Source organism: Vibrio sp. R11-SG3-ISO9 (genome assembly GCF_059834255.1).
The window spans coordinates 173,015-225,709 of sequence record NZ_JCBDGU010000039.1 but is presented as its reverse complement, the minus strand read 5'-3'; the positions used below and the strand labels follow the sequence as shown (position 1 = coordinate 225,709).

The 52,695-nt window shown below is 44.4% G+C and carries 41 protein-coding genes and 1 pseudogene (1 of these 42 running past the window's edge); 30 read left to right on the top strand and 12 right to left on the bottom strand.

Going from position 1 to position 52,695, the window contains the following annotated elements; genetic code table 11:
- Positions 1-196, bottom strand: a pseudogene (locus AC6R05_RS13345) (sensor histidine kinase); the annotation flags it as partial.
- 116 nt (positions 197-312) lie between these two features.
- Positions 313-1,746, bottom strand: coding sequence for a DUF3131 domain-containing protein (locus AC6R05_RS13340; protein ID WP_500647651.1), 1,434 nt, complete (start codon positions 1,744-1,746; stop codon positions 313-315).
- Positions 1,747-1,939: 193 nt separating this feature from the next.
- Here AC6R05_RS13340 and AC6R05_RS13335 point away from each other — a divergent pair, with 193 nt between their 5' ends.
- The 5 genes from AC6R05_RS13335 to AC6R05_RS13315 all read left to right on the top strand — a co-directional run bounded on the left by AC6R05_RS13335 (position 1,940) and on the right by AC6R05_RS13315 (position 6,820).
- Positions 1,940-2,575, top strand: a complete 636-nt coding sequence (locus AC6R05_RS13335; RefSeq protein ID WP_500647650.1) for a hypothetical protein — start codon at positions 1,940-1,942, stop codon at positions 2,573-2,575.
- Between the two features lie 190 nt (positions 2,576-2,765).
- A complete protein-coding gene (locus tag AC6R05_RS13330) occupies positions 2,766-4,472 on the top strand; it encodes a type I secretion system permease/ATPase (RefSeq protein ID WP_500647649.1) in 1,707 nt (568 codons plus the stop codon).
- 8 nt (positions 4,473-4,480) lie between these two features.
- On the top strand, positions 4,481-5,794 hold the full coding sequence (locus AC6R05_RS13325; RefSeq protein WP_152470510.1) for an HlyD family type I secretion periplasmic adaptor subunit: 1,314 nt from the start codon (positions 4,481-4,483) through the stop codon (positions 5,792-5,794).
- The gene (locus AC6R05_RS13320; protein WP_152470511.1) at positions 5,794-6,048 is read left to right on the top strand and encodes a hypothetical protein; all 255 of its coding nucleotides are present in this window, start codon (positions 5,794-5,796) and stop codon (positions 6,046-6,048) included. Before AC6R05_RS13325 ends, AC6R05_RS13320 begins: the two co-directional genes overlap by 1 nt.
- Before the next feature lie 10 nt (positions 6,049-6,058).
- Positions 6,059-6,820 carry a hypothetical protein gene (locus AC6R05_RS13315; RefSeq protein WP_500647648.1) on the top strand — a complete coding sequence of 254 codons (762 nt, stop codon included), beginning with the start codon at positions 6,059-6,061 and terminating at the stop codon, positions 6,818-6,820.
- 323 nt (positions 6,821-7,143) lie between these two features.
- Here AC6R05_RS13315 and AC6R05_RS13310 read toward each other — a convergent pair whose 3' ends face one another.
- Both AC6R05_RS13310 and AC6R05_RS13305 read right to left on the bottom strand, forming a co-directional pair.
- Positions 7,144-12,654: a beta strand repeat-containing protein gene (locus AC6R05_RS13310; protein ID WP_500647647.1), complete on the bottom strand. Its 5,511-nt coding sequence runs from the start codon at positions 12,652-12,654 to the stop codon at positions 7,144-7,146.
- Between the two features lie 217 nt (positions 12,655-12,871).
- Complete coding sequence (locus AC6R05_RS13305) at positions 12,872-13,870, bottom strand: hypothetical protein (protein WP_500647646.1); 999 nt, start codon at positions 13,868-13,870, stop codon at positions 12,872-12,874.
- A gap of 191 nt (positions 13,871-14,061) precedes the next feature.
- Between AC6R05_RS13305 and AC6R05_RS13300 the strand changes: the two genes are divergently transcribed.
- The 11 genes from AC6R05_RS13300 (at position 14,062) to AC6R05_RS13250 (ending at position 26,698) form a co-directional block, all read left to right on the top strand.
- On the top strand, positions 14,062-15,315 hold the full coding sequence (locus AC6R05_RS13300; protein ID WP_500647645.1) for a PP2C family protein-serine/threonine phosphatase: 1,254 nt from the start codon (positions 14,062-14,064) through the stop codon (positions 15,313-15,315).
- Complete coding sequence (locus tag AC6R05_RS13295) at positions 15,267-15,599, top strand: STAS domain-containing protein (RefSeq protein WP_500647644.1); 333 nt, start codon at positions 15,267-15,269, stop codon at positions 15,597-15,599. Before AC6R05_RS13300 ends, AC6R05_RS13295 begins: the two co-directional genes overlap by 49 nt.
- 11 nt (positions 15,600-15,610) lie before the next feature.
- A complete protein-coding gene (locus tag AC6R05_RS13290; protein ID WP_032552447.1) occupies positions 15,611-16,735 on the top strand; it encodes a nucleotidyltransferase family protein in 1,125 nt (374 codons plus the stop codon).
- Between the two features lie 15 nt (positions 16,736-16,750).
- Positions 16,751-17,233 (top strand): ATP-binding protein, encoded by a 483-nt coding sequence (locus AC6R05_RS13285; RefSeq protein WP_285464528.1) that lies wholly within the window; start codon positions 16,751-16,753, stop codon positions 17,231-17,233.
- A 53-nt stretch (positions 17,234-17,286) separates the two neighbouring features.
- On the top strand, positions 17,287-19,143 hold the full coding sequence (locus tag AC6R05_RS13280; RefSeq protein WP_150869504.1) for a glycosyltransferase family 2 protein: 1,857 nt from the start codon (positions 17,287-17,289) through the stop codon (positions 19,141-19,143).
- Positions 19,133-20,455: a DUF3131 domain-containing protein gene (locus AC6R05_RS13275; protein WP_500647643.1), complete on the top strand. Its 1,323-nt coding sequence runs from the start codon at positions 19,133-19,135 to the stop codon at positions 20,453-20,455. Before AC6R05_RS13280 ends, AC6R05_RS13275 begins: the two co-directional genes overlap by 11 nt.
- Before the next feature lie 33 nt (positions 20,456-20,488).
- The gene (locus AC6R05_RS13270; RefSeq protein ID WP_500647642.1) at positions 20,489-21,889 is read left to right on the top strand and encodes a DUF3131 domain-containing protein; all 1,401 of its coding nucleotides are present in this window, start codon (positions 20,489-20,491) and stop codon (positions 21,887-21,889) included.
- Positions 21,890-21,898: 9 nt separating this feature from the next.
- Positions 21,899-23,281 (top strand): DUF3131 domain-containing protein, encoded by a 1,383-nt coding sequence (locus AC6R05_RS13265; protein WP_500647641.1) that lies wholly within the window; start codon positions 21,899-21,901, stop codon positions 23,279-23,281.
- Positions 23,278-24,468 (top strand): hypothetical protein, encoded by a 1,191-nt coding sequence (locus tag AC6R05_RS13260; protein ID WP_500647640.1) that lies wholly within the window; start codon positions 23,278-23,280, stop codon positions 24,466-24,468. Before AC6R05_RS13265 ends, AC6R05_RS13260 begins: the two co-directional genes overlap by 4 nt.
- A gap of 69 nt (positions 24,469-24,537) precedes the next feature.
- On the top strand, positions 24,538-25,329 hold the full coding sequence (locus tag AC6R05_RS13255; RefSeq protein ID WP_500647639.1) for a family 16 glycosylhydrolase: 792 nt from the start codon (positions 24,538-24,540) through the stop codon (positions 25,327-25,329).
- A 79-nt stretch (positions 25,330-25,408) separates the two neighbouring features.
- On the top strand, positions 25,409-26,698 hold the full coding sequence (locus tag AC6R05_RS13250) for a glycosyltransferase family protein (RefSeq protein ID WP_500647638.1): 1,290 nt from the start codon (positions 25,409-25,411) through the stop codon (positions 26,696-26,698).
- Positions 26,699-26,888: 190 nt separating this feature from the next.
- Here AC6R05_RS13250 and AC6R05_RS13245 read toward each other — a convergent pair whose 3' ends face one another.
- The 4 genes from AC6R05_RS13245 to AC6R05_RS13230 all read right to left on the bottom strand — a co-directional run bounded on the left by AC6R05_RS13245 (position 26,889) and on the right by AC6R05_RS13230 (position 31,600).
- A complete protein-coding gene (locus AC6R05_RS13245) occupies positions 26,889-27,221 on the bottom strand; it encodes an Hpt domain-containing protein (protein WP_408693114.1) in 333 nt (110 codons plus the stop codon).
- Between the two features lie 11 nt (positions 27,222-27,232).
- Positions 27,233-28,804 (bottom strand): response regulator, encoded by a 1,572-nt coding sequence (locus AC6R05_RS13240; protein ID WP_500647637.1) that lies wholly within the window; start codon positions 28,802-28,804, stop codon positions 27,233-27,235.
- Between the two features lie 173 nt (positions 28,805-28,977).
- Positions 28,978-30,534: a DHA2 family efflux MFS transporter permease subunit gene (locus AC6R05_RS13235; protein ID WP_500647636.1), complete on the bottom strand. Its 1,557-nt coding sequence runs from the start codon at positions 30,532-30,534 to the stop codon at positions 28,978-28,980.
- A gap of 4 nt (positions 30,535-30,538) precedes the next feature.
- The gene (locus tag AC6R05_RS13230) at positions 30,539-31,600 is read right to left on the bottom strand and encodes an HlyD family secretion protein (protein ID WP_500647635.1); all 1,062 of its coding nucleotides are present in this window, start codon (positions 31,598-31,600) and stop codon (positions 30,539-30,541) included.
- Positions 31,601-31,721: 121 nt separating this feature from the next.
- Between AC6R05_RS13230 and AC6R05_RS13225 the strand changes: the two genes are divergently transcribed.
- Entirely contained in the window at positions 31,722-32,636 is a 915-nt protein-coding gene (locus AC6R05_RS13225) for a LysR family transcriptional regulator (RefSeq protein ID WP_500647634.1), read from the top strand.
- Positions 32,637-32,699: 63 nt separating this feature from the next.
- Here the strand turns inward: AC6R05_RS13225 and AC6R05_RS13220 are convergent, their stop codons facing one another.
- Positions 32,700-34,721 (bottom strand): hypothetical protein, encoded by a 2,022-nt coding sequence (locus AC6R05_RS13220; protein ID WP_500647633.1) that lies wholly within the window; start codon positions 34,719-34,721, stop codon positions 32,700-32,702.
- Between the two features lie 137 nt (positions 34,722-34,858).
- Here AC6R05_RS13220 and AC6R05_RS13215 point away from each other — a divergent pair, with 137 nt between their 5' ends.
- Genes AC6R05_RS13215 through AC6R05_RS13200 form a run of 4 tightly spaced genes read left to right on the top strand, consistent with a single transcriptional unit; the run spans position 34,859 to position 40,354 of the window.
- The gene (locus AC6R05_RS13215; protein ID WP_500647632.1) at positions 34,859-35,932 is read left to right on the top strand and encodes a cytochrome-c peroxidase; all 1,074 of its coding nucleotides are present in this window, start codon (positions 34,859-34,861) and stop codon (positions 35,930-35,932) included.
- A complete protein-coding gene (locus AC6R05_RS13210; RefSeq protein ID WP_500647631.1) occupies positions 35,919-37,067 on the top strand; it encodes a cytochrome-c peroxidase in 1,149 nt (382 codons plus the stop codon). The genes AC6R05_RS13215 and AC6R05_RS13210 overlap by 14 nt, the downstream gene beginning before the upstream one ends.
- Complete coding sequence (locus AC6R05_RS13205; RefSeq protein ID WP_500647630.1) at positions 37,064-37,648, top strand: arsenate reductase (azurin) small subunit; 585 nt, start codon at positions 37,064-37,066, stop codon at positions 37,646-37,648. Before AC6R05_RS13210 ends, AC6R05_RS13205 begins: the two co-directional genes overlap by 4 nt.
- Positions 37,649-40,354, top strand: coding sequence for a molybdopterin-dependent oxidoreductase (locus AC6R05_RS13200; protein WP_500647629.1), 2,706 nt, complete (start codon positions 37,649-37,651; stop codon positions 40,352-40,354).
- Between the two features lie 70 nt (positions 40,355-40,424).
- Here the strand turns inward: AC6R05_RS13200 and AC6R05_RS13195 are convergent, their stop codons facing one another.
- A complete protein-coding gene (locus AC6R05_RS13195; protein ID WP_500647628.1) occupies positions 40,425-40,880 on the bottom strand; it encodes a plastocyanin/azurin family copper-binding protein in 456 nt (151 codons plus the stop codon).
- A 655-nt stretch (positions 40,881-41,535) separates the two neighbouring features.
- Here AC6R05_RS13195 and AC6R05_RS13190 point away from each other — a divergent pair.
- Positions 41,536-43,017: a lytic polysaccharide monooxygenase gene (locus AC6R05_RS13190; protein ID WP_500647627.1), complete on the top strand. Its 1,482-nt coding sequence runs from the start codon at positions 41,536-41,538 to the stop codon at positions 43,015-43,017.
- Between the two features lie 339 nt (positions 43,018-43,356).
- Positions 43,357-44,088 carry an SDR family oxidoreductase gene (locus AC6R05_RS13185; RefSeq protein WP_150869514.1) on the top strand — a complete coding sequence of 244 codons (732 nt, stop codon included), beginning with the start codon at positions 43,357-43,359 and terminating at the stop codon, positions 44,086-44,088.
- 159 nt (positions 44,089-44,247) lie between these two features.
- On the opposite strand, the gene AC6R05_RS13180 is transcribed toward AC6R05_RS13185, so the two are convergent.
- Positions 44,248-44,829 (bottom strand): YceI family protein, encoded by a 582-nt coding sequence (locus AC6R05_RS13180; protein WP_285464558.1) that lies wholly within the window; start codon positions 44,827-44,829, stop codon positions 44,248-44,250.
- A 273-nt stretch (positions 44,830-45,102) separates the two neighbouring features.
- Between AC6R05_RS13180 and yfcC the strand changes: the two genes are divergently transcribed.
- The 7 genes from yfcC (at position 45,103) to AC6R05_RS13145 (ending at position 52,629) form a co-directional block, all read left to right on the top strand.
- On the top strand, positions 45,103-46,632 hold the full coding sequence (yfcC, locus tag AC6R05_RS13175) for a putative basic amino acid antiporter YfcC (protein WP_500647626.1): 1,530 nt from the start codon (positions 45,103-45,105) through the stop codon (positions 46,630-46,632).
- 121 nt (positions 46,633-46,753) lie between these two features.
- The gene (locus AC6R05_RS13170) at positions 46,754-47,740 is read left to right on the top strand and encodes a succinylglutamate desuccinylase/aspartoacylase family protein (protein ID WP_500647654.1); all 987 of its coding nucleotides are present in this window, start codon (positions 46,754-46,756) and stop codon (positions 47,738-47,740) included.
- 314 nt (positions 47,741-48,054) lie between these two features.
- Positions 48,055-49,215, top strand: a complete 1,161-nt coding sequence (locus tag AC6R05_RS13165; protein ID WP_500647625.1) for an alpha/beta hydrolase — start codon at positions 48,055-48,057, stop codon at positions 49,213-49,215.
- A 38-nt stretch (positions 49,216-49,253) separates the two neighbouring features.
- Positions 49,254-50,159 carry a helix-turn-helix domain-containing protein gene (locus AC6R05_RS13160; RefSeq protein WP_500647624.1) on the top strand — a complete coding sequence of 302 codons (906 nt, stop codon included), beginning with the start codon at positions 49,254-49,256 and terminating at the stop codon, positions 50,157-50,159.
- A 181-nt stretch (positions 50,160-50,340) separates the two neighbouring features.
- On the top strand, positions 50,341-50,901 hold the full coding sequence (locus AC6R05_RS13155) for a type II secretion system protein (protein ID WP_084181900.1): 561 nt from the start codon (positions 50,341-50,343) through the stop codon (positions 50,899-50,901).
- A gap of 232 nt (positions 50,902-51,133) precedes the next feature.
- Positions 51,134-51,895, top strand: coding sequence for a hypothetical protein (locus tag AC6R05_RS13150; RefSeq protein WP_500647623.1), 762 nt, complete (start codon positions 51,134-51,136; stop codon positions 51,893-51,895).
- Between the two features lie 107 nt (positions 51,896-52,002).
- Entirely contained in the window at positions 52,003-52,629 is a 627-nt protein-coding gene (locus AC6R05_RS13145; protein ID WP_500647622.1) for a LysE family translocator, read from the top strand.
- Between the two features lie 63 nt (positions 52,630-52,692).
- Here the strand turns inward: AC6R05_RS13145 and AC6R05_RS13140 are convergent, their stop codons facing one another.
- Positions 52,693-52,695, bottom strand: partial view of an MATE family efflux transporter gene (locus AC6R05_RS13140; RefSeq protein WP_500647621.1) — the 3' end only. 1,371 nt of this gene lie beyond the right edge of the window; only the last 3 of its 1,374 coding nucleotides appear in the window; the start codon falls outside the window, past its right edge; the stop codon is at positions 52,693-52,695.

Below are 52,695 nucleotides of genomic sequence, written 5' to 3'. Positions count from 1 at the left end.
GCGTACTCCTATAAAGTATTGATATATCTTGTAAATAGACCGCTAGTTTATTTGTTCTTTCAAAGTCATGTAACTGCTCAGTTAAGAACAGCGCTTGTCTACCTGCGAGAAACAACAGCAAGGAGATAGGAAGTAGTACTAAGCCGAAGAGTTTATGTTTGACTGACAAATTATTCCATATTGTTTTTGTAGACATATAGGTTCCATCCAACTACACGCATATACAAACAGTAGGATAAACTGCCCAAATTGGAAATTTTATTTGATGAATTTTGAATGAAGTGTGGAACAGGTAACTATTTGATGGAGGTATTAATTTAGGATTGGAGTACGACCTTTTGACTTGTACCAAAGCCCTACCAAAATGAGGGAGTTAGTGTTGATGTTTAAAGATGCGTTTATCCCGCCATTTGAGTACTTACCTGCTGGTATACTGCGAAACTTTAGACTGCTACCCAACACCTCTTGGTACAACAAATCGCTAAACTCATCATCAAATAAAACACTGAAACCAAATCCAACTTTGTTGCTAAGAACTTGCGGGTTTTCAATGGTTTTTCCTGAAGGACTGACGCTTGTCCAAGCCTTTCCGTAATAGTAGATATTGTTATAAGCAAACCAAGGGTTTTTGCTCATTGCGTCTTCGGCGTACGCGCTGATGATTCCGGTCTCTTCCCATTTTTGCTTGTGTAGCTCATAAAAGGGTACTAACTGACTCCAACTCGGGTCACTTTGATACTCAATACTCGCGAGAACATAAGGATCACTGGTTAGGAACGGGACGTTGCGTGAGTCAATCTGAATATCGATACCTTGAATCTCGATCGTTTCTAGGTAGTCTTCTAGGTCTGGAAAGGGCAACTCATAGCCATACATTTTGAAACCTTCAGCCGCGTACTGAAGATAGCCATTTCTTCCCTCTTGACGGTAGTACTCTCGATTTTTATAGAGTTTGGCCCCAAAGAGTGTGCCGTTGTGTACTGCTCGACTAAGATCCCATCGCGTGACGATTTCATTTACGCTTGGGGAGAGTTCTGGGTGTTGCTGTTCTAGAATCTTCAACCAAATGAGGAGCCGGCCTATATCTAATGCTGACCAGCCGTTGCCGTTACTTTTGCTATCACTCAAGCGGCCCGAGGGAAGCCCAGTTTTCGTGCTGTACTCTCGGTTTGGTAAACTGCCTTTGTAGAGTGGGAAAGAGCTTAAAGTAGCCAGAGTTTTCTCAAGCTCGTAATGCACTTGCTCAGTTTCTTTCATGCCTAATGCTTCTAAGGCGAGGGTTGCAGCAATGCCACTCGCTACATCCCACATCGTCGTATGACTATAGCCTTGGACCGAATTCCACAATCCTGTCTCTTTATGGAAGTTACGTTGGATGTAATGCTCCGCCTTTTTAGCGAGCAAACGTTCATTTCGACTTAATACTATTGGATCGTCGTTTTTGACAATGGTTGATTTAGGGTGACCGACATGCATTTCTTCTGGGATGGTGTCCGTTACATTGTTCTCTTTTGCATCTTCAACAATCGGCGGTGCAATCACTCTTCGATAGTACTGTGTTTTAGGCGCAGTAGCAGATTCAACACTTTCACCTTCTTCAACGGTACTTACACCTCGCTGCCCATAAAAGCTAACCTCTTCATCGCCATAGCTAGCGAAAGAGGTAAAAAAGGCCGTAAGACTCAAAAACACCGTCTTATATTGGGTATGTCTATGAAGAAATTGTGCCAATGCAATCTGACTCATAATGTTTGTCTAACATAATGATAATACAACTTATTGTTTAACAGAGTTTAAATTCCAAAAAATGTGAGAATAGAAGTTGGTGATAATTTGCACAATTAACTTGTTGTTGATCGGGATTAGCTGTTAAACTTGAGGCATAACAACGGACAGAACTGGCTAGATGGATTTTGATTTAGTTAGGAATAAGATTGTTATGTTCAAATTTTACGATTTCCTCCACGAAATAGGCGTTGTTGTTCCAGAACAACAAGCTTCTCACAATAATTTTTCTGCTGACTACCATTACTCAAGTTCTCGTTATCAAATTGAAGAACCCGCAAAAAAGAGAATTGCAGATTACTTGTCTTCCAATGTACTCAAGCGATTGAATTGTGGTGATGTATTGAATTCTAACGGTGTTATTGCTTTTTCCTTTGGTGATAGCGACGACGTCAACCAACTCCTTGCGAAAGAGGTGGAAAGATTCCACCAAGAAAATCCACTTGCTCCGTGTTACGTACAGCAAGAGGTCGCGGCTCATTTAAAAGCAACACCTCATGTGAGTATTGAAAACAGTGCTTATCAAACAACAACGGATGTTGCGAGAGCGGCATTGAACGATATTGGTCTCGCGAAGATCACGGTGATCGCGCAGTCTTGGCACGCACAGCGTTGTATCGAAACTTGTGAATCGCTTGGTTTTGAAGTGGTTGCATTGAGGGTGAGTGATGGATTTCCGGCCAAAGATCCACAGCCTTGGGTGAGGAACCCGATTAACTGGATCATTAAAGAGAGCCATCGAGAAGTCGCGACTGGTTATGAAATCAGTGAGCAGTTTAATCTGGTTTAGTAACGTGATATTGAATTTTAAACATGGGGTTAGCACTAACCTCATGAAATGTTGCAAGTTGTGCTCTAGTGCAAGTTATCGAGGAATTACAAAGAGATAATCACAAATTAATTTATCCTTCTCCTGAAATAAGTCAATTCTTGTCTATACTCACCTTATAATAATATGCAACTAAGTGAGTTGGCTTAATATGGATGATTTGAAACTGAGCCCTTTTCATAGTGTGAAAAGAGCGGCTTGGGCTGCCGTTGGCTTTAGTATGGGCATTAATCTTCTGGTGTTGGCAGTACCAGTCTACAGCTTGCAACTGTTCGATAGAGTGATGAGCAGTGCAAGTATCGAAACCTTGTTTGCTTTGCTCGGCATAACTCTGTTTTTGGTCACTTCTCAATCCGCACTTGAATATATCCGAACTTTGTTAATGCAACGGTCTGCGCTCAAGCTAGACACTCAATTGAGTGGCCAACTGTTGGATCTGAGTATCTCCACTTCTTCTCAAACAAACAGTATAGATAAGCAGCCATTGCATGATTTGAGCACGCTCCGTAACTTTTTAGCGTCGCCATCGACTTCTTCAATTCTTGATCTCCCTTTTACTCCGCTGTTCTTGTTACTGCTGTTTTTCCTTCATCCGTACATTGGCATTGTCGCTCTGACAGGCGCGGTGGTTTTTTCTCTACTCACTGTTGTGATGATGTTAGGTGGGCGCAAAGTGAGTGGGGTGGCGCAAGAAGAGACGGGGAAAGTCGCAATGGAACTCAACGACTTTTTACGTAATGCACCAACTCTCAAAGCTATGGGCATGAGTCAAAACATCGGTAAAGTATGGGAAGAGAAGAATCATAAAGTACTAAGCTTGCAATGGCTGGTTAACGCGCGAGTTGGCTTATTGTTGGCTGTGAGTCGTTATTTCAGAACCCTACTACAAGTTGTGGTTTTAACGCTCGGCGTTTATTTGGCGTTACAACAACAAATAGGGTTGGGTGCTGTTATTGCTAGCTCAATCTTAATAGGCCGCGTGTTGAGCCCGTTTGAAAGTGCAGTCAGCGGCTGGAAATCTTGGTACAGCGCTTATCAATCATGGAGTCGCCTGAAAAAATGCGCCTCTCTTACCAACCCATCGGTTAAAACTCTGCTACCTCAACCTCGAGGAGAGATTCAATTTAACAATGTCTCGCTAAAGTTCCCAGGTGCAAAATCACCGACGTTGCAGGGGATCAACTTTAAGCTGGGAGCGGGACATGCACTTGCGGTTATGGGCAACTCTGGCTCAGGTAAATCATCACTGGCGAGCCTGTTAATGGGTATTCACAAAGCAAGCGTTGGTGAAATCAAGATTGATGGTGCGACCGTTGAGAAGTGGGACCAAAATCAGTTTGGTCAGTATATAGGGTATCTTCCTCAGCACGTCGGATTGCTTGCCGGAACGGTGAAGCAGAATATTTCACGATTCTCTGACTGTAATGACGAAGAAGTCGTTTCTGCAGCAAAACTCGCATGTATACATGAGTTAATCATGGCACTGCCTGATGGGTATGACACCTATATTGGCGAAGGAGGAATTCTACTATCAGGTGGTCAGAAGCAACGCATCGGTCTTGCCCGTGCTATCTATTCGAATCCAAAAGTTCTGGTTCTAGATGAGCCTAATTCGAACCTTGATCCTGAGGGCGAAACGGCGCTCGCTATTGTTCTTCAACACTGCAAAGAGAACAGCATAACTGTGGTGATGATTTCTCATCGTCCGGGTTTCCTACGTCAAATGGATTGGGTAATCAGCCTCAAAGAAGGACGTGTTGAGAAAGCAGGAACGTGTGAGCAGTTCTTGGGGCTGAGAGATGGCGACACTATCAACACCAACAACATCGACCAAGTAAAAGAGCAGCGTAGAGGATAGGGGCATTTATGGAACGTGAATTCAGTACACGCAAATTGATTATTCTTGGCTCTGCAATCCTACTGGTTACCGTCGGAGGCTTTCTGTTTTGGTCCATGACCATGTCTTTGAGCTCTGCGTCTGTCGCGCATGGTAACTTGGTTGTTGAGAGTAAAAGAAAGCAAATTCAGCATTTACAAGGTGGTTGGGTGAAAGAGGTGTTGGTGAAAGATGGCCAGCAAGTTGAGGTCGGTCAAGTGTTGCTTGAGCTCTCTGATACTAAATCCGAATCCGATTATAAGCGTTACCTTTACCGTAATTTCTCGTTGGTGGCGCAAAAGGCACGTCTTGAAGCGCTTCTGAATGAGTCGGAAGAGCCGAAATGGCCAGAGGTTTTGGTGAATGAACAACAAGATTCGTTGATTGTTATGCCTATCGTAAATAGTGAGCGAGTACAGTTCGAACAAGGGTTATTGCGAAAGCAATTGATTGACTCTTTATACAACCAAAAATCGACCCTTTACAAAGAAAAGATTCAGGGTAACCAGTTTCAGAAAAAAGCAGTGGCTTCACAGCGTGATTTGATCAAACAAGAGATCGATATGACGAAAGGCTTAGTTGCTAAAGGGTACGTGTCTAAAACTCGTATGTTAGAGCTTCGTCGTCATCTAGCTCGAATTGAAGGCGAGCTAGCGGAGATTAACGTCACTATCGACGTGACCAAGCGAGAACTTGAAACCTTGGAGCAAAGCTACAAAAGTCAGCTATTAGATTTAAAACGCGATTATGCTCAGCAGCTAAAATCCGTTAACGATGAGGTACGGGACGTTAAACAAGTGATGAATACCTTGGAAGACGTGCGTTCACGTATCCAGATTCGTAGCGAGTTTAAAGGACGTGTTGTAGGGTTAAATATTTCCAGTGTTGGTGGTGTGGTACGTCCGGGGCAAGTGTTGATGGAGATTGTGCCAGACAGCGATGAATTGATTGTTGAGGCAATTGTGCCTCCTAGAGACATTGATATTGTCCGTTCAGGACAGGACGCAAGGATTCGGTTAACGGCATACAGCGCAAGGCAAGTACCGCCAGTACTGGGAGAGGTGATTCATGTATCTGCTGACAGAGTGGTTAAAGGTGGTGACGCGGATGAAAAAGACCAAGGTTATTTGGTGAAAATCCGGTTTGATCGTGATGACCTTCAATCATTGCAAGCTGAAAACCACATTGAGCTGTACCCGGGGATGCTTACGGAGGTGCTGATTTTGGTCGAAGAACGTACGCTTTGGGATTACCTGATAGGCCCATTAACCAGTGGGATGGCTAAAGCCATGAGGGAGGCGTAATGGATGAGTCGATGGTGTTTTGGTTAGGGTTCTATTTGTGCTTCTTTGCAATGAGCACGTACGTTGGTTTCAAAAAGAACAACCTAGTTGCCGGTGTGCTCTTAGGCTATGTCTTGGGTCCAATTGGTCTGATTTTGTTATTGATGAGCAGTGACCGAAAACAGGGAACCTGCCCACACTGTTCGCAACGGATTGACCGTCAATCTTATATCTGCCCGAAGTGCGAACAAAAGTGTTACAAACAAGTGATTTAAGGAGGCTACTGTGAGTAAAGGAACTATTGTGTTGATGACAGCTGTAGCTATAACGTCGACCGCAGCAGCAGGTTATTTTGGATATAAGAACGCCAACATTGAATCGCGAATCGATACCTTGATAGCCGAAAAAGTCTCGGAAAAAGAAGCGGATATAGAAGCATTGAATGAGGTTATTACAGAGCTGACGGATCAAATGGCTTCAATGACATACGTTAAGCAAATGGATGATGAGACGTATGAAAAACAGGTCGCGGCAGCAGATCTCAAGCTGGTGGAAATGTCACAAGAAATAGACGAGCTAACTGAGAAACTAGCAGCCTCAAATATCGCATTAGCTAAGGCGAATAAGTCGGCTCGTATATACCGCTCTCGATACCTCTCAGAAAAAGACTCCGTTAAGAGCGCCAAGCTTGCGATGAATGAGCAATTAGCCAAAGAAAAGTTCGCACTTGAGCAACAGAATCAAAAAGCCCTAGCGGCTCAACGAACGGAGTTAGAAGACGAGTACTCAACACAAGCCCAAAGAGCAGAGACTGAGAAACGTGTCGATGAAATTATGACTAACTTCTCTAATCTGCGTGTGGACTTAGACTTGGTTAATAAGTGTGATCCTGAGTACTTAGAACGTTATGGGGAAGCGAAAAGCATGCTTAACCATATGAGAACTTACATTCAACAAAACGATCTAAATTCGGAATACTACTTCTTTGTGATTTCTAATGACGCTCAAATAACCCGTAAAACCCGAGAGTTGTGTATAGAGGGGTAATTGAAATCAGTTCCGTTAGATATCTGGGAACAATATAGCTTTTTAAATGGACTCATATGAGTCCATTTTTTGTTTTCTAAGACGCTGAAAAAGCTTTGCGGCTGATGCACCTTTGTGCTGGCGACTGAGGCGAGCTTATAGCTAGGTATAACGACGAGGATTGGTTACTTGATAGTATCAGTTAATTGACAGGGAATTGGTTAAGCAACGTAAGATTAGCCAGCAGGTTAGGGAAGTAAATACATGGTTTTGGCTTAGTAGTCTTAGAATAGAAAGCGGCTCATAATGAGCCGCTTGTTGGTGAGTTAGGTTAATGAAGAGTGTTATACGTCTTCTGAATCTGGGAAGTTGATGTCACCGCTATTCAAGTCACTCCAGATAACCACTTCTTGTCCTGCTTCACTTTCAAAGCGATAGCCGTATAGCGAGCCAGTGTCGATGTTGCTTTCACGATAGATGTCTTGAAGACTGTCGCTCATCTCTAGGTGACTCTCAGTAAGCTGCCAGCCCCAACCGGAAACATCGATACTGCTTGCACCGGTACATACGAACTGACCAGCGGTATCACCTGCAGTGTTATTGGCTGCAATCTTATCGAGAGCAAGTGCGAGTTCTGTGTCACTTGAGCTGATCTTCACACCCTCAATCTCTTGGAATGTATTGTGCGTCATATCGATCATTTGGCTTTGATTGTCACCACCCACAACCAGGACATCGAAGTCTGAACCTCCGCTAAAGTGAACAACACCAGCTTCACCAGACTCGACTTCGCTAGAGTCAAATATCAGTTGGTCATTACCCGCACCGCCATAAAGTTGGTCGATACCTTCACCACCATCTAAGATGTCGTTACCGACTTGGCCGAATAGGGTGTCATTGCCTGAATCACCCGACAGTTTATCGTCGCCTTCGCCGCCATCTAGGGTATCTGCGTTATTATTACCACTTAAGGTATCGTTGCCTTCACCGCCTGACACATAATCGTCACCAGAGCCGCCAGACAATTTATCGTCACCGCTTGCACCATATAACATATCGTTGCCTCCATTACCTGATAGTGTGTCGTTGCCGTCTTCACCAAACAGTGTATCGGCAGAGCCGCCGCCACCTAGGTTATCGTCTCCAGAACCGCCCCAAAGTGTATCTTCGCCTGAATCACCTCTAAGGGTATCGTTGCCTTCACCACCCACGAGTGTGTCATCACCAGAGCCACCAGATAGGTAGTCGTTACCTGCTCCGCCATCCAGAGTATCTTGGTCATTCTGACCATACATGATGTCGTTGCCTTCGCCACCTTCGAGGGTATCGTCTCCATCTCCGGCATATAGTTTATCGCTATCAGCACCACCGAATAAGCTATCGTTGCCTGCACCAGAAGATAGGGTATCGGCACCTGTACCGCCGTAAAGGGTGTCTGAGCCACTACCAGTCGTGACCGAATCGTTCCCGTCATCACCAGAAACAGTGCTGTTGCCAGAGTTCACTCTGATAGTATCGTTACCTTCACCACCTGCGATGGTGTTGGTTTCACCACTCGCAGTGATATCATCGTTTCCTTCACCGCCTGTGATGTTGTTGGTGCCGCCACTGGCTGTGATCGTGTCATTTCCTTCGCCACCAGCAATCGTGTTAACGCTGCCAGTCACAGTGATCGTATCGTTGCCGTCATCACCGGAAATGTCATTTACTCCACCGCCGGTAGAGCTGATAACGTCAGCACCTGCACCGCCAGTAATCGTGTTACTCGCACCAGTTAGTTGGATATTGTCATCACCATCACCACCATCGACGATGTTGTTGTCTGACGCATCTTCAATATAGTCGTCGCCTTGACCACCCAACAGGGTATCCGCGCCCGAACCACCGAGTAAGGTATCATCGCCTTCGCCACCTGATAGAGTATTACTGCCGCCTTCTGCAATGAGTTTATCGTCGCCCAAACCACCAGATAGGGTATCGTTGCCCGCGCCTGAGTAGAGTTGGTCATCCCCAGCATCGCCTGACAAGTTATCATTGCCAGCACCACCGAAAATAAGGTCGTTGTCATCACCACCAGATACGGTATCGTGACCTTCGCCCGCATCAATTAAGTCTTCACCCTCGTTACCAGACAGGTTGTCATTGCCCGCTGCACCAGAGAGAATATCGTCACCCAAGCCGCCAGTTGCTGTATCAGCTCCTGAGCCACCATAAAGTGTGTCAGCACCTTCACCGAGTGTGATTTTGTTTGCACCATCCTCGCCATACACGGTGTCATCACCGGTGCCTGCATCCACAGTGTCGTCACCGCTACCGGCATAAAGAACATCGTCTCCGTCTGCACCAGTAATCGTATCGTTATCGGCGCCACCGTATAGCGTGTCCGCTTGTTCGCTTCCGATAAGCGTATCGTTACCTTCGCCACCGAAAATGTTGTGGCTACCTGTTTCTGCAGCAATCAGTGTATCGTTACCTTGCTCACCAAGTAGAGTGTCTTGGCCGTCATCGCGAATGACGTCGTCACCTTCGCCGCCGGCAAGAAGGTCATAACCATCACCACCAATAAGTTCATCGTTACCCGCGCCACCAAATAGTGCGTCGTCGCCGTCACCACCTTTCAGTACGTCGTCACCACTTCCAGCGTCAATGTGGTCATTTCCTGCACCAGCGTCGATAGTATCCGCACCATCACCTGCGTATATCTGGTCAGCACCTTCGCCAGTATTGATATTGTCTGAGTGGATACCACCATAGACAGTATCGTCTCCTAGGCCTGTTGCGATGGTATTTGATCCGGACTCACCATATACGGTGTCGTTACCTTCTCCAGTTGTAATGTTATCGGTACCTGAACCTGCATAAACGGTGTCATGGCCAGCGCCAGAGGTGATAGTATCGTCACCTGAACCACCAGATAGAAGGTCATCTTGGTCTGAACTAACAAGTACATCGTCACCGTCCTCACCGTAGATTTCGCTGCGACCGGTACCACCGTCGAGTTGGTCATTACCCGTACCGCCAACTAGAATGTCGTCGCCTTCTTCACCTTTGATGATATCGTCGCCGTCATCACCAATTAGAGTATCGCTACCTGTACCACCGTGGATAACATCATCGTTGCCGCCACCTAGCACTGTGTCATTACCGGCGCCTGCGTAGATCTCGTCGCTACCTTGGTTACCTTCAATGAAGTCGTCACCTTCGCCGGCCTGAATTGAGTCATCACCGCTACCACCGTAGAGGCTATCGTTCTCTGCAGAGCCAGTTAGGGTATCTTGACCATCTCCACCATACAGTTCACTGGCGTTCAGTCCAGCATTAATGACGTCATCACCACCTTCACCAAAGAGTTGGTTGTTACCTTCGACGCCTTCAATAATATCGTCACCACCACCAGCGAAAACTTTGTCATCACCGGTTCCGGCATCAATTACGTCAGCGCCTTGGCCAGTGAAGGCAGTATCGTTGCCAGCACCTAGTGTCACTTTGTCATCACCGCTGTCGGCATAAACAGTGTCGTCACCCGCGCCAGAGCTGATCGTATCGTCACCAGCACCACCAGACAGTAGGTCATCTTGATCTGCACTGGTAATAACATCATCACCATCTTCGCCGTAAATCTCACTGCGGCCTGTACCGCCATCAAGTTGGTCATTGCCTAAACCACCAACTAGAACATCGTCTCCTTTGCCACCAGTGATGATATCGTCGCCAGCCTCACCGATGAGAGTATCGTTACCTTCGCCACCGGAAATAACGTCATCACCTTCGCCACCAAAACCAACATCATGGCCCGCGCCTAGATTGAGCGTATCATCGCCATCGTTGCCCTCGACCACATCATCGCCAGCGTCTGCTGTAATAGTGTCGTTGTCCTGTCCACCGTAGATCTTGTCGGATTCAGTTGAACCAGTCAGTGTATCTTCACCGCTACCACCGTAGAGTTCACTGGCATTCAAACCTGCAGTAATGGTGTCATTACCTTCTTCGCCGAACAGTTGGTTGTTGCCAGATACACCTTGAATAACGTCGTCGTCAGCACCTGCATAAACTTGGTCATTACCTGCGCCTGCAACGATGGTGTCTTGTCCTGCACCAGTAAACGCCTTGTCATGGCCTTCACCAAGGTTGATATTATCGGTGCCACTGCCTGAGTAAACAGCATCGTGGTCAGCGCCTGAATCGACCGTATTGTCTCCGTCACCTGCATAAACGGTGTCGTGGCCCGCGCCAGTTTGAATCGAGTCTTGTCCAGCGCCTGCATACATTAGATCGTCGCCAGAGCCGGAATCTATGGTGTTATCGCCGTCGCCCGAAAAAATGGTGTCATGGCCTTCGCCAGTATCAATAGTATCGTCACCGAAATCTGTGTAGACAGTATCGTCGCCAGCGCCAGACGTAACTTGGTTGTGGCCCGTTTCACCAAATACCGTGTCTGCGCCTTCTCCAGTATCTATGATGTCATCACCAGAGCCTGCATAAACTTGGTCGTCACCAAGACCCGTTGTGATGGTATCGACACCCTCATTACCATGAATAATGTCGTCACCTTCGCCACCATCAATCACGTCATCGCCTTCGCCACCAAAGAGTTGGTCGTTACCAGCGCCACCGGTTAGTGTGTCATCGCCAATATCACCATATAGCGTGTCGTGTCCCTCACCACCACTCATGGTGTCATCACCGTATTCACCCACTAAGGTATCGTGACCTTCACCACCTGTGATGGTGTCGTCTCCGTCGCCGCCGAGTAGTAGGTCGTTACCCGCATCGCCCGATATTTGGTCAGCACCTGCGCCACCGAGTACGAAGTCGTCGCCTTCGCCACCAGAAATGACATCGTCACCTTCTTCACCATGAATTTCGTCGTTGCCTTGGTTGCCTTCAAGAACATCGTCGCCTTTACCACCGAAGAGTTTATCGTTACCCTCGCCGCCGTAAAGGGCATCTTGACCGTCATCACCGATTAGAGTGTCGTGTCCTTCGCCGCCATGAAGAGTATCGTCACCTAACTCACCCATGAGTAAGTCATCGCCTTCGCCGCCATGAATAGTGTCGTCGCCGTCAGAACCGAGTAGGGTGTCGTTGCCTGTGCCACCATCTAGGTAGTCGTCCCCGTTACCGCCGACCAAGACATCGTCACCTTCTTCGCCATATAAAGTGTCATCGTTAATGTCGCCATCTAGGAAATCATTACCTTCACCGCCGTAGATGGTGTCGCTACCTTGCTGGCCTTTAAGAATGTCATCGCCACTACCACCATCAATGGTGTCGTCGTAAATGTTGCGAACGGCTACGTTCATGTCGTCGATGGTAGAGATTGGCTCGCCGTTTTCGTTTAGGAAAGTAAAGGTAACTTCACCATTGTCACCAATAGAAGATTCAGGAATTTCTGTATCGACGGTGATATTACCGTTAGCATCTACCGTCGCGATTTGAGAAGCGATGATGGTGCCGTTTTCATCGGTAAGTTGAACTGTCACGGTACTGTTTGCCGCTAAACCACCTACTGTGGTTGAGGTGTTGACGGCTTGATTGACAGCAAAATTGTCTAATCTAACCGTATGAGAGGATTGTTGCTCGTTGGTTTCAGCATCAAACTCGTAAGCGGTGTAGGATTCACCCCATGAGTCGTCTCCACTCACTGGCGTATCATTGTTCTCTTCAAGACCGTATTCTACGTCGCCTAGTACGGTATCATTGCCACTACCTGTAGATATTTTGTCGCTACCTTCTCCTGCAGTGACAAAATCATCACCTGCAAGCGTGCTTATCTCATCGTTACCAGCACGGCTGTTTACCGCGTCATCTTGATCTGTACCAACAATAAGATCGTCGTGTTTTGTTCCTTCCATGAGCCTTCTCCTAGCCGTATAAGGTGATGTTTTCTGACGTTACGGTTCAAATAATCTGGCCTCGCAATTAGCACGTTTATTTGATTCTCATATTGCTAATTGCATTTATGGTGCCAGTTGCATATTTTGAGTTGTAACTTAAGATTAGACGGCTTGAAGATGTTTGCCACAAAGATTCTCAAAATGAATGAAATCAACAACTAATGGTTGAAAAAATTTAGAAAGCAAAACTGTATGCTAGGGTGATTGAACCATCTTTGAAACGACCCGTACCTTCACCTCTGTCAGAAGAGTTCCAGCGATTCCCAGAATAATTGTTATATTGCAAAGTGATGGTACCCGGTCGCCAGTCAAAATAACCGAAACCGTAGGTATAATCTGGGTTCCAGGGCTGTTGTTGCTGTTTGTCAAAATAGTAAAACGCGGTGCCATTGACATACCAGTTGCCCCAAATTGAGTATTTACAACCTAGACTCAAGGTTTGGTGGTTGTTTTTGTATTCGGTTGTCGCAAGGTTGAAATACTCAGGTGTGAAGTTATAGTCAATTTGACAACCGATGGCTCCGTCGTCAGTAAATCTGAATAGATCGACGAAAGGCGATTTGATGGGGAACTTCCAACCAAGCGACCAAGTTCCTTGCTTAAACTCTGTTCGATTTTGTCCAGGATCGGGATTAAATCTGTTCCCGCCATAGTTTGCATAGACCAAACTTAGTGTATAAGGACGCCAATCGCTGTAACCAAACACGTAGGTGAAGTCCGGATTCCATGCTTGTTGTTGATCGCTATCTAGATAGTGATAAACCGTACCAGACACAAACCAAGCGCCAGCAATTGTGTATTTTAGCGAAAGGGTTAGGGTTTTATTGAGGTTGGTTGGCCCTTGAGTACTGCCCGCTGGAATGTTGGCTGATTCGGTTTCAGCCAAAGGTTGGTGATAACCGACATTACCACTCAAACCATCAAGGAGTTCTCTGTCTTCCCAATCCTGAAAAGGAAAGGCAAATGAGCTTGATACTCCCTTCCAAATTTCATCTATTTCGTCATCGGTTGGTACTTTAGGTGCAGAGGGTTGATTACCAACACTTGATAACGTCGCACTCTCTTGAGGAGGGGGAGCATGAGGAGCGGTGTTTGCCAGAAAACTGTCTGCCCATGCACTATTCGACAATAGAACAATACCAATAAGTAATCTGCGCTTAATCATTACTGTCATTTCTAACAATCCACTCCCTGTGATTGTGTTAAATACCGCACAACGTTAACTTAAGCATAACAAAATTATAAGAAACAATTTGCAAAGCAATGAGTTGAGTCTAACCTAAAGTAATAAAGCACGTGAACCAAAGCCAAAATCATAATTGGCAGAAGTGTGATAAGAACGTCAGAAAAGGCTTAGGGTAAAGAATGAAGGATATTCTGCTTGTTGATGATAACCGAACCATATTGGTTTATATGAGTTCGGTTTTAAAAAAGCGTGGTTATCAAGTACATACTGCAACTGGTGGTGAAGCTGCTTTGCAGATGTTAGCGGATAACAACGATATTCAGCTTGTACTGAGCGATTGGATGATGCCAGGTATGAGTGGAGTAGAGCTGTGCAGCGAGCTTAAGTCCAAAAACTATAACCGTTACATTTTCTTTGTGCTTCTCTCTTCAAAGGGCGATGAAGCGTCCATCATTAACGGTATTGACGCTGGCGCCGATGACTTCATCGACAAAAAAACTTCAATAGATGAACTTGATGCGCGAATCCGCGCAGGCTTTCGTACTCTGGCGCTTCATAATGAAGTTGTCGACAAAAATACTAAATTGGATCAAGCCTACGAAACGATCAAGCGTGACCTTGATTCTGCCAGCGAATTGATCCGACAAATCCTGCCCAAAACCAAACACTTCAGCTGTGTTGAGCTTAGCTATATCTCGATTCCGAGCGCCCAAGTAGGTGGCGATATGTTGGGTTATATGCAGCTCGATACTGATCATGTTGCCTTTTATCTGTTCGACGTCGCGGGTCATGGTGTTTCTTCGGCTCTTATGTCGTTTTCAGTGCAAACCAGCTTATCGGTTCAAAACGGCAGTTCTTCTGTGGTTCTAAAAAACGATGGTGACACATCAACCGTGTGTGCGCCTGCTGATGTGGTATCTAAACTGAATGAAATGTATATGAGTAGTGATGCCAACATTCTTTATTTCACGATGATCTATGCCGTCCTAAACGTGAAAACCGGTCTTATGTCTTACTGCTGCGCTGGTCATCCACCTTTAGTTTGGTACCACGGCAACCAAGGAAACGCAGAACTGATTGGTCACGACAACTTCGTTGTTGGGGCTTTTGATGATGTGGAATATCAAGCTGCACAAATTCAACTCGAACCAGGCGATAAAATCTGGTTTTACTCAGACGGTATTACAGAAGCAGATAACGGAGACGAGCAGTACTCGGAAGAAGGCTTGCGTGATGCGATCGAACAACTGAATCAATATCCGATTCAACAACAAACCGAATTATTAGTAAATAACGTTAGAGACTGGACGAAGTCGGACTGTTTTGACGATGACGTCAGTGTTCTAGTGGCGGAATGGAAAGGTCCTCAAGAAGGAGACGCTCAATGCGATATGAAATTAGTCAACAAGGCAACTGCACAGTTCTTCAAGTAAATGAAGAGCGATTTGACGCTAAATTAGCACCCCAGTTTAGAGAAGTTTTAGAGACACTTACTCCGGAGCTGTCACCAAACGTTGTGCTTGATATCAGCAACGTTAAGTTTATGGATAGCAGTGGCTTAGGTGCAGTAATGGGTGTGTACAAAATGCTTCGTGACAAGAAAATCGCGGTTGCTAACGCGCAGAAGCCAGTGCAAGACCTGTTTAAACTTACGCGCATGGATAGGCTGATCAAGACGTATACCAGTGTCGATGAAGCCCTCGCAACAGCTGTGTAAGGGAGACTGATATGAAAGGAATGATCTTAGCGGCAGGGAAAGGTACACGAGTGAAGCCAATCACTCAATCGCTGCCTAAGCCAATGATTCCAATTCTGGGCAAGCCGGTAATGGAATCTATGATTGAGCTCTTTTCACAGCACAACATCAATAAGATTGTGATTAACACTAGTCACCTTGCGGAAGTTATCGAAGGCTACTTCGGCGATGGACACCACTTTGACGTTCAGCTTTCTTACTCTTACGAGGGAGAGTGTGTTGACGGCAAGTATCAGAGTAAAGCGCTCGGTTCTGCTGGTGGAATGCAGAAGATTCAGCAGTTTTCGGGCTTCTTTGATGAAACTTTTGTGGTTGTTTGTGGTGATGCTTGGATCGATTTGGACCTTACAGAAGCCGTTCGCAAACATAAGAAGAATGGCGGTATCGCAACCATCATTACTAAAAGCGTCATCTTAGATGAAGTCGAAAAGTATGGTGTTGTCGTTGCTGACGAAAAAGGGTTGGTTACTAGCTTCCAAGAAAAGCCGTCTAAAGAAGAAGCACTTTCTACGCAAATCAACACCGGTATCTATATCTTTGAGCCTGCGATCTTTGACTACATTCCGAAAGAGGGCGAATACGACATTGGTAGTGAGTTATTCCCAATGTTGGTGGAGAAGCACGTCCCGTTTTACGCAGTTGAAATGAATTTCCAATGGCTCGATGTAGGTAACATTACGGATATCTGGAGTGTGACCAAAGATATCTTAGAGGGAAAAGTTCCCGGTTATCGTATTCCTGGCACCCAAGTTAAAGCTGGGGTGTGGGTCGGGATCAATACGGTTGTTGACGTGAATAACTGTAATCTTCAGCCTCCCGTTGTAATTGGTAGCGGATGCAAAGTCGATCCGAATGCGAAAGTTATAGGTCCTGCACTTATCGGAGCCAATTGTCAGTTGGATGAAAAAGCAGTGGTCGAAGAGTCACTTATTTTTGACAACATTCATGTCAAAGAAGGTTGCCATATTAAGCATCAAACCATTTTTGGTCAGTATTGCATTGGTCATGATGGCGAACAGAACCACGACTTGGACTGGTGCAATTTGAGAACCTACGCCGCGCACAATCGTGTATCTGACATGTTGAATGGTATGTAGCAGAGGAGTGTGCCGATGTTAGACGTATTCGAACAAGCTTATAAAAGCTCTTTGGAGACTTCGCGACAAGTCGCAGTAGAGCTCAACGATTATTGGTCTGGTATAGGCATTTCTCCCGTGTTAGCCACTCAGTTAGAGCTGTGTGTGGTCGAGATGGTGAATAACACTTACATACACGCGTATAGCGAGCAAGAAGGCAAGCCAGTCAAAGTAAAGTGCAATCTGAATGAAGACTCAGAAACAAAGACCATCTGTATCGACATCATCGATAGAGGCGAACCTATGACACAAACTCAATTGGAAAAGGCTTTGTCCAACGAATTTGTTGATATGGACCCTGATGATGACACTACTTGGGCGACGTCTGGAAGAGGGTTCATGATTGTCTCTGCGCTGATGGATGACATTAAGCTACGTGTAGAAGATGGAGAAAACTGCTTCATGATGACCAAAGAACTTGAGGAAAGTGACCTCATAGAAAACGTGTGTCCCCCCTGATTAGAACATTCTAATAAGAGCTGGCTAGGTCAATAAAATAGGGAAAGGAACAAATGGATAATTATTTTGAGAAATTTGAGCACAGGGTACCACCAGAGCCTGTCCCTCATAGTATTCCCAGAGAACTTCTATATCAGTATTTAGCAACATGTAACTTAACACTCGGCATTTGGTACCTAGGTTGGCGCTGGATGTATGCTCTAAATTATGATGCGTTGTGGTTTTCGTTACCTTTGGCATTTGCAGAGTCTTGTGCCTTTATTGGTTCGATGTTGTTCACTTATAACTTGTGGAAAGTTGAGGACGAACCTAAGAAAGCGCCACCATATAAGATCTCGGAGTGTAGTCTCGACACCGAAGAAGACAGGCCAATCAGTGTTGATGTGTTCTTTCCCAGTTACGATGAAGAACCTGAACTGGTTAAGCTGAGTATTTTAGACGCACAGAAAATCACTTACCCGCACGATATCACGATCAAAATCTTTATTCTTGATGATGGCAAGCGACCAGAAATGGAAGCGATGGCTAAGGAAATGGGGGTTGGCTACATTACTCGTGACGGTAATGTTGGCTTCAAGGCGGGCAACCTGAGAAATGCAATGGAGCGCACCAGTGGTGACTTCGTTGTTATCTGTGACGCTGATACGCGCCCGTTCTCTACTATTCTTGAAAATACCCTTGGCTACTTTAGAGATCCTACAGTTGCTTGGGTTCAAACACCTCAATGGTTTTTTGACTTACCTGAGGGAGAACGCTTACCTGAATTCCTTGAAAGAAAAATGGGTACTTGGGCAAAACCTATCGGTTCAGGCATAGAAAAATTCTATGGTCCGGTAACACTTGGCGAAGACCCCTTTGTTAACGACCCACAAATGTTTTACGACGTCATTCAACGCCGTCGTAACTGGGTGAACTCTTCATTCTGTTGTGGCGCAGGTTCAATACACCGTCGTGAAGCGGTAATGGAAGCGGCGTTAAGAGCTTACGCAGAGCAGATCACAAAAGAACAAGACGAAATTGAAGCGCAGATACGTCGTTTAACTAAAGAGAAGAAGGTTGAACAGTCGGTATCAGATAACCTGCGTGATGAAATCTTGTTTGATACGGAATTTACACCTTACAAGTTCCACGTATCTGAAGACCTCTATACGTCGATCGTACTTCACTCTGACCGCGAGCGTAACTGGCGCTCGGTAATGCATCCAAATGTGGAAAGTAAAATGCTTTCTCCACAAGATTTACAAACGTGGACCGTACAACGATTTAAGTACTCTGGCGGATCGATTGATATCTTTATGAACGATAATCCAATCTTTCGCAAAGGTCTGAATTTTAAACAGAAGCTGATGTATGGTGCGAGTTTCTGGTCTAACTTGTCAGCAATCTGGAATATTGTTTTCTTAGCGTGTCCAATCATCTACTTCCTTACTTCAATTGCACCAGTAAGCGCCTATGACGTGACATTCTATTTGCACTTTTTACCTTATGTGATCACAGCTGAGTTGGCGATGATGACAGGTACTTGGGGCGTTGCGGGATATAAGGGCAAGACGAACTTCCTTTCATTCTTCCCGGTTAACTTACGGGCGTTATGGACAGTGTTACGCGGGCGGAAGATCAGCTTCCCAACAACACCGAAAGAGCGACAAACAGGTAATTTCTTCAAGTTAGTAATACCACAAGCGATGGTTTTCGGATTAAGTCTGTTTAGTCTGTTGTTTGCGTGGTTTGGTCACTCAACCGGTTCATGGGGAGATTACTCTGTGGGCGGTCTCGTTCTAAATACATTTTGGATTCTAAATAACATGTTAGCGATGTGGGGAATGATCGCTGCAGCATTCTGGACACCACCAGCTGAAAGCGAAGGTGAAGAAACTGCCAATTCAGAGGAGTTGAAGTATGGGGTTTAAAAAATCGATGGTTAATGCTCGCCATCATATTGTGTTCATCTTGGGTTTAGCGACAGCGCTTATTATTGCTTTCAGTATCGAGACTCGTGAATCGGGAAGAGTACTTGGAAACATCACCTTTGAGATTCCAGAAGATATCCCATTCAAGTCTTCACGGGTTTTGTCAGAACAGGAATTCGAGTGGGCGAATGTCGCTTGGCAGTATTTCGAGAACAACTACCAAGAAAATACCGGTTTGGTGAATTCAGTAGATGGTTACCCATCAACGACCATGTGGGATACCGCCTCTTATCTAATGGGGCTCATTTCAGCAGAGAAGATCAACATCATCTCAACTGAAGAGTTTGAGCTGCGTATGGAAAAGGCATTAACGACTTTAGCGCGTTTGCCTCTTGTTGATGGGCTATTACCAAATAAAGCTTACAACACGCAAACGCTCGAGATGGTGGATTACGCTAACAAACCTGTTGAAAATGGTATTGGTTGGTCGGCGATCGATATCGGTCGAATCCTGGTTCCTATGAACATTATGATTTGGCAATACCCGCAATTTAATAAGCAGGTAAACGACGTCCTTAACCACTGGAAAGTGAGTGCAATGCTGGTCGATGGCTATATGTATGGTGCTCGTCCTACATCAGATGCGAGTGTCATGGAACTGGTACAAGAAGGTCGTATCGGTTATGAAGAGTACGCTTCTAAATCATTAGCCTTGATGGGACGTGATGTATTTAACTCTATGAAATATATTGATTACCTAGACATGGTTGATATTTACGGCATCGAAATTCCCACAGATAAGCGTGACCCTTCAAAATTCCACGCTCATAACTATGTAGTAAGTGAATCTTACATTCTTGATGGTATCGAGTTTGGTGCGGACAGCGTGTCTAAGGTATTTGCACATCGCATTTTCCAAGCCCAAGAGCGTCGCTATGAAGACACTGGTATTGTTACGGCGGTGAGTGAAGATAACGTCGATGAGGCACCATACTTTGTCTACAACACCGTATTCTCAGATGGTGAAAAATGGAATGCCATCTCTGACGACGGTAAAGATCAATCACATCTGAAAACACTTTCGACCAAAGCCGCATTCGGTTGGTACGCGCTTTATGATTCAGATTACACCGATGTTCTGATCAATGAGGCTTCTACTCTGTATTCGGATGACAAGGGTTGGTACTCAGGTCGCTATGAAATTGATGGCCGTACTAACAAAGCAGTGACAGCAAACACCAACGGAATCGTATTAGAATCATTGGCTTATATTGAGAATGGACCTCTATTGACGATTGGTGAGTTGAAGTAAATCAGCGAATTAAAATAATAAGAAGGAATTTATATGCGAACGATTAGTCTTGGCTTGATCACTCTTGCAATCGTTGGTTGCGGTAGTAAATATAATCAATTCTCTGATGACATTATTGACCGAAATACACACTGGACTGTCCCTAAACCTCGTCATGGTGAATTGACTGAGAAAGAGATGGATATGGCCCGTATCGCTTGGAAGTATTTTGAAAACAACTACCAAGAGTCCACAGGATTGGTAAATGCGGTAAACAACTACCCATCGGTGACATGGTGGGATGCGGCATCTTATCTCGCGGGCATGACAAGTGCGTATGAATTGGGGATTATCGAAAAAGAAGAGTTTGATAGACGACTCGTTCGCTTCCTAACAACTTTAAATACACTCGACCTATTCATGGGGGAGTTACCTAACAAGGCTTATAACACCCAGACCGCGGCGAAAGTGGACTACGGTAACCAACCAGGCGAAATTGGGTACTCAGCTCTCGACTTAGGTCGTTTGATGATTTGGCTGTATATCCTTAAGAATCGTTATCCAGAGTTCGCGACCAGTATTGATTCTGTGATGCTAAGGTGGAACTACTGCAACGTGGTTGATGAAAACGGCACCATGTTTGGCGCGCTACTTGAACCTGGAAAAGAGGTGCAATACCTCCAAGAAGGGCGACTTGGTTATGAAGAGTATGCAGCGAAAGGTTTCGAATTGTGGGGCTTTGATACGACACAAGCTGCGATGGCAGAACCTTACGCAACGATTAACCTATTCGGTTATGACGTTCCGTACGATACTCGTGACCCGCGTAAACTGAAAGCGCATAGTTACGTTGTAACTGAAAGTTATGTATTGGATGGTATTGAAATGGGCTGGGATTTGGTGGAAGACAGAAGTCCACATGATTCCAATTATTCACATGAATGGATCGCAGAGTTTGCTCTACAAATATATCGTGTACAGGAAGAACGTTACAAACAAACGGGTATCATTACAGCACGTACCGAGCACCAATTAGCCGGTGCCCCATACTTCGTTTACGATACTATCTATACAGATGGTTTTGCATGGAACACTATCTCTGAGGTTGGTGAATACCTGCCACAATTCTCTGCGGTAGCCATTAAAGGCGCAATGGGGATGTGGGTTCTTTGGGATACCGACTATACCGACCTTTTGTTTGACCATGTCTCTACTGCTTACGACCGCGAAAAAGGGTTCTATGAGGGTATTTTTGAGAACGGCACGGGTCTTATCAACACGTTCACTTCTAACAATAACGGCATCACGTTAGAGATCTTATTGTATAAGAAACAGGGTAAGCTACTTCAATATAAAGATCAGTTAGCCCCAAGCTTATGGGAGAAAGCACTGGAATCACCATTCGGTTATGAGGGACAGTGCTTGCCTCGTAAAAAGATCAAACCTGTAGAATAAGGTTATTGAATGCTGAAGAAGTGGAGTTTACTTCTGTTATCGGTATCTATATCCGGCTGCGGTGTGGTTTACCAAGGTGTGACTAATGGTGTTGATTCATTCAGTCAATCACAAGTGTTTCGACAAGGTCGTCACGCCCCTTTGACTGAAGAAGAATTGATGTGGGCGCAAACTGCGTGGAAATATATTGATAACAATACCCAAGTCACGACGGGTCTAGTCAATAGTATTGATAATTTTCCTACCACGAATATGGCCGGACTAGCGGACTACCTGATCTCTCTTATTGCTGCGAGAGAGTTTGAGTTCATCTCAAATAAGCAATACGACGAGCGTTTGACTTTGGTGTTGAGTTTCTTAAATGAAATGGACCTGAGTTACGGTTATGCGCCTAACAAGGTATATAACACGCAAAGCGGCGACATGGTTAACTATGGCAACCAACCACAGGATATTGGTTGGTCATCACTCGACGTTGGTCGCTTATTAATTGCCCTTGCTATTGTTAAGCGGCACTCCCCTGAATTCTCCGAGTATGTCGACAAGGCAGTATTGCGTTGGAACTTTTGTGAGTTGATAAGCCTTGATGGCGAGCTCTATGGAAGCATGATTCAGGACGGTCAATTAATTCGCTATAAAGAGGGACGCTTGGGACTCGAAGAGTACACATCTTACGGTTATTTGGACTGGCAGATTGTGCCTGAAAAAGCGATGAACATAGAGCCTTACGACGTAGCGACGATTTACGATATCGACTTGATTTTTGATGGTCGCGACCCACGAGTGTTCAACGTGCTACGTCCAGTTTACTCAACACCTTATTTGTGGATGGGTCTTGAATTCAATTGGGACAAAGTCGGGGACACCACGTCAAGCGATTCGAAACACACCAACAACACGTTAGCAGCAATGGCGGACGCGATTTATCAAGTGCAAGAGGCTCGTTGGGACAATGAGCGAATCTACACAGCGCGAGGTGAGCATGTTGTTACTGGTGAACCTTATTTTGTTTACGATGCGATATATGGCTTAGGAACGCCATGGATAACACTCGCGGAAGACGGCTCTTCACACGATGAAAAAGCACTGGTGTCAACGCGTGTTGCTTTTCAAATGTGGGCTCTGTGGAAAACCGATTATACCGACCGATTAATGACGTTAGTGAAAGAGCTCTACGACCCACAAAGAGGGTGGTATGAAGGCCGCTATGAGCTTACCAGCGCTTATGAAAAAAGCATCAGCTTGAAGACTAATGCCGGAGTGCTAGAAGCTTTGCTATATAAACAGAGTGGTAAGCTTTATAAAGCCAATAAATCGAAAGAGTATCGCGATGTTAAGTTTAATTCTCGTTTTGATCATCCTGGCAAATGTATGGTGGAGACATTCCGATGAGGCGCTTAATTACACTTATTTTGTTTGCAGTGTCTTTTCCTACTTGGGCGCTTAATCAAACTTCAATTGACTTGCTAAGCACACCAACGCTTCTTTTGTCCCAAGGCCGTTATTCGCAAGCGGCGACCTTAATGCATCAACAAGCCAACCGGGCACTTAGTCTCGAGAGCCAGATTGGAACCAAAGAAATGTGGCAGACGGCCGCATTGGCCGATGCACTCGCAGCAATGGCGGCAGAGAAAGTAGAAGACCCTGTCGCGTATGAGTATTGGTCGAACAGCGTTAGATACTTTTTGATGGGCGGAAGTAATTGGAATCAATATCGCCAGCAATTACAGGTGGACTATAAAGCATTTGACGCTCAGTTTTCTATCGCAACGAATTCAGATGCTCCGTCAGCATACGTGGATGATGCGTGGATCCAATTTTCTTCGTTAATTGATATTTGGGACCAAAAACTAAACTTTTTTAGATACGAATCTCCGTCAGCGGGGCTGATACGCAAGCAGCCAGCCAATACAATACCAACCGCAAGCGCACCGAGATCGTCTGGTGAGCAGCTCAAACAATACACGCCCAACAGTAAACTAATGCTCAATAAGGACTTTTCCAATAAGCAGACATTTATTGTCGAACCCACCGATAATCCTGTTACCGAGAAAAATGTTATTCAAGAACAACAAGACTTAACAGGGCAAATAGTCACACCGAAAGGATCTGTTCAGGGAACAGAAGGAACCACGCAACAGCAATTCAGTGGTGGTAAGGTAAGCTCGACCAAAGGCAGTTTCCACTCGCCAATTACACCTGTCGTGCCGCACGCTGCAGCGCAGAAAGAAGCTCAGCAAGCAGTGCCTTCTGTATCACTAAAGCCTGACGAAGCCGCTGTGATTAGTGTAGAGAGTGATGATGTTAAAGTTTCAAACGAGACAGGTGTAACTGTGATTACGCCGCTTGGTACACCAGAAGCCATTGTTGAAAGCAACGTATCAAACACCCAAGAGTTAAATTCACCTTCTTCGGATCAAGTCGCTACGACAAGTGTTGAGCCTGTAATGGCGGAAACTTCTGTGGAAGCTGAACTACCTGCAAGTGCCATTCCCAAGGGAAATTTAGGCCAAGCTCCAGTACCAAAGGTACAAGCCATTCAAAGACGCAGTTTTGCACCTGTAGAAGATAATCAGTAATCAGAGGTGAAAAATTCATCGTATGTATTACGCTTATTTTATGAATGCAAATGAATAAGCGAGTATGTGATGGTGTTACCCAAAACTTATTGTGCGTTAGCTGTGTCTTTGGCTTTGACGAGCTCGTTTGTTAGTGCAGAAAGCTTCGAAGATCCATTGCGAACCTTTGATGAAAGTCGCTGGTGGTTATCTGATGGCTGGGAGAATGGTTTCCCATTCCTTAGTCGTTGGGAATCTAAATCAGCCACGTTTAACAAAAAGGGTTTAACCCTGACTCTAGCTCCCGATGAAGAGCGAGACGAAGAGGGCAAGTTACGTTTCTATGGTGGGGAGTTCCGCAGCCATGAGTTCTTCCCTTATGGTTGCTATGAGATAGATATGAAGCCAGCTCGAGCGCCTGGCGTGGTGAGTTCATTTTTCTTGTTTTCGGGGCCATATGACAAACCGGAAGGTGGGAGCGGGCGACACAATGAAATAGATATCGAATTTTTGGGTTCTAATACCAACATGGTTCAATTGAATTTTTGGACTGATGATGACAGTTATACCAATTCACATGAAACTCTGATCTTCCTCGGCTTTGACGCCTCAAAGGCTTTTCATCGTTACGGAATTTATTGGGGTGAAGACCGCATTGAATGGTTTGTAGACGGGCAATTGGTACTTCGCGTTAATAACAACCCATATGATCCAACGCCAAGTACGGAAAGTTCTTATCTAAGGGTAATGGCAAATATTTGGGCAACAGACCCAGAGATTAGCAACTGGGCAGGTAAATTCCGCGAAAACAAAGCTAAGCAGTATCGCGCCAAATACCGCAATTTCAGCTTCAAAGGAAATGAGAGGTGCACAACAAAATAAAGCGTATATCGCTTTGATATGAAAAGGTATGCATACTAAGCTTTAAGTGATCATAATAACGTCACGCTAGGGAATATGTATGGATACTTCTTTGTCTACCGCTATTGAGCTCCTAAATAAATCGAATGAAAAGTTTGATTTGACGGAGCCACAACATCAACAAAGCTTACTTAGGCTAGCAGACCGTTTACTGCAGCTGGATAAACTCTCCACTCAAGACCTAAAAGATCTTTCAATACAATTTAATGCACCGCTTGAGTTTCAACTCGCGGTGAAGCTTGTTGAGTCCCGTAGAGAAACACAATCAATTTGTCAGCCGATCAAAATTGGTGTGGTATTCGCTATGTGGGGTGAGCACAATCGCCTTAAACCTAAGTCTGCAGATAATCAACACGGAGAAGACTCACTGAGAACGAAAGTCGAACAACTTCAATGGGTAACAGAAGGAACCAATGTTGATTGGACCTTGTATGCGGTTGATGACGGATGCCCACACGGTAGTGCAGACATCGCTAGATCTATTAAACAAACTTATGATGCAGGTACACAGGCGAAGGTAAAAGTACTTAAACTGGAGGATGCGTTGCCTGCTGCATCCGGTGCGCTTCGTAACCTAGCGAGCGCTGATGATTCAAGAAAAGGTGGTGCCATCATCCTTGGTTGTGAACAGTCTCTGGAAGATGGCGTTGATGCTGTTCTTTATACGGATGCCGATAACTCTGTTCACTTGGGGCAAATAGGGTTGGCACTGGCGCCATACAGCCGTGATGGTAAGCAAGTGGTACTAGGTAACCGAAAACATGCAGACTCGATTTTAGTTAAACAAGAAGAGCGCTGGGGCGTTGGTATTAAGACTTTACGTCATATGCAGCGAATGATTGGAGCCCAGATCTTTGACAGCGGCATTAAAGATACGCAAGCCGCGTTCAAACTTTATGGTCGAGGTATCTTAGAGAAAATTCTAGAAAACCCGACGGTGTTTGATTTCTCATTTGATACGGATTGGATTTTCGCAGCAATGGAGTTCAACCAACCAATCATTACCGTTCCATTCGCATTCATTGATTCAGCCGCAGAGTCCGCATCAGTCGCACAAGGCCCTATGACAACATGGTATGTATTGCTTGATGGTTTAGTCAAAGCAGCCAAAGCACGAGGAAGCTCTTACAGTGAAGAAATGGCAGATGTGTTTACGCGAGAGATCAATTCACATAAAGATCTCGAGCTGATCATTGATGTACTTCCTCCAGAGTTAGCTTCGGCGGGAGATAGCGATTTAGGTAACCCGAAAGTAATGTCACCGCAGTCGGTACAACACTGGATCTCTAGTGCTAAATCCTTGAATGCACGAGCAAGTGCGCCAGCATAAATATAGGTTCAAGTAACCATATCGGGGAGTGAGCTTAAGCTTGCTCCTTTTTATTTGATTACGATTACAAGTGTCGATAATTGAAGTTAGTAAAGGTGTGCCACGTTTAAGAGTGCATAAATGAAATTCGGCTCTCGATGTCACGAGAGCCGAATTTACCAAGAAGCTTTTGTACCTTGAGTATCTCTGACTAGTAGGTGGCGAGTACTTCTTCGATCTGTTGATTAATCACTTTTACTTCGCTGTAAATAACCGCGAGATCATCATCTGATGGAGCAAGATCTTTGAGTGCGTTTTGTTCTACGTTTTCTAGTGCCGAGGTTGCTGTCTCTTCTCCAAAACTGACCAATATTCCCTTTAACGTATGCACGGTAAAGTGTAATTTCCCCCAATCTTGTTGCGCGACAAGCTCCTGAATCTCTTCTAGAGAATTTGCATGGTCTTCTTGATACGTAGATAGGACCGCGAAGATTACGTCTTTATCATTATCCAAATAGGCGTTTAAAGCATCAAAATCTAGCATAGAGACTCCTGTCAGTTACATAGTGAAAGTGGGCTAGGTGGCTTGGTAGAAAAACCGGACCTGACAGATTCACTAATCCATTGATTCCATTTATAGGGCAATTCCAATTGTTGTAATTGCGCCATGAATTCGTTAGTAAGTTGTTCTTCTGTTTGAGTTTTGTTGACGGCAAATAGATAGTCAAGTTTCGCAGCAACGGAATAGGGATAAGTGTGAATGTAGTCTTTAAGCTGTTGCACAGACCCTAGACTATCCATATTGATGCAATTGATAGGGTTTGTATCACTAGTAAGAATCAGCTGTTCGCTCTCGTCTCCTCGTGCCTTTAGGAAATCACCTAAGTCTTGATACAAAGAGTACTCCCCGTAAATATTAAGCAAGGGAATTAACTGGTTTAGTAGCACAGTGGGGGTTTCATTTAAAACATGACAAAGCAGTGCAGCTGCTCGGATTAGCTTTTGATGAGCGAGCTGATGATTGCCCTCCAAGTGCAAGACTTGACATTGAAATACGGCCAAGGCGGCTAACACTTGTTGCTGTTGATGCTGTGTGAGCTTCAAATTCACTTGATTAGTGAATTGATTCGCCTGTTCAAGCAGAGTACGTTTATTGGCAATACTATCTTCTTTTTCGTAAGCCACTTGAAGTGAGTGAAAGTAGTTAGAAATAGAGTTAATAACGTCGATATCTGCCGGTGAGATGTTGGTCGCATACATATGACCCATCTTAATTAAGATTTGAGCGTTATCGGCGTTCTCAGCAAGGTCGATGGCTCTAATTGCACGGTGGCTAATACTTGGTGTGAGCTCAAATGCACGAATAGCCAATTTTAATGCTGGGAGCAGCATGTTGTGTTTTTCGTAAATACAGCTCAAGCAGTCGATCACATTGAGAGACAAAGGGCGTGCAATAAGATAATTATGAAGTTTGTCGATTGCTTGTTGAGCCTTGCCGAGGCTATCGAGTACCAAGGCTTGTGCCACCAGTTTGGTTGGATGCATGTTGGTTGTCGATTCTCTTAGCACATACGCCAATAGTTCCCACTGTTCAGTGCCAATCAAATGTTCTATTAGGCTCGCTTCGTACTGAACACTTTTTTGAGTATTGGGTACTGACAATGCTTGCTGTAATACTGAGGGAGTATCGATCGGGTAATACTGTTTTTGCTGTGTAATTTGATGAGACTCTTCAACAGCAAGAGCGATCTTATCTCCAAGTATCGGTGTTTTAATTGGCTTAGATATAAAATGATGCGCTTCGCCAGATAAAGCGGTTAACACAGTTTCTTGACGCATGTCACCTGAGAGCAAAATCGTGGCGACGGTATGATCAATCAATCTTTTGCGATAAAGGATGCCAAGCAGCTCGAAACCCGTAAATGTTTGCTCTAGATGATAATCAATCAAGAGCACATCTAAGGTGTGTCTTTCCACGGTTCTTATAGCTTGGCGGTAGTCCGTGGCGATATAGATTTTGTCGTGCGAGATTCCAAGGCTAACTAATTGCTGCTTTATAAGTATGGTGGCACTCTTTGAATCATCGACAATCAAAATGCTGAGATCGGGTGGCAACTTCATTGTCATTGTTCTAGCTATCCTAGCGTTTTGTCCTAATTTAGAATCTAGGTGTCTAGATGCATAATGTCAAGTGAGAGGAAAAGTTGATTTATGGTTTTAAGACATTGGTAATCATCAAGATTATACGAAATGATTCGCATTTTATCGGTGGTCGTTCATCCATGAACGAGCAAAGGTCATTAGTCCTTCATATTTAGTATTAGAAATGATGCAAAGGCGAGAAACGCAGTCATCATTAAGAATACGTCATTGTATGCCATGATAGCAGCGTCACGCTGCATTGTGCCGAGTAGGCTGGCTTGTGCCTGTTGCATGGCTGTCGCTGCATCACTACCTGATTGGATGAAGAATGCTTGTTGCTGTTGTAATGTTTGCCAGCCCAGTTGGCTAACCGAAGGCAGAGACTCTTTTATGTGTGCTAAATGTTCACGAGTCTTATTGTCTAACAGCGTCGCGATGATTGCGATACTAAACGCACCACCCAAATTTCGCATCACATTGGTAAGTGTAGAGGCGTCAGGCGTATCCATTTTACTGATGTTCTTCATGGCTACGAGTGATAAAGGCACCATAATGAACGGGCTACCAATGGCGCGTAGAACCATCGAAAGAATCAACTGCTGACCACCAAAATCGACGGTCATATGGGTATTCACGTAGCAACTTAAGCCAAACATCGCAAAACCAAATGTGACGAGGTACTTAGGTTTTATGATCTGGGTAAGCTTTGGCACCAACGGAAAAATCAGCAGTTGTGGAAAACCCATCCACATAAGCACTTCGCCAATTTCCATTGCGTTATATTGCTGTATCTGAGTGAGATACATCGGCAGCACATAGATAGAGCCAAGCAGTGCCATGCCTAAAATTAGATAGGCAATACAAGACATGGCGAACTGCGGATCTTTTAGTAAGCGCAAGTTGACTAGCGGCTTCTTATGTTGCAATTCGTTGATGACGAAATAGACCAAACTGACTGCAGATATGATGGCAAGCGTTACGATAAAGCTTGAGCTGAACCACTCTTCACGATTGCCTTCTTCTAGCACGACCTCTAAACAGCCAAGCCCGAGTGCCATTGTGGCAATACCAAACCAATCTGCTTTTTTTAACGAACCTAAGTCGAGTTTCTCATCATCGAGCCCATAGCGAATCATGGTGATCACCAAAAGCGCTGGTGGAATATTGATGTAGAAAATGTAGTGCCACGACAGATTCTCAGTTAACCATCCACCAAAAGTAGGGCCAATTGATGGCGCAAACGTCGCAGTTACACCGAATAGTGCCATACCGACCGCTCGTTTATTGAGAGGCAGCAGTTGGATGACCAGTGAGAAAGCAAGTGGGATCAACGCACCACCACTGAAGCCTTGCATTGCGCGGAACACGATCACTGAGGTCATGTTCCAAGAGAACGAACAGAGTAATGATGAAAGCGTAAAAATTGCAGTCGTCCATGTAAGGTAACGACGTTTACCGAGTGCTTTAGATAGCCAACCACTAAGTGGGATCGCAATCATCTCTGCAACCAAGTAGGAGGTAGAGATCCATGAACTCTCATCTAGCGTTGCCGAGAGTGCACCTTGGATGTCTTTGAGCGATGAGTTGGTGATCTGAATGTCCAAGATCGCCATAAACGCACCGATTAGGCCGCCAAACAGAGCGATCCAATGACGTGTTGGCACTTCAGCATTTTCCTGCTCACGTGGTGTAGAGGAGGGGATAACTTCACTCATCGATTTAGCCTCGAGTATCGATTGTCGCTACAACAGACAATCCAGGTAGCAGGCGACCTTTTAGTTCTTTCTGATCGGGTATGGTGATCTTCACAGGAACGCGTTGAACAATCTTGGTGAAGTTACCTGTCGCATTCTCTGGTGGAAGCAGAGCAAACTTCGCGCCGGTGGCTGGTGAAAAGCTATCAACTTTGCCTTCTAGTGGTTGGCCTGGGAATGCATCAAGTTCAATTTCGACGCTCTGACCTTGGTGAATACCATTGAGTTGTGTCTCTTTGAAGTTGGCTTCAATCCAGATATCTCCGTTTGGCACTAAGCTCATTAACGGCGTACCGGCTTGTACCAAAAGACCTTCGCGGACGCTTCGTTTACCAATTACACCTGACGCGGGAGCATATACTTTGGTGTAGTCGAGGTTAAGCTGAGCTTGATCGCGTTGGGCGATTGCCTCTGTTACCGAAGCTGTTGCTTGGTCAATTTCGCTGTCGATAACGGTCAACTGGTCATGGCTTGCTACAAGATTCGCCTTCGCTTCTTCAAGCGCTGCTAGGGCAACTTTTTGTTGGGCTAACATACTGTCTACCTCATCTTGAGAGGCATAGTTTCGTGTGAACAAACTGCGAGAGCGCTGTGTCTGTTGTATTGCGCGGTCATATTCTGCTTTGGCCGAGTCAACGCGACTTTCAGCTTGTAGAATTTGACTGTTTTGAAGTTCTTTTTGAGCCAATAGGTTGGACACACTTGTTTCGACAACTGCGAGGTGAGCGTTGGCTTGGGATAGTGCGGTTTGATAATCACGGTCGTCAATTTCAACCAATAGGTCGCCCTTGTTGACGACTTGGTTGTCATGTACATGCGAAGTGACGATGTAGCCCGATACTTTTGGGCTAATGTTAGTGATGTCGCCTTGTAGGTAGGCGTTATCTGTTGATTCAAAATATTGGCCATAGCCGTACCAGTAACTACCGCCACCAAGACCTAGCGCTAACATGATCGCGGTTGCAATCAGTGGTGCCTTGTTACGTTTCTTGTTTTTTGTTTGAGCTGTTGGCGTTGAATCAGTCATTTTTCTTCGATCTCGTTTTTATAGATGTAACGAATTGTAAATGAAATCGATTGGTTGATAAGATAGGAAAAATAAGAAGCACTGTTGCACAAATCTTACTAATTAAAAGCAGAGGTTAACGATGGATCTCAACGCCGTGTCCGTTTTCGTACAAGTGGTTGAGTGTGGAAGCTTCACTGACGCAGCCGAAGTTTTGGATATGACAAAATCCACGGTAAGTCGTAAGTTGGCGGAGTTAGAGCAGCACTTAGGTGTGAGATTGATCACGCGGTCTACTCGAAGTTTGGTTTTAACGCCAGAAGGTGAACGTTTCTACACATCGAGTTTGCAGATGCTTGAAATCATGAATCAAGCAGAACTGGAAGTGACAGCTAATCAAGATTTGATACGGGGACCGCTTCGTGTTGTGTTCCCTGTGGAGTTGGGTCAGCAAGTATTGGCACCTTATATTCATCAATTCCTTCATGAATACCCTAATGTGACGATGAATTTAGAATTAACCAACCGTGAAGTCGATATCGTGGGCGAGGGGATCGATGTCTATGCGCAGATTGGCGAGCTTGTCGATTCAAGTTTGGTGTCACGGTACTTAGCAACATCGACGCGAGTCATTGTCGCCAGTCCCCAATATTTAGATAAATTTGGGGACATTGAATCACATGAAGATCTGGTTCCTCCACACAAGATGGTTCAAGTGTCAAATAAAGCAGCAAGGGTACCAAAGCTGACTATCACTCCTCCCAACGGTAAGCAGGTTCCGATTGAGTTACCATTTCAGCTAAGAGTAAATACCGTGACCGCATGCCTGAGTGCCTGTATTGACGGTTTGGGGATCGCAGTCTTACCAGAGTTCATCTGTCGCGAGCACTTTGAATCAGGGAAGTTGGTTCAATTACTTCCTGATTATCAGATGCCGGGAGTCAGTGTCAGCCTGGTCTATGCCGAGAGGCAATTGATGCCCAAGCGAAAGAAAGAGTTCATCGATTACTTATTGAAAGCTCTAGCGCAAAGAGATCAGAGGGAATCTATCTCTTAATCAAGAGCAACTCACAGCAAAGAACAGCTCTTAGTTCAAGCAAACTCTCAAAATGGGCGAATATTATATTCGCTTGGTCCTTGCTTCTGTGTACGTAGCGAAGGCATTGAGTGCTTGATCGGGGTGGTGTACCGAGCATGCCAGTAGCGCTTGGTAGACGTGCTGAGGTTTCAATACTGCTTGGTCAACAATTAACAGCGGGCAAGAGACTATTGCATCCAGTATTAAACGATCAGAAAGGTAGCCTAGCTGAGCTAACCTTCTGATTGCTTGCTCTTGGATCCCAATATAAGGGTGAGCGAAAAAATCGTTCAAGCTTTGTTCGTCATGTATGAACGAAACACAAGCTTGTTGCACTGCAAGGCGTTCGTGATTAATCAATGCAGTCCAGTTTCTATCTAACCATTCCTTACCTAGCCAGTTTAGTAAAGGGTTGATTCGATGGAATGATTCGTCAGCGAGGCTCGCAGCTATAACGTTTTCCAACTGCGAGTTAGAGACCTCAGAGAAAGGAATATTATTATCAACCAATGCCATCACAAGGGCCGATGCTGCCTGCGGCCTCATGGTCGATAGGTATTCTTCAGAACATATCTGGATTAGGTGATTCGCATTGTTGCAGTTAGCGATAGCGTAGGTTTGATTGTCTATTGCTTCTAGCTTCGCTCTCTTTTTATCTTTTCTCTGCTTGTTCGAATCCGTTGAAGCTATTGATAACGCGGCGAGCGTTGATGTTGGGTTAGACACAGTTTTTGATTGCATTGGCTTGTTCGTGTCGTAAGCAGAAGTATCCGTTGGGGTGTCTAACGTGTAACCTTGTTGAAGCAATAGCTGTTCGAAATAACATTGGTATTGGGCAAGTTCTTGCTGTGATAAGTGCGTAACGAGCGCTTGTCTAACCGCGTTGTCAGTTTGCGTGCTCTCTAGTTGTTGACGAATGAATGCGAGACTTAATGGCTTATCAATAGACGTGAATATTACCTCAAGAGTTTCTATTTGTGACGATAGACCGAGTGAGTTAAACCTTGTATAGACTCTGTCTAATAGCGAATCAATAGGATCATTTAAGCTGACCGACAGTTTGATGATAGACGGCGTCAGACTGATATCGATAACGTCTTGCGACCACTGTTCGATGAACCACATCTTTGCTTCAGGTTTGAGCAGGGTACTAAGTAAATCAAGCTCTGTGGTTGAAGTTATATGTGTCGTTGAAATATGTTTAAGTTCTATTGAGTATTGCCATCGAGCCAAGGTTTCAATAGAAATTCGACGGACTTGAACATCACTGTTTGAAAGCCCTGAGAGAAACTCTTGGAGATACTCACGTGCATTGGATTGCGACAATCTACGGTAGGCGATTTGGCGGCTTCTCATATCTTGGCTTTTCATTGCCTTATATAGTGCTGCACGATTGTGAGTGCCGTTTAGGTAGCTGCGATATTCCGTAACGGTAAGCTTTTCTGCAATCAACTCCAATTGTGTCGGGTTTCCAATAGATAAAACCGTAAGTAGTGTGCGTTTCAGCTCAGGATCAAGGTCGTCAAACAACATCTCACTGAGTAAGCTGCACTGCTCACGGCCTAGAGCGTGTGCACATTTCACTAATGATTGGGCTGCCTTTAAGCGGATATCGTCACCGTCGTTCCATTCTCCATCCCAATAGTCCATTTCCTCAATAACAAGCTCACAAAGAAAAGGGATGGCATCACACAGCGCTCTATTGTTGGTAATCGCATCCAATACACTCAACTTAATGTCGATATCGTCTGAATGATGGTAGCTGCCGATCAAAGTGCTCAAGTCTGTGTCTGGGTAATGTTTTAAGCTTTCCAAGCAAGTAAGTGTGAGTTCTAAATTATCTTGCAGAAGTTGGCTGGAAAGCACTTCGATAGTGGATTGAATGATAGAAGAGCGGTTTGTTTCTTGAGACGTGTAAACGCAGTTGGCACTTGTGATCTCACTTGTATCATCGTCGATAGCGCTACCAATATAAGCCAAGGCTCGTGCTGCGGTTAGTTTTTGTTCATCAGTTCCGTGGTCTAGAGCATTTAGAGTGAATTGGATAAATGAGTTCAAGGCCATGGTCTGAGACACCGTTCAATTAACAAGTTTGAATAATAACTTCTATCATTTCCGAATGCATGATCCTAATCATATCTTTAATGTTTCAAGGGTTAATAATAGAAACTAAGTATAGTGGCACATAAAAAGGAGCGTAGATGACTGGTTTACCTCAATCTATTGCAGGACTTAGTCTTCTTTTTTCCATGGGTTTACAAGCAGGATTGCCGCCCATTCAATATGACCAAGCAAAAGCCGAGTTGGGCAAAAGACTGTTCTTCGATACTCGGCTGTCGGGCGACGACTCTATCTCTTGTTCTAGTTGTCATATTCCTGAAAATGGGTTTTCTTACCCAGAGCCACTGAGTCCGGCTTACACCGGCAGCGAAGGGTTTCGTAATAGCCCAACACTCATCAATACTGTGTACAAAACCGTGTGGTTTCACGATGGGCGCATTGGGACGAATTTAAACGACGTAGTTCGTGAGAATATCACTGAAGATTGGTTAATGAATATGGATATGCGCTTGATGCAAGAGCGTTTAAAGCAAGATCCTATCTATGTTGAGATGTTCGAAAAAGCGGGGTTAGGTGAGCCTTCAAACGGTGGTGTACGTAAAGCGATCCCTGAATATCTAAAGAGTTTAACTTCGCAAAATGCGCCTTACGATCTCGACACACTTTCTGAACAGGCGAAATTAGGGAAAGCGCTTTTTGACGGAAAGGCGGGCTGCAATCGTTGCCACACTGGGGAGTTGTTCAGTGACGGCTTACCGCACAATACTGGTGTACCCGAAAACTTTGATATCTTTTTGGATCCAATGCGTCACCAATCGTTTCTGGCCTTCAATATGTTTATGGGCGTCCAAGATTACTTGACGCTGAAACGTGATGTGGGCGCTCATGTTCAAAGCCATAAAGCGGATGGCAGTGATAGGGGAACATTTATTACGCCAACGCTCCGTGAGCTGAAGCATACGGCACCTTATATGCACAACGGCATGCTAGCAACATTAGAAGAAGTGATTGATTTCTATGATCAAGGTGGCGGTCAAGACTCAAATAAAGACAAAAAACTTAAACCATTGAATTTAACAGATGCCGAGAAAAGCAATTTGCTTGAATTTTTAAAGTCACTATCGGGCGACCCACTCACCGGAGAGAAGTACGAATGGCTTGAGTATGACTTCGGGTATGAATACACAGAGGGGTGGGCTGATGCTAAAAACTAACACTCTGATATACGCAACGATTCTGGCTCTTTTGCCCATTAGTGACGCGAGCGCAGCCAAATTAGAAGCTTTGGGTGAGGTGCCGATTCCTCCGGATAATAAGCAAACGCCAGAAAAAATCGAACTCGGAAAGATACTCTTCTTTGACGGGCGCCTTAGTGGTGACACAACAAGTCCTTGCTCTGGTTGTCACATAGAGTCACAAGGCTGGGCATTCCCTGATGACTTATCTATGGGGTATCCGGGCACAGTTCATTGGCGAAACAGTCAAACTATTATCAATGCAGCGTACTACGATAAGTTGTTTTGGGCAGGCAGCGCTATGTCTCTCGAGGCGCAAGCCAAAGATGCAGCAAAAGGTGCGGTGGCAGGTAATGGTGAAGACGACATTATGGAAGCTCGCCTTGCATTAGTGCCTGAATACGTTGAGCGCTTTAAGGAGGTATTTGGCGACGACACCCCTAAAATCCATAACGCTTGGCGCGCGATTGCCGCATTTGAACGCACAATGATCCAGCGTGATACACCGATAGATCGCTATCTGCTTGGTGACAAGAGTGCACTTACCGAATCTCAATTGCGAGGTAAATCGCTGTTTGAAGGAAAAGCTGGGTGTATAGCTTGCCATAACGGTCAGTTAGCGGCGGACCAACGGTTCTATAACATCGGTGTTCCACCGAGCCCTTGGTGGGAAGATGATGGGCTAGCACAAATTACTTTCCGTTTTGAGCTCTATTCAAAAGGTGTCACGGAAGATATGTACCGCCATACCAAAGCAGACCCTGGCGCTTATTTTCGCGCCAAGCGCAAAGAGATGTTAGGGAAATTCAGAACACCGAGTTTGCGTTATACCAAATATACAGCCCCTTACATGCACAATGGCACACTACCAACGTTGGAGTCTGTGATTGAATTTTACAATCGCGGGGGTGTCACCGAAGACGGCAGAACCACCGGGTTTCCTGAGACAAAATCTCCGTTAATACGTCCACTCGGTTTAACTGAAGATGAAAAACTTGACCTGCTTCGATTCGTCGAAGCGTTTTCTGGGGAAGAAATAGAGATAGATGAACCCATGATTCCTGAATACCAGCCACTGTTTACTAAAGAACAATTGATGGGGGCGAAGAAATGAGTACCACAAAACGTTCTGCGTCATCGAAAGGGCATAACCGTTGTATGATGTCCCGCCGCGATTTTCTTTTGTATTCAGGCGCGGCGACCGCCGTCTCTATTATTCCGCTTACTCTATTTGCAGGCACCAGTTCCGAAACAGAAATTGATGCCCGAGTTGTCGGCTATCAAAGGAAGAAGATTGCTCAGCTAAGTAATCTTAAGAACCATGAACCTGTCTATTTTCAATATCCAGACGACGGACCTAACTCGGTAGCCATGTTAGTAAAAGCAGATATTGAGTGTGGAGGTGGCATAGGTACGACCAAAGATGTCATTGCATTTTCAATGACTTGTACTCATCAAGGTGGTCCTTTGACCGGCGCTTATAAAGCGCAAGGTGAGCACAGGATTGTTGGGCAGTGCCCATTTCACTTATCAACATTTGATCTGCGCCGACATGGGATAATGGTATCTGGTCAAGCATTTGAGAGCTTACCACAAGTGTTACTTGAGCTAGATGGCGATGATATCTATGCCGTTGGTGTCATGGGACTGATCTTTGGTCGAGTTGAGAACTTAATTGATGTGGAGGTGAGTTAAATGACAGTACAACAGATGAATACTTACCAAAGTCCAACAGAAACCATAATCCCTCCTGTTAGCGCAGAAGTGATTACAACAGCCTGTGACTACTGCATTGTTGCTTGTGGATACAAGGTATATCGTTGGCCAGTAGATGTGGCTCCTGGCGGCGCTCGTGCAGATGAGAATGCATTTGGCGTCGATTTCCCTGTGCATGCATTACAGGCGTGGGTGGCTCCACAGCAACACAATATTATTACTCATAAAGGCAAACCTCATCACGTTGTCGTTATCGCTGATAAAGACATTAATGTTGTAAACAAAGGCGGTGACTCTTCGGTAAGAGGGGGCCTGTTGGCTCGAAAACTCTATAACCCTAACACGCCAACCAGAGATCGACTGCAAAAGCCTCTTGTCCGCATAAATGGAACATTACAGCCTGTAGAGTGGGATTTTGCCCTTGATATTGCCGCTCAAGTTGGACGTCATGTTATTGATACCCATGGATCAAACAGTTATTGCGTAAAAACCTATTCCTATCAATATATTGAAAACACTTATGCCATTACTAAATATGCATTAAGACATATCAATACGGCTAACTTCTCGTTTCATGATACGCCGTCGGATGTGACAGCGACGCCGGGTTTCCGTGATGCTGGTTTCGACAACTTCGCACCCAGCTATGATGACTGGGGAAGTGCAGATACCTTAATGATATGCGGTACTGATCCTTACGAAACTAAGACGATCATTTTTACTCAGTTCATTATGCCGGCTGTTCAACGTGGTATGAAAACCGTCATTCTTAACCCAAGAGAAACTGCTGGTATCGCTTGGTTGAAAGACAATGGTGGGCTTCATTTAGATATCAACCCCGGCTCAGATAACTTGGTGGTAGGTGCAATCGCAAGATTGATTCTTGAAAATGGTTGGCAAGACGACGAGTGGATAAAAAAGTGGGTCAATAACAAATGGGAGTCTAACTCTGGGTTTGGGCAAGGTACACGAAATACGCCGTGGCAATGGCGTACAACTTGGGGCAAGTTTCAAACTGACGGTTTTGATGATTACAAACAGTGGAACCTAGAACAACCCGAATATGCTCCTGAGTATGCAGCAAGGGTTGCTGGAATTGATGTCAAAAAAATACATCAAGCAGCGGAAATGTTAGCCAAACCTGTATCAGGAGAACGTGTTAAAACATCGATAGGGATTGAGAAGGGTTTCTATTGGTCGAACAATACCGGAAATACCAACGCTATCGCGTCGCTCGCTACCATTATTGGTACAGGTGGACGCCAAGGTAGAGTGATTGGTCGTTTTGGTGGTCACCAACGAGGTGGTGTGTCTGGAGGCAAGTTGCCTAGGAATAAGTCTCCGGAAAAAGTCGAGGGGCGTCGTCGTCGCTCTATTGATACGGACCGCTACTTGTATTCAGGACACACTCGAATAGCTCACGTGATTGGTACTACGTGGATACAGTCAATGTGTGGCAGTTATGGGCTGAAAGAAAAATTCACGGAATTGACAGCGCGCAACCCACATCAAGTTACCCAGAGAAATAAACAACATATTATCGAGACGCTCAAGAGGCGTGCTGACTCAGGTGGCATGGTGGTGATCAATCAAGACATCTACCTAAGAGAGCCGATTGGTAAAGACTTTGCCGATATTATTTTTCCTGCAGCAACGTGGGGAGAAGAGGATTTCATGCGTGCGAATGGTGAGCGACGTTTACGTCTTTATCAAAAAATTACTGATGCGCCGGGTGAGTCAAAACCAGACTGGTGGATTGTTGGTCAGATGGCATCACGAATGGGTTACGATGGATTCGACTGGCAAACGTCGAATGAAGTGGCCGAAGAGTCGTCTCGATTTAGCCGTGGGAGTCGTAAAGATTTCAATATGATAAAAGTTGCCGCTCATGCTGAAGGCAAAACATTACACCAGAAGTTGGCTGAGTTCGGAACTGAAGGAATCCAAGGTCCAGTCTTTTACAACTATGACACCAAACAGCTTATTGGTACTAAGCGACTGCACGACACCGAGATGAGTTGGTCTGAGTTCGAAAAGAAAGGTTTAAAAGATGGGCCACAAGGCGCCAACTTGATGCGTAAAACGCTTACCCGATTCAACACGCAAACAGGGAAGGTGAACCTTCAAAAACACCCTTGGGATCTCTTTAGTGACTTTTATGAATGGATTACGCCAAAGAGTGACGAGCTGTGGTTCTCCAATGGGCGTATCAATGAAATCTGGCAATCAGGTTTTGATGATGTTGAGCGGAGGCCATATATCTCTAAACGTTGGCCAGTAAATTGGATCGAGATTCATCCTAATGATGCACATAAGCGTGGCATCGAAGCCGGCGATGAAGTGTTGGTTTACTCAGAACGTGTAGCGAACTTTAAGGACACTATCTTGAGTGTACAGGAGGGTGACTTTCAGTTTAGTAAGCTGATGGACAAGGGACATATTCAATTGGATTACGCAGAGATCAAAGCGGTGGCGATTGTGACGTCAGCAACTAAAGAAGGGGTCCTATATTGCAATATGTTGGATATGAAGAACCCTGCAAACTCTTTAACGACAAGAGTCGTCGATCAGATAAGTGGTAACTATAACTACAAGATGGGTGTTGCTAAGATTAAAAAAATTGGTGAGTCTCAATACAAGCATCAGTTCGAAGGCTTTTCATTTGCCCCACGCAACATAGTGTAAGCTTGGATTGCTATGCTAGCGTTATAGCCAACTGAAATATAAAAAAACAGCGCCTAATGGCGCTGTTTTTTTATTGGACCTTCTCTTCGGCCTTATCAAGCAAGAGCTGCATCTTCTTTTGAGCTCTGCGACTGACGCGTTTCTTCGCGGCCGCTCGAGCTTCTTCTAGATTGACATTTGGATCGCCTACTACGACTAAGGCAACCATCCCGTGACGGTGGTGAACTTTACATTTAATACCGTATACACCTGGCTTATCGAAAGTAATCTCTTGGGCATTTGAACCTGAGATCATGACAGGTTTTGCCCCTTTGGGAAGCATGCCTTGGATACTGTGGGCTGTATGGGAACCTACAGTACCTTTGAACAACACTTTGTCACCAGGCTCTATCTCTACGTAGTCGGGAATGAATTGGTACATTTTATCGATGTTCTCTGAGTCCATGTCCATAACCTGTTTGATGATTTTGGTTTCAGCAAAGCTAGGAGCGGCAATTATTGAGAGGATAAGTAGCAGTATTCGCATGAGGAGACCCGACTATTTTATAAACGCTGATTGCATGCTAAAGCATTCGGTTTTTTGTTTAAAGTTATTGAATCGATTAGTTTTGTGAATTTCACGTTCTCTTGAGCTTGGTCAAATGTGAGCATAAATCAGGCTGGTCGATAGCTATCACTAAGATTTAGCCACTTTAAATCCCTACTTTTGAAAATAATATTCGTAATTCTTATGGATATTATTATTGATAAACAGAGTTATTGTTGGTTTTTAAATCTCACTATTAGTGATGGGTTTGAGTTTATGTATAAAAATTAATTATATTAGTTCGCCTTTAATTAATGGTTTTAAATATAATTTTGGGTGATTGTCACACATTAGAATAGGTCAAGTATTACAGGTGAATACTCATCAGATGTGTAAATTAAGATGGTTTTTCAGTCTTTCTTTTAAGGTTAAATTCTTATTTATCAACTATTTGCTTGTTTTTAATCAGTTTTGTAAAATTCACATCAATATGTAAATTTGTGATGTTTATTCATATAGAAATAATTTTCACTGTGATTGATCTCTTGAATGAATAATATTTTATAAGGTTTTCATAGAAAACTAATTGCGTGCTTTAAGTAGTGGTGTTTATTCCGCACGTAAATCTAAAATAATAAATGTAGAGAGTTTAAAAGTGACTGCAAATAAAAATATGTTAAAGCTAGCAGTAAGCATGGCCCTGTTTTCAGGTATGTCTACAACTGCTCACGCGCACGGTTGGTCAGAGTTTCCAAGCGCTCGTCAAAACATCTGTTACGAACAAGGTGGTATCTGGTCAGGTAGCCCACCTAATGCAGCTTGTGCGAACGCTAAAGATATCTCTGGTACTTACCCTTTTGTTCAGCGCAACGAATACGCAAAAAATATCACTGACTTCAACAACATGAATGCTGTTCGTGCTGCCATTCCTGACGGCACACTGTGTTACGCAAATGACCCACAGAAACAAGGTATGGGAGCGCCTCACACTGGTTGGACTCGTACTGAAGTAAATGCGGGCACATTTGAGTTTGTATTTAACGCGACGGCACCACACAACCCATCTTTTTGGGAGTTTTACCTAACTAAGCCTAACGCTGATTTAAGTAAAGCATTAGCTTGGAGTGATTTAGACCTGATTCAAACCGAAGGTAATGTCGCGGTTAATGGCGGCAAGTATCGTATGGATGTCACTATTCCATCTGACCGTTCCGGTGATGCTATTTTATTCGTACGTTGGCAGCGTGATGATGCGGCAGGCGAGGGTTTCTACAACTGTTCGGATATCACGATTGTTAATGGTGAAACGCCTCCGCCAGAGCCGGGTCCACAACCTGATCTCGTTCGCGGTGATCTTTACATCCCAACAGATTTTGCTACACCTGCTATTGGTGACACTGTCCAGTACGACATTATCAATAAAAATGGTGACGTAGCGCGTAGCTTCGATATTAAGATTGATGCATCAAACGTTAATGATTGGGAACGACTACTCGCATCTGAAATTAATGGTTGGCATGAAGAGTTTAAAGACGGTGCTGTCTTCATCGGTGATTGGCACGCGGAAATGGAACACTACATGTATTTCCAAAACGATCCGTCACGCAACTTTTTTAACTCAAGAGATAGTCGCGCTTCAGGTGAACTTACGCTAGTCAAAGATGGTGATGGTAACGTTGAGCCATTAGCGGGCGATATCTATGAACTTGTTAAGAGTGATAAAGTGGTTAACGCAGGTGATAAAGTTGTAATTGCAACGGAAGAACCAGCAAACTTTACTCAAACCTCGGGTACATCGGTAACGATTGAGAATAACGGAACCGCTTCTGTGCTAATTGATACTACATCTGTTTCACAAAACGAAACGCTGACGTTCTCTGCAAACGCAATTAACAGTGAGCGTGTAGAGACCTTTAGCTTTGAAGTGATTGCTGATGATGAAGTAACACCTCCACCAACGCCGACTCCAGATCCAGATGATGGCGATGCTTGGAGCGCGACCAAAACTTACCTTGGCGGTGAGATTGTGACTTATGCAGACCAAAACTGGAAAGCACAATGGTGGATTCAAGGTGGTGATAACCCGCAAGCGACTTACGCAAAAGACAAATGGGGTGTATGGCGCCCAGCTAACTAATCGCGTTAACTATTAACGAACATTAGCCAATGAACGAAGCAGAGCCGCAAATAGTGGCTCTGCTTTTTTGATCTAACCAGTAGCTTTGTGTAGCACGCCTTGTTCACCACATTTCTTTTGCATATCATCAACTTCCAGATAAAAGCAAAAATAAAGGTGGATATAGGTATGAAGTTTCTTTGGTTAAAAATCTTGATTACTGTTTTAGTGTTCGCGGGTTTGTTTGGCCTGGTGTATTACAAAGTAATGAGTGGAATCTCATAGAATCCAATAAGCATTGGACTCACGTCCTCAATGCAATGTATTTCCACAAATGGAATATTAAGATAAGGAAAAACGATGCAGAAAGTAGTAATTGTCACTGGTGGTGGGCGTGGTATTGGCGCAGCAACAGCCCTTTTGCTAGCAAGTAGAGGCTACCGTGTTTGTGTTAACTATCGTAAAGACCACAGTGCAGCAAATTCGGTGGTTGCAGACATTGTCGCGAAAGGTGGCAGTGCGATGGCTTTTCAAGCGGATGCCTCTATCGAATCCGAAGTGGAAGCTATGTTTTCTGCAGTAAACCAAGAGTTAGGGCAGGTAACGCATTTGGTGAACAATGCAGGTGTTCTTTTCACTCAATCTCGCTTAGCGGACATTGATTATGAGCGTTTTAACAAAGTCATGGCTGCGAATATTGGAAGCTGTTTTCTGTGTTGTAAGGCATTCATCAATCAACTCGATGGTCCGGGTGCAATCGTCAATGTCTCATCTGCTGCCTCTCGAATTGGGGCACCATTTGAATATATAGACTATGCCGCTTCCAAAGGTGCAATGGACTCGTTAACTAAAGGTCTATCGTTGGAGTTAGCTGAGCAAGGTATTCGAGTTAATGGAGTTAGACCAGGTTTCATTCACACAGAAATGCACGCTGATGGTGGAGAGCCTAACCGTGTTGAGCGCTTAGCGCCTAACATCCCACTCAAGCGAGGTGGAACACCGTTAGAGGTCGCGGAATCTATAGCATGGTTGCTATCTGACGAAGCCTCATATGTTACGGGTACTTTCATTGATATTGCTGGTGGACGTTAATGACTCCGCTAAATTGGAAATGATGAGTCGCAGTTGAAAGGCTCATCTAACATTTAGACTGAAATCTCGGTGCGTTTAGCTCCAAAAAACAGTGACCGTTATAGCGAGCCTCTAAGAGCGGCTTGGAGTATGTGATTACCCAAGCCTTGAAGTTTAGAGTTAGCGTTTCTCTAACACTAGTGAAAAATTCACAGGTACGCTGGGTGACAGTGCGATGTCACCCACGGTATTTGACACACTGCTTAAGCTCTCTTCAGGTATACCGAAATCGAAGCCTGAAATAACGGTTGGTTTGGCGGTAGACACCATTAAATGGCTTCCCGATTTGACGATGTTTACAGTAAAAATGAGCTCTTTTGACTGGCCGTAGAGTTCAACTGTCGCTGGAAGCATCTTCTGCATCGCGAGGTTTTCATTACCCATCAGTTGTTCAGGCACCGATGCCGTCACCTTGACCGATGGGAACTTCTCTTCATCAAAGAACATCGCTCTTAATCTTTCGTTTCGTATAGATACGCCAGTATCTAGCATGTTAAGTGGGATTGTGAGCTCCAAGACTCCTTTATCGTCGATTTTACCACTTATGCCTGATATGACAGCGGGTTCAACGACATACTGCTTCTTTATCGAAGCAAAGTTAACTGTAGAGAGCTGTTCGTTTACCTGGAAATGTCCTGATGCCAGTAACGGAAAACTGATGGTCATTAATCCTAGCAAGAGCAAGGTGATCATTTTATTCATGTTTGCTTCCTATTAATGAGATTATGCATGTACATAAATAGTATTGTTCAAAAAATAATCTTTGCATTTGATGGAGGAATTAAAGTGGTGTGATTGATTTGTTTTTGATATGACTGATTGGTTGTTAATGCTTGAAATTTGCTCAGAAATAGTAATTATTTTTTATTTATGATCAAAATATAGATTATTAATTCACTAAAGATGAAAATTTAGGTTGAAGTAACTTACGCTTTTATTGATAATTCATGCATCTTTTTTGAATAATAATTTTTTATGTCTCAAGTATCTTCTATCTCTTCTCTAGAGAAAACTAAATCATGGCAACTGCCAGATACACTGATCCTGATTTTCCTGATCGGTATTTTTGCCGCAGCAGCGACTTATTTCATTCCTGCTGGTACTTTTGAAAGCCAAGACGTCTCTTTCATTGTTGATGGTGCAGAAAAAACGCGCACCGTTATCGACCCTGCTTCTTTTAGCTACGCAACAGATGAAAACGGTGAGCTCGTCTACAACACGGTTGGCTTCTTCGCGTCTGGTGGTGGTATTGGTCTAATGAACTTCCCATTTGAAGGTCTGGTATCAGGCTCGAAGTGGGGTAGCGCAATTGGCGTAATCATGTTCATGTTGATCATTGGTGGCTCGTTTGGCGTTGTTATTCGCACAGGCACCATTGATAACGGTATTCTTCACCTAATCAATAGAACTAAAGGCAGCGAAGCACTGTTTATCCCAGTGTTGTTTCTACTGTTTTCTTTAGGCGGTGCAGTCTTCGGTATGGGTGAAGAAGCGGTAGCATTTGCGATTATTATTGCCCCACTAATGGTACGACTTGGTTACGACAGTATTACTACCGTGATGGTAACTTACGTTGCGACTCAAATCGGATTTGCAACGTCTTGGATGAATCCATTCTCAGTAGCAATCGCGCAAGGTATCGCTGGCATTCCTGTACTATCTGGCATGACCTTCCGTATGGTGATGTGGGCATGCTTTACGGTTGTCGGTATTGGTTTCACCATGTTGTATGCATCACGAATTAAAGCGAACCCAGAATCATCATTTACCTTTGCAACTGACAAACATTTCCGCAAGCAAGAACAAGATGATCAACCTGTTGCGAAATGGTCTTTTGCTGATACGTTAGTCTTGCTAACTGTTGCGGGCACTACTGGTTGGGTTATTTACGGTGTAGTAGTTCATGCTTGGTACATCCCAGAGATTGCTTCTCAATTCTTCACTATGGGCTTTATCGTGGCAATCATCGGCGCTATTTTCCGTTTGAACGGCATGTCTCTTAATGACGCAGCAGATGCGTTTAAAGAGGGGGCAGGAATGATGCTAGCGCCTGCGCTACTGGTAGGTTGTGCGAAAGGTGTTCTTCTAATTTTAGGCGGTGGTTCTGGTAGCGAAGCGAGCGTACTAAACTCGATTCTAAATAGCGCAGGTTCTTTTATTAGTGGTCTTCCAGACGTGATGGCTGCTTGGCTGATGTTTGTCTTCCAATCTGTATTTAACTTCTTCGTGACGTCAGGTTCTGGTCAAGCAGCACTAACCATGCCTCTGCTTTCTCCGTTGGCGGATATCGCAGGTGTAACTCGTCAAGTTGCAGTACTGGCGTTCCAACTGGGTGATGGCTTTACTAATATCATCGTACCGACGTCTGCTTCTCTAATGGCAACTCTGGGCGTATGTCGCATCGATTGGGGAGTATGGGTTAAGTTCTGTGGTCGCTTTATTGGCCTGCTGTTTGTATTAGCAAGCGTAGTCGTTATTGCAGCACACCTGATGGGCTTCGCTTAATCTCTGAAAAGTAATTCGCGATCCCGAATTAATTGACCGACTTATATTACACTACGACCAAAGGCGAGCTGAGACTCGCCTTTGTTGTTTATTAAATCTATTGGAAATCGATATGTCAGAAATGGCGACACATAATCAAACGCAAGTTCTTGAATACCTTCACTCACTGAACGTGGATGAACTCCCGTCGGGTGATCACACGTTAAGCTTTGCTGTAGCGACCAATGCTATCGGGCAATGGCAACAGTTACCTGTTCGAGTTTTTAAGGGCCGCAGTGAGGGCAAGAAAGTCGTGATAACTGCTGGTGTTCATGGTGATGAGCAGAACGGAATCATGACAGCAATGAAAGTTGCACAAAGACTCGTTGAGCAAAATATCGCCGGATGCGTCACTATTGTTTCAACGATTAACCTGAGCGGTATTTTAAATCACAGTCGCAATTTCTTCCCTGTTGATCCTAATGCATCGCCGTCAAACCTCAATCGTTTCTTCCCTGGTAATGTTGAAGGGAATGAAGTTGAGCGCTATCTAGGAACGCTATGGAACAACCTATTATTGCCAAACGCTGATATTGCGATCGACCTGCACACACAAACCTCAGGGACGTGCTATCCACTCTATATTTTCGCAGATTACAGAGTTGAAAAAGCAAAACATATGGCGGCTCTTATGAACGCTGATGTGGTCTTGAACGATCCGGGTGAGAAAGGGGTGTTGGAAACGGCTTGGAACACACACGGTGTGCCTAGTATTACGGTGGAAGTAGGCTCTGGTCGTTATTTTGAACGTGAACTGGTGGAACGTGCAACTCAAGGGGTTATTAACATCCTAATAGCGGAAGGTGTCATTGAAGGTGAAGTTTCTAAACTGAACAGCCCACTAGAAGGCGATAAGATCATAAGTATTAAAGCTAAGCAGGGCGGTTTTGTAGAGCCACAGGTTTCGTTGATGCAGAAAGTGGAAAAGGACGATTTGCTTGCAATCCAATACGATTCACTTGGCAAGGAGTTACTGAGATACACAGCGCCTGAGTCTGGTACTGTCATTAGCCACAACCTTGAAACCCTTCGTGCTCCAGGTTCGTTGATTGTACGTCTAATCAAATAACTCAAAATGAATCAACTGGGCAAAGAACCTCTTTGCCCACTCTCGCTTCTATGCCTCTCACCGATTAGAAACTGCATATACCTATTCTTCCTTAGTGATCGACTTATACATTTTCCAGATTATAGATAAGCTTTGAAATAACTATCTAATATTCAATATCTTGGCGTGTATTCTTTATTAATGAAGTAACGCTATTTTTTTAGATTTGTATAAGTAGTGAGCGCAAGGGTTCCTTAAAATAGTGATATCCATGAATTGGCCAGTAGAACGTATCACTGCTTAGTCAATAGAATTCTAAGATGTTGAGGAGCCCCATGAAGATCATCAAGCCACTAGTCGTCATCTCTCTAGCCGCGTTAGTTTTAATGGGGTGCTCCAGCGTCAATGAAACTCATCAGCCTCTTCATACATCTAGCGAGTATTACGATTATATTCAGCCCTCGTTTGAACAATATGTGGATACGACGAGCGAGTGGTTGTCAGAAAATCGCGCCTTCATTGCTGAAGACCATAGCAAAGAGCTGTCAATGAACGTCCCATACAGCAAAGGCGACCCGACTTCAGATAAGGCGATTCTTTTGGTTCACGGCCTTGGCGATTCACCATTCAGTTTTAGTGATATATCGACATCTTTGGTAGAACAAGGCTTTTATGTACAAGTTGTATTATTACCGGGTCACGGAAGCAATCCTGAGCACATGAAGTTGGTTCACTATCAAGACTGGCAAACTCTAGTTGACCATTATGCGAACCTGCTTAAACAAGAACATGATCAAGTTTGGCTTGGCGGCTTCTCGACAGGAGGAAACCTTGTCTCTATTCATGCGCTGGATAATGACGGAGTAGATGGGCTGATGCTGTTTTCTCCTGGGTTCCAAACGGTCACGCCATTTCTAGAAAAATTCACTCCCTTTGTCGCTCTGTTTACTGATGGCTGGAACGCAGAGGAGAATAATTTTGCGAGATACAGCTCTGCGCCGATTAATAGTGCTTTAGCCTATTCTGAGAGTGCACAAGTGTTCCGTGACAAAATTGAAGGAAGAGAGTTAGATATCCCAACGTTGTTGGTCACTGCGGAAGCGGATAGTGTGATTGATTCGCAAGCACTGTACGATTACTTCGAGAACCACTTTACCCACCCCAATAGCAAGTTGGTGTGGTATGGGGAACAAAAGCAATCTGACGAGTTAGGTAAGACTCAAGTCTACTCAATGCATCGTGATGATCTTAGAATCAGCACAGCATCGCACATGAGCACACTGTTCGCCCCAGAAAATAGTTACTACGGTGAGAAAGGTGAAAAGATTATTTGTGAGAATAGTTTTAGCAAATCAGATACTGAAGCATGTGAGAATGGTGAGCCGACATGGTTCTCTGCTTGGGGTTATACTGAAAAAGGGCGAATCCATGCTCGCTTAACATGGAACCCATATTACGCAGAATTAGAGTCTACAATGAGAGCCGTTGTTCAGTAACGCTTGCAACGATTAAGTAAAGCGGCTGGAGAGTGATTATGACCAAGAAAGTACAGATAAATACTATCTCTGAGCTACACCAGTTTTTAGGGTTGCCGAAACCGACGCACCCTCTGGTTACATTGATTGATCAATCTAAGATCACGCGAGAGTTCAACGAACATCTGACTCTGGGGTTTGGTCTGTACTTTATTTCACTCAAGGATGGTGCCAACTGCAGTATTGGTTACGGGCAGACAACCTACGATTTTGATACTGGTACCATGACATTCTTCGCGCCAGAACAAGAGGTGAGCATTGCTCCTAGCGAACATGTTGAGGACTCAATTGGTTGGACGTTGGCTTTTCACCCACAGTTGATTGCTAAGTCGGATCTTTATGGAAAAATGCTCGACTACACCTTCTTTGAGTACGAGAGTAACGAAGCGCTGCACTTGTCAGAGCGCGAAAGAGTCATGGTGACAGATATCGCGCTCAATATTGGCAACGAAACAGAGGCTAATATCGACAAGCATACTCAGTCATTAATTTGTTCCAACATCGAGCTACTTCTTAAATACTGTAACCGTTTTTATGATCGCCAGTTTATTGTGCGTGCAGACTTGAACCATGATCATATTCACCGTTTAAGCAAATTACTCGCCGAGTACTATCAAGGCGATAGACCTTTCGAGCTTGGTATTCCTACGGTTCAATATTGTGGTAAAGAACTTGGGCTTTCTCCGTATTATTTAAGCGATCTGTTAAAGAAAGAGACCGGAAAAAACGCGCTAGAGCATATCCATTTGTTTGTCATTGAGCGTGCTAAGACACTGATGGCTGAGACAGAGCACAGTATCACTCAAATCGGCTATGAGTTGGGTTTTGAGTATCCTCAACATTTCTCCAAGCTTTTTAAAGCAAAAACCGGTGTGAGCCCTCGAGAATTTCGCAGCTCTATTTAATTAAAACTCGACAAAACTCAGCGAGGTTACGTATTACGCGACAGCTTCCTAGGTTTCTTCATTTCAAGACTGCGGTCAAATTGCGATTGACGACTTATGTCTTCCTCAGCAATGACAGTGTATAGTTTTAGAATATTCATTCAGGTTTTTTATTGAATTTGCTGTTATTGGTAAGTGTGTTATGAAGAAAAATGGATTTACTCTCATAGAGTTGATTGTCGTTGTGATTATACTCGGCATCCTCGCTGTGACAGCTGCACCAAGGTTTTTGGGAATCCAAGAATCAGCGCGAGAAGCAGTGTTAGAAGGCGTTGCAAGTGCAATGGACAGTGTGAACGCTCAAGTTGTATCGAAAGCCATTATTCAAGGGCTTGACCCTAGCGCAGAGAATCCAAGTGATCAAAGCAACTACGTGATTGATTTTGGTATCGGTAGTGTTGAAGTCGATTGGGGCACCTTATGCCCAGAAAGCCGAGGCGAGTCGGGCGATAAGCTTAACATGCTCGATTTCCTAACATTATCTGACGATGAAAGTTTGACGTCGGAATTTGGTAACCGACACACAGTTATTGGTTACACCCATTCATTCACGCAAGCACAGCTTGATAGTACCAATATTCCCGATGCAGACCTCCCTTCAGGTTGCTATGTTATTTACGACTCTTTTGGACGTTCGGATGGTAGCAAATGCCCGGTAGGTGGCTGTGAGTGTACAGTTCGTGTTGTTAATGACGAATGCTAAATAGAATTTCTTTTTGATTAATATCGCGCGTTACTGCCTTTGGTTGTAACGCGTTTTTTGTTTTCATGGGGTTGATCTTCAAACTAGCTCCCTTTAAACCTCAATCCGTACAGTAGCTTGGTCAAGTTTTCCCGTACAAATGGTTATCCTATACACAGAATTTATAAATTAGACTTATTGCATTGTTTGATTTTCGTTAGGTTGATGTGACTCAACAAGCGAGAAAAGAATTATGGATAGACCTAAATTATTATTAGAGCGCCTAAACCAGATAGCCGGATCTTTGGAAAGGACAGGTAAAGCACACGCTCTGCTTGGGCTCGGCTCCGTAGGCTTAGAGCTAGAACGATTAGATGAGTATTCTGACATTGACTTCTTTGCGATTGTCCAAAAAGGCCATAAACGAGAGTTTCTAGACAGCCTTGCGTGGTTATCCGATATAGAGGCGATTGATTACGCGGTAAGAAATACGGTCGATGGTTACAAAGTACTGTACAGCGATGGTGTTTTCTGTGAATTCGCTGTGTTTGAGCCGGAAGAGTTAGCGGGTATTCCTTTTTCAGAAGGTCGCATAGTTTGGCAACAAGCTGACTTTAATAGTGATTGCTGTGTGCCACCAAAGCAAGAGCAGAATCAAGATAACGACTTAGAGTGGATCATTGGAGAGGCGATGACAAACCTTTATGTTGGAATGTGTCGTTATAATCGAGGTGAGAAGCTATCTGGCATGCGTTTTGTCCAGTCCTTTGCTCTTGATCGTTTAATAGAGTTGGCAGAGCGAATCGAACAACCTAATCCAGCGCTAGTAGATGTGTTTATGGCGGATAGAAGATTAGAAGTTCGTTTTCCAGAGTTTTCCAAGATGCTCCCATCATTTACTCAAGGCTATGAGTTTACCCCGGAGTCTGCAGTCGCACAGTTGGAGTTCTTGAATACGTACTTTAGTGTTAATCAAGCGATGCGAACTAGAATCCTTGAGCTATGTGAGCGGTGATTAATTGCCTGTGTCAATGAGTGGTTAGATGTTTAATCTTTACTCAATAGTAAACTCCGTGTTAGCTTCAAAGTTCTTCTAGCACATGTAAAAAGGAGGAGCAGAGGATGTCATTTGAAAGTGCAGTTACATTTTTTATAGCCATGTTTGTATTCGGCATTACACCAGGACCGGGCGTGTTTGCCATATTGGCGCGCGGTATGGTTTACGGTTGGAAAAAGTGCATCACTCTTTCGTTAGGAATGACATGCAGTGACATGATTTATCTCGTGCTTGCCTGTTTTGGTTTAGCAACGGTTGCAGAAAATTGGTCATTCGCCTTCGAAGTGATTCGTTACGTTGGTGCTGCTTACTTGATTTACCTAGGGTACAAGATGTTCAGAAGCCTGCCTGAAGTGCAGGGATCGGCAGAGCAAGTTGCTAAGCAAAGCCAAAAGTCTGCACAGGCAAGTTTTGCGCAAGGCTTTCTAATTTCTGCGTCAAACCCGAAAGTGATTCTGTTTTACATTTCGTTCTTGCCAACGTTCATCGATCTTACTGTGCTTCGTTCGCAAGATATCGTACTAGTTGCTGTGTTAGCGTTTGTCGCTCTAATGACTGGCTTATTGCTGATTGCGATGGGTGCAGGTCGAATGGTGACGTTGTTGAAAACGCCTCGTGCGCACAAAAGGTTAAACCAGAGCGCTGGTGGCATCATGATTGCCGCAGGCTCCTATCTAGCAATTAACCGATAGTTACTGTTAAACTCATTAAAAAAGGCGATCCAATGGATCGCCTTTTTCTGGTCTTCTTGTAGCTTA

Bases quoted from the DNA above. Each gene is read 5' to 3' on its own strand.
- AC6R05_RS13295 (WP_500647644.1), top strand. From the start codon at position 15,267: ATGCGATATGAAATTAGTCAACAAGGCAACTGCACAGTTCTTCAAGTA.
- AC6R05_RS13230 (WP_500647635.1), bottom strand. From the start codon at position 31,600: ATGACTGATTCAACGCCAACAGCTCAAACAAAAAACAAGAAACGTAAC.
- AC6R05_RS13255 (WP_500647639.1), top strand. From the start codon at position 24,538: ATGGTGTTACCCAAAACTTATTGTGCGTTAGCTGTGTCTTTGGCTTTG.
- AC6R05_RS13215 (WP_500647632.1), top strand. From the start codon at position 34,859: ATGACTGGTTTACCTCAATCTATTGCAGGACTTAGTCTTCTTTTTTCC.
- AC6R05_RS13285 (WP_285464528.1), top strand. From the start codon at position 16,751: ATGTTAGACGTATTCGAACAAGCTTATAAAAGCTCTTTGGAGACTTCG.
- AC6R05_RS13320 (WP_152470511.1), top strand. From the start codon at position 5,794: ATGGATGAGTCGATGGTGTTTTGGTTAGGGTTCTATTTGTGCTTCTTT.
- AC6R05_RS13335 (WP_500647650.1), top strand. From the start codon at position 1,940: ATGTTCAAATTTTACGATTTCCTCCACGAAATAGGCGTTGTTGTTCCA.
- AC6R05_RS13265 (WP_500647641.1), top strand. From the start codon at position 21,899: ATGCTGAAGAAGTGGAGTTTACTTCTGTTATCGGTATCTATATCCGGC.
- AC6R05_RS13155 (WP_084181900.1), top strand. From the start codon at position 50,341: ATGAAGAAAAATGGATTTACTCTCATAGAGTTGATTGTCGTTGTGATT.
- AC6R05_RS13185 (WP_150869514.1), top strand. From the start codon at position 43,357: ATGCAGAAAGTAGTAATTGTCACTGGTGGTGGGCGTGGTATTGGCGCA.
- AC6R05_RS13280 (WP_150869504.1), top strand. From the start codon at position 17,287: ATGGATAATTATTTTGAGAAATTTGAGCACAGGGTACCACCAGAGCCT.
- AC6R05_RS13310 (WP_500647647.1), bottom strand. From the start codon at position 12,654: ATGGAAGGAACAAAACACGACGATCTTATTGTTGGTACAGATCAAGAT.
- AC6R05_RS13165 (WP_500647625.1), top strand. From the start codon at position 48,055: ATGAAGATCATCAAGCCACTAGTCGTCATCTCTCTAGCCGCGTTAGTT.
- AC6R05_RS13290 (WP_032552447.1), top strand. From the start codon at position 15,611: ATGAAAGGAATGATCTTAGCGGCAGGGAAAGGTACACGAGTGAAGCCA.
- AC6R05_RS13170 (WP_500647654.1), top strand. From the start codon at position 46,754: ATGGCGACACATAATCAAACGCAAGTTCTTGAATACCTTCACTCACTG.
- yfcC (WP_500647626.1), top strand. From the start codon at position 45,103: ATGTCTCAAGTATCTTCTATCTCTTCTCTAGAGAAAACTAAATCATGG.
- AC6R05_RS13160 (WP_500647624.1), top strand. From the start codon at position 49,254: ATGACCAAGAAAGTACAGATAAATACTATCTCTGAGCTACACCAGTTT.
- AC6R05_RS13270 (WP_500647642.1), top strand. From the start codon at position 20,489: ATGCGAACGATTAGTCTTGGCTTGATCACTCTTGCAATCGTTGGTTGC.
- AC6R05_RS13145 (WP_500647622.1), top strand. From the start codon at position 52,003: ATGTCATTTGAAAGTGCAGTTACATTTTTTATAGCCATGTTTGTATTC.
- AC6R05_RS13225 (WP_500647634.1), top strand. From the start codon at position 31,722: ATGGATCTCAACGCCGTGTCCGTTTTCGTACAAGTGGTTGAGTGTGGA.
- AC6R05_RS13250 (WP_500647638.1), top strand. From the start codon at position 25,409: ATGGATACTTCTTTGTCTACCGCTATTGAGCTCCTAAATAAATCGAAT.
- AC6R05_RS13340 (WP_500647651.1), bottom strand. From the start codon at position 1,746: ATGAGTCAGATTGCATTGGCACAATTTCTTCATAGACATACCCAATAT.
- AC6R05_RS13200 (WP_500647629.1), top strand. From the start codon at position 37,649: ATGACAGTACAACAGATGAATACTTACCAAAGTCCAACAGAAACCATA.
- AC6R05_RS13210 (WP_500647631.1), top strand. From the start codon at position 35,919: ATGCTAAAAACTAACACTCTGATATACGCAACGATTCTGGCTCTTTTG.
- AC6R05_RS13240 (WP_500647637.1), bottom strand. From the start codon at position 28,804: ATGACAATGAAGTTGCCACCCGATCTCAGCATTTTGATTGTCGATGAT.
- AC6R05_RS13275 (WP_500647643.1), top strand. From the start codon at position 19,133: ATGGGGTTTAAAAAATCGATGGTTAATGCTCGCCATCATATTGTGTTC.
- AC6R05_RS13245 (WP_408693114.1), bottom strand. From the start codon at position 27,221: ATGCTAGATTTTGATGCTTTAAACGCCTATTTGGATAATGATAAAGAC.
- AC6R05_RS13235 (WP_500647636.1), bottom strand. From the start codon at position 30,534: ATGAGTGAAGTTATCCCCTCCTCTACACCACGTGAGCAGGAAAATGCT.
- AC6R05_RS13330 (WP_500647649.1), top strand. From the start codon at position 2,766: ATGGATGATTTGAAACTGAGCCCTTTTCATAGTGTGAAAAGAGCGGCT.
- AC6R05_RS13180 (WP_285464558.1), bottom strand. From the start codon at position 44,829: ATGAATAAAATGATCACCTTGCTCTTGCTAGGATTAATGACCATCAGT.
- AC6R05_RS13195 (WP_500647628.1), bottom strand. From the start codon at position 40,880: ATGCGAATACTGCTACTTATCCTCTCAATAATTGCCGCTCCTAGCTTT.
- AC6R05_RS13300 (WP_500647645.1), top strand. From the start codon at position 14,062: ATGAAGGATATTCTGCTTGTTGATGATAACCGAACCATATTGGTTTAT.
- AC6R05_RS13220 (WP_500647633.1), bottom strand. From the start codon at position 34,721: ATGGCCTTGAACTCATTTATCCAATTCACTCTAAATGCTCTAGACCAC.
- AC6R05_RS13150 (WP_500647623.1), top strand. From the start codon at position 51,134: ATGGATAGACCTAAATTATTATTAGAGCGCCTAAACCAGATAGCCGGA.
- AC6R05_RS13205 (WP_500647630.1), top strand. From the start codon at position 37,064: ATGAGTACCACAAAACGTTCTGCGTCATCGAAAGGGCATAACCGTTGT.
- AC6R05_RS13325 (WP_152470510.1), top strand. From the start codon at position 4,481: ATGGAACGTGAATTCAGTACACGCAAATTGATTATTCTTGGCTCTGCA.
- AC6R05_RS13305 (WP_500647646.1), bottom strand. From the start codon at position 13,870: ATGACAGTAATGATTAAGCGCAGATTACTTATTGGTATTGTTCTATTG.
- AC6R05_RS13260 (WP_500647640.1), top strand. From the start codon at position 23,278: ATGAGGCGCTTAATTACACTTATTTTGTTTGCAGTGTCTTTTCCTACT.